Origin of the sequence: Streptomyces rishiriensis, assembly GCF_003112535.1 — a bacterium.
Classification (GTDB): domain Bacteria; phylum Actinomycetota; class Actinomycetes; order Streptomycetales; family Streptomycetaceae; genus Streptomyces; species Streptomyces rishiriensis.
In genome coordinates this window covers 1-40,517 of the sequence record NZ_BEWA01000040.1, presented here as the reverse complement: position 1 = coordinate 40,517, position 40,517 = coordinate 1, and the positions used below count along the sequence as shown (strand labels likewise).

Sequence of the window (40,517 nt, the reverse complement as noted above, 5' to 3'; positions counted from 1 at the left end):
TTCGGTGAGGACGGGGGGTTGCTGGAGCGGACGGAGTGGGCGCAGCCCGCGTTGTTCGCGGTCGAGGTGGCGTTGTTCCGTCTGGTGGAGTCGTTCGGGGTGCGTCCCGATTTCCTGATGGGGCATTCGGTCGGTGAGATCGCTGCCGCGCATGTGGCGGGTGTGTTCTCGTTGGAGGATGCGTGTGCTCTGGTGGTGGCGCGGGGTCGGTTGATGCAGGGGTTGCCGTCGGGCGGTGTGATGGTGGCGGTGGAGGCGGCCGAGGGTGAGGTGCTGCCGTTGGTGGAGGGCCGTCAGGCTGAGGTGTCGGTGGCTGCGGTGAACGGTCCGCGGGCGGTGGTGGTCGCGGGTGTCGAGGCGGCGGTGAGCGAGGTCGTCGGTCAGCTGAAGGCGCTTGGGCGGCGGGTGTCTCGTCTGCGGGTCTCGCACGCGTTCCATTCGCCGTTGATGGAGCCGATGCTGGAGGCCTTCCGCGAGGTCGCGGAGGGCATCTCCTACGGTTCCGCGCAGGTTCCGTTGGTGTCGAACGTGTCGGGGCGGCTCGCGGTGGAGGGCGAGTTGGCGTCGGCGGATTACTGGGTGCGGCATGTGCGGGAGGCGGTGCGTTTCGCCGACGGGATCGGTGTGCTGGCGTCCGAGGGCGTGACCCGGTTCCTGGAGATCGGCCCCGACGCCACCCTCACCGCACTCGCCCGTACCGCTCTCGGAGACGGTGTCCTCTGCGTTCCCGTGCAGCGCAAGGGCCGTCCCGAAGCCGACGGCTTGTTCGCGGCGATGGCCGCTCAGCACACCTGCGGACTTCCCGTCCGCTGGGACGGGATCTTCGCCGGCGTGCGCCCCGCGCCGCTGCCCACGTACGCCTTCCAGCGCACCCGGTACTGGCCCGAGGTGAAGAGGACGGCGCTTGCGGCGACGGCCGCGGTGACGGCCGGGGAGGCCGCGTTCTGGGCTGCCGTCGATCAGGGTGACACCGGTGAACTCGCCGGTGTCCTCGGCGTCGACGGCGGAGAGCTGGACGGTGTCGTGCCGGCGCTGGCGGAGTGGCGGCGTGCTCAGCTCGAGCGGACCGCCGTGGATTCGCTGCGCTACCACGTCCGTTGGGAGCGTCTGGCGACGGGCGGCGAGCGGGCGGTCAGCGGTCGGTGGCTGCTGCTGCAGGCCGGTGACGACGAGGCGCTGCCCGGCATCGAGGAGTTCGTGCCGGGGGTCGAGCGCGTCGTCTGCGCCGCCGGTGGGGAGCGCACGGTTCTGCGCGATCTGTTCGGCGCGGCCATGGCCGACGGCGTTCCCGTCGCCGGTGTGCTCTCGTGCCTGCCGGGTGTGGACAGCGCCCTGGCCCTGGTGCAGGGCCACGGCGACGCCGGGCTCAGCGCGCCGCTGTGGATCGTCACCAGCGGCGCCGTGGCCGTGGGAGCCGGGACCGAGGCCGCGGTCGAGCCCGGGGCGGCCTCCGTGTGGGGCCTCGGCCGGGTCGCCGCGCTCGAACACCCGGACGCCTGGGGCGGTTTGCTCGATCTGCCCGCACGGCCGGACCGACGCGCCCTCGCTCAGGCCGCCGCCGTTCTGCGGGCCGCCGACGAGGACCAGGTCGCGGTGCGCGGCGCCCAGGCCTACGCCCGCAGGCTCGTGCCCGCTCCCGTCCCCGCCGGCACGGGACAGTGGACGTCCCCGGAGCGCGTCCTGATCACCGGCGGCACCGGCGCCCTCGGTGCGCGTGTCGCGCACTGGGCCGTCACGCGCGGGGCGCGCGAACTGGTGCTGGCCGGCCGTCGTGGACCCCAGGCGCCCGGCGCGGACGAACTGCGCGCGCAACTCGCCGAGCTCGGCGCGCGGGTGTCCGTGGTGGCCTGCGACATGGGCGACCGGGACGCGGTCGAGCGACTCCTCGCCCAGCACCCCGTGGACGCGGTGCTGCACTGCGCGGGCGTGCTGGACGACGACGTCATCGCCGCCTACTCGCCCGACCGGCTCGCGGCCGTGCTGCGGGCCAAGTCCGTGGCCGCCGACCACCTCGACGAACTGACCCGTGACAGCGGCCTGTCGGCCTTCGTGACGTTCTCCTCGATCGCCGGCGTCTGGGGGAGCGGTGGACAGGCCGCGTACGCGGCCGCCAACGCCCACCTGGACGCGCTGGTCGAACGCCGTCGCGCCCGCGGCCTGGCCGGCACCTCCGTGGCCTGGGGGCCGTGGGGCGGCACCGGCATGGCCGCCGACGAGGAGGCGGCGAAGCTGCTGATCCGCAGGGGGCTGCGGCCGCTCGATCCCGCTGCCGCGCTGACCGCGCTCGAGTGCGCGCTGGCCGGCCGGGACACCACCGTGGTCGTCGCCGACGTGGACTGGGAGCGGTTCCTTGCCGCCTTCACCACCGGCCGCCCCAGCCCCCTGCTCGCCGTGCCGGCCGACACGGCCGCGGCCCCGGCCGCGGGCGGCGCCGCCCCGGAGGCGGGCAGCGCGCTGCGCGATCGCCTCGCGCCGCTCACCGCGGAGGAGCGCGAGGCCGGCCTGCTCGACCTGGTGTGCCGTCGTGCCGCCGCCGCGCTCGGCCACGCCGACCCGGCCGCGGTCACCGTGGGACGGGCGTTCCGCGAGATGGGCTTCGACTCGCTGACCGCGGTCGAACTGCGCAACGACCTGACCGCCGAGACCGGCGTCCCGCTGCCGACCACGCTGGTCTTCGACCATCCCACGCCGCTCGCCGTCGCCGAGCACCTCCGGGACGTGCTGTTCGGGACCGTGGAGGTCCGGCACGAGACGACGGCACGGGCCGCCGACACCGACCCCGTGGTCATCGTCGGCATGGGCTGCCGTCTGCCCGGTGGCATCGACGGCCCCGACCAGCTGTGGGAGCTGCTGGCCGCGGGCGGCGACACCGTCGGCGGGTTCCCCGAGGACCGCGGCTGGGACCTGACGTCCCTGCTCGAGGTCAGCGACACTCGTTCCGGCGGCTTTTTGACCCGGGCCTCCGCCTTCGACGCCGCGTTCTTCGGCATCAGCCCCCGCGAGGCTCAGGCGCTCGACCCGCAGCAGCGGCTGGTGCTGGAGACCTCCTGGGAGGCGCTGGAGTTCGCGGGCATCGATCCCACTGCCCTGAAGGGCTCGCGCACCGGCGTCTTCGTCGGCGCCGGCAGCTCCGGCTACGCCACCGGTCTGACGGAGATCCCCGAAGGCCTCGGCGGACATCTGCTGACCGGCCAGGCGGGCAGCGTGGTCTCCGGCCGCATCGCCTACTCCCTCGGACTCGAGGGCCCGGCCGTCACCGTCGACACCGCCTGCTCCTCCTCCCTGGTCGCCCTGCACCTGGCCGCGCAGTCGCTGCGGTCCGGCGAGAGCGACCTGGCCCTCGCCGGGGGCGTGACGGTCATGGCCGACCCGGGCGCCTTCGTCGAGTTCAGCCTTCAGGGCGGACTGGCCCCGGACGGCCGGTGCAAGGCGTTCTCCGAGGAGGCCGACGGCACCGGCTGGGCCGAGGGTGTCGGCATCCTCGTCGTGGAGCGGCTGTCCGACGCCCGGCGCAACGGTCACCGTGTGCTGGCCGTCGTCGAGGGGACCGCCGTCAACCAGGACGGCGCGTCCAACGGTCTGACCGCCCCCAACGGGCCGTCGCAGCAGCGGGTCATCCGGCAGGCGCTGGCGTCGGCGGGGCTGTCCCCGCAGGACGTGGACGCGGTGGAGGCGCACGGCACCGGCACCACCCTCGGCGACCCCATCGAGGCCCAGGCGCTGATCGCGGCCTACGGCCAGGACCGCGACGAGGACCGGCCGCTGTGGCTCGGCTCCGTCAAGTCCAACCTGGGCCACACCCAGGCCGCGGCCGGAGCCGTCGGCGTCATCAAGATGGTCCTCGCCCTGCGCAACGGAATGCTGCCGTCCACCTTGCACGCCGGCCGCCCCTCCTCCCGCGTCGACTGGAACACCGGCCGCGTCCGTCTCCTGGACGAGGCCGTGGCCTGGCACGCCGGCGACCGCACCCGCCGCGCCGGCGTCTCCGCGTTCGGCGTCTCCGGCACCAACGCGCACGTCATCCTCGCCGAACCGGCCGCTGCCGGGCACGAGCCGAGCGCTCCCCGCGCCGGCGGTACGGACCGTCAGGGGACCGCGCTGCCGTGGCTGCTGGCGGCGCGCAGCGCACCCGCCCTGCGCGACCAGGCGAGCCGGCTCCTCGCCCACCTGGAACAGCGCCCGCTCCTGGACGTCGCCGACGTCGCGCACGCCCTCGCCTTCACGCGTGCGCCGCTCGAACACCGCGCCGTCGTCACCGGTTCCGACCGGGCCTCGCTGCTGGCCGGACTGCGTGTGCTCGCCGCGGGCGGGACGAACCCCGCCGTGGTCACCGGGGACACCCTGAGCGGGGGCGGCACCGCGTTCCTGTTCGCCGGACAGGGCACCCAGCGCCCCGGGATGGGCCGCGGACTGCACGACGCTTTCCCCGTGTACGCCGACGCCTTCGAGGCCGTCTGCGGGCACTTCGACGGACTCCTCGCGCGGCCTCTGGCCGAAGTGGTGCACGAGGGCGACGCGGACACCCTGAACCGCACCGAGTACGCCCAGCCCGCCCTGTTCGCCGTGGAGGTCGCCCTCTTCCGCCTCCTGGAGTCGTTCGGGGCGCGGCCCACCCACCTGATCGGGCACTCCGTGGGCGAGATCGCCGCCGCCCACGTGGCCGGGGTGTTCAGCCTGCCCGACGCCTGCCGCCTGGTCGCGGCCCGCGGCCGGCTGATGCAGGCGCTGCCCGAGGGCGGCGCGATGATCGCCCTCCAGGCCTCCGAGGACGAGGTGCTGCCGCTGCTCGCCGGGCGGGAGAACGCCATCGGCGTGGCCGCCGTCAACGGACCCCGGTCCGTGGTCGTGTCCGGTGACGAGGACGCCGCTCTCGCCGTCGCCGCCCACTTCGCGGAGCAGGGCCGCAAGACCACCCGGCTGCGGGTGAGCCACGCCTTCCACTCACCGCGCATGCAGCCGATGCTCGACGACTTCCGGGCCGTGGCGGACACCGTCGCGTACTCCGAGCCCCGCGTCCCCCTCGTCTCCGACCTCACCGGCCGCGTCGCCGAACCCGGCCTGCTGACGGACGCCGCGTACTGGGTGCGGCACGTGCAGCACGCCGTACGGTTCGCCGACGCCGTCGCCGCCCTGGAGGAGCAAGGCGTCGCGCGCCTCGTCGAACTCGGCCCCGACACCACCCTGACCGCCCTGGCCCAGGGATCCTGGCAGGACGGCGCGCCCCTCGCCGTGCCCACGCTGCGCGACGACCGCGACGAGGCGGAGACGTTCCTGACCGCGGTCGGCGCCCTGCACGCCCACGGCGCGCCCGTCGACCGGCGCGCCGTGCTCGACGCCACCGCGCCCGGCGCCCGCCCGGTGGAGCTGCCCACCTACGCCTTCCAGCACCGGCCGTACTGGATCGAGGCCGGGGCCGCCGGCGGCGACCCGGCCGCCGCCGGACTCATGCCCGCGGACCACCCCCTGCTCGGCGCGGTCGTCCCGTCCGCCGTCGACGACTCCGTGCTGTTCACCGGCCGCCTCGGCACCCGTGCCGCGAGCTGGCTCGCCGCACACCGCATCGGCGGCACGGCCGTCGTCCCGAGCACCGCCTTCCTCGAACTCGCCCTCGCCGTCGGCGCCCACGCGGGCTGCCCGCAGGTTCGGGAACTGGTCCTGGAACGCCCGCTGTCCCTGCCCGAGCACGACGGCGTCGCTCTGCAGATCCGCGTGGAGGCGCCCGACGCCCGTGGTGATCGTGCCTTCGCCGTCCATGCCCGCCCGGCCGCCGGCACCGGCGCCCCGTGGAACCGGCACGCCGCCGGTGTCCTCACGGCGCAGACCGAACCAGTGCCGGACCACGACCTGACGACATGGCCGCCGCCCGGCGCCGAGGAACTGGACACCGAGGGGCTGTACACGCGGCTGCGGGAGGCCGGTCTCGACTACGGGCCCGTCTTCCAGGGCCTGTCGGCAGCCTGGCGGGACCGGACCGCCGTGTACGCCGAGGTCGCGCTCCCCGAGTCCGCCACGGCCGACGCCGGCCGCCACGACCTGCACCCGGCCCTGCTCGACGCCGCCCTGCACCCGTTGGGCCTCGGGGCGTTCGACGGCCTGGGCGAGGGACGCATGCTGTTCTCCGCGGGCGCGGTCCGGCTGTTCGCCACCGGCGCCACGACGCTGCGCGTCCGCCTGGAGCGCACCGGAGCGGACACGCTGTCCCTCACCGCCGCCGACGCGGTCGGCGACCCCGTCCTGACCGTCGGATCGCTGCTGCTGCGGCCGGTGCCCGGAGCGCCCACGGCCTCCGCGGCCGCCACCCGCCCCGAGACCGCGCCCGTCACGGAACCGGGCCGCCGCCGGGCCGCCGCCCGTACCCAGCCCCCCGGCAGCCTCCTCGAACGGCTGGCCGGCCGGCCGGCCGCGGAACGCGAGCGCTCACTCCTCGCCACCGTGCGGGACCGGGTCGCCGCCGTGCTCGGCCACAGCGGTCCCGACGAGGTCGAACCCGCCAGGCCCTTCACCGATCTCGGACTCACCTCCCTGACCGCGGTCGAACTGCGCAACGGGCTCAGCGCGGCCCTCGGCGTCACCCTGCCCGCCACCCTCGTCTTCGACCACCCGACGCCGGCCGTCCTCGCCCGGCACCTCGCCGACGACCTGTTCGGCGCCGTCGTCACCGGCGTGCCCGCCCGCGTCCGCCGCGCCGTCGACGACGACCCGATCGCGGTCGTCGGCATGGCCTGCCGCTATCCCGGCGGCATCGCCGGTCCCGAGGACCTGTGGGACCTGGTGCGCGCCGGAGTGGACGGCATCTCGCCCCTGCCCACCGACCGCAACTGGAACCCCGAGAGGCTCTACCACCCCGACCCCGACCACCCCGGCACGGTCTACACCCGGGAAGGCGGGTTCCTCCACGACGCCAGCAGCTTCGACCCGGCGTTCTTCGCGATCAGTCCGCGCGAGGCCCTCGCCATGGACCCCCAGCAGCGACTGCTCCTCGAGGTGTCCTGGGAGGCCCTGGAGCGCGCCGGCGTCGACCCCGTCGCCGCCCGCGGCTCCGACACCGGCGTCTTCGCCGGCGTCACCTACCAGGACTACGTGACGATCCTCGCCGCCTCCGACGACAACTTCGAGGGCTACGTGGGCACCGGCAACTCGCCCAGCGTGCTGTCCGGCCGCATCTCCTACGCCCTCGGTCTGGAAGGCCCGGCCGTCTCCGTCGACACCGCCTGCTCCTCCTCCCTCGTCGCCCTGCACCTGGCCGCGCAGTCCCTGCGGCAGGGAGAGTGCGAACTCGCCCTGGCCGGCGGTGTCACCGTGATGTCGACGCCGGGTTCGCTCATCGAGTTCAGCCGCCAGCGCGCTCTCGCGGAGGACGGCCGCTGCAAGCCGTTCTCCGCGGACGCCGACGGCGCGAGCTGGGCCGAGGGCGTCGGCATGATCGTCCTGGAACGCCTCTCCGACGCGCGCCGCAACGGTCACCAGGTGCTCGCCGTCGTCAGCGGCTCCGCCCTCAACCAGGACGGCGCGTCCAACGGTCTGACCGCCCCCAACGGGCCGTCGCAGCAGCGGGTCATCCGGCAGGCGCTGGCGTCGGCGGGGCTGTCCCCGCAGGACGTGGACGCGGTGGAGGCGCACGGCACCGGCACCACCCTCGGCGACCCCATCGAGGCCCAGGCGCTGATCGCGGCCTACGGCCAGGACCGCGACGAGGACCGGCCGCTGTGGCTCGGCTCGCTGAAGTCCAACATCGGGCACAGCCAGGCCGCCGCGGGCGTCGGCGGCGTCATCAAGATGGTCATGGCCCTGCGCGAAGGGATCCTGCCGCGCACCCTGTACGCGGACGACCCGACCCCGCACGTCGACTGGAGCGCCGGCCGGGTCCGGCTGCTGAGCGAGGAACAGCCCTGGCCCGTCACCGGCCGCGCCCGCCGCGCCGGGGTGTCCTCCTTCGGCATGAGCGGCACCAACGCGCACGTCATCGTCGAGCAGGCCCCCGACGCGCCGGCGCTGCCCGTCGAGCGGACCGCGCTGCCCGCCGTCCCCGTGCTGCTGTCGGCCCGCACGCCCGCCGCGCTGCGCGCCCAGGCCGTCCGGCTGCGCGCCCACCTGCGCGCCCGGCCCGGCACATCGCTCACCGACCTCGGCTACACCCTCGCCGTCGGACGTGCCTCCTTCGCCCACCGCGCCGCCGTCCTGGCCGACGACGCGGACCAGCTCGACGAGACGCTCGCCGCGCTCGCCGCCGACGGACCGCTCACCGCGCCCGCGGTGCTCGGCGCGGCCGTCCCCGGAGGCGACGAACCCGTGCTCGTCTTCCCGGGACAGGGCGCCCAGTGGATCGGCATGGCCCGCGAACTCCTCGACGAGTCACCGGTGTTCGCCGAATGGATCGACCGTTGCGAGCGGGCGCTCGCCCCGCACGTCGACTGGTCCCTGACAGGGGTGCTGCGCGCCGACGAGGACGGCGCCGACCTCGGCCGCGTCGATGTCGTCCAGCCCGCCCTGTGGGCCGTCATGGTGGCGACCGCCGCCCTGTGGCGAGCCCACGGCGTCCGTCCGGCTGCCGTCGTCGGACACTCCCAGGGCGAGATCGCGGCCGCGTGCGTCGCCGGCGCCCTGAGTCTCGAGGACGGCGCCCGCGTCGTCGCCCTGCGCAGCCGGGCCATCACCGGCATCGCCGGCACCGGCGGCATGATGTCCGTGCCGCTGCCGGCCGACGACACCCGCGCCCGCATGGCGCCATGGGCGGACCGGCTCGCCGTCGCGGCCGTCAACGGACCCGCGTCCGTCGTCGTCTCCGGCGAGGCCGCCGCTCTGGACGAACTGCACGTCGCCCTCACCGGTGACGGCATCCGGGCCCGCAAGGTCAACGTGGACTACGGGTCGCACTCCGCACAGGTCGAGGCGATCCGGGACACCGTCCTCGCCGCCCTGGACGGCATCACGCCGCGGGAGGCGGACATCCCCTTCCGCTCCTCCCTCACCGGCGACTGGCTCGACACCACCGGGCTGACCGCCGACTACTGGTATGCCAACCTGCGCGAGACCGTCCGCTTCGAGGAGGCCGTGCGCGGCCTGATCGCCGCCGGACACCGCACCTTCATCGAGGTCGGACCGCATCCCGTGCTCGCGGTCGGCCTGCGTGACACCCTCGACGCGGCCGGAGCGGACGGTGCCGTCCTCGGCTCCCTGCGACGCGACCGGGGCGACCTCAGGCAGTTCCTCAACGCGCTCGCCGAGGCCCATGTGCACGGCGTCGGCATCGACTTCGAAGCCCTCTTCGCCAGCACCGGCGCCACCCGCACCGACCTGCCCACCTACCCGTTCGAACACCGGCGTTACTGGCCGACGCTGCGGGAGGCGGTCGCCGCCGACCTCGCCGCCGACGGCGGGCTCACGGCCGACTCCGTCGAGGCCCGCTTCTGGCAGACCGTGGAGCAGGAGGACCTGGAGAGCCTGACCGACGCCCTCGACCTGCCCGCCGACGCCCCGCTCAGCACCGTGCTGCCCGCACTGGGCAACTGGCGGCGCGCCCGCCGGGCACTGGCCACCACCGACGCCTTGCGCTACCGCGTCGCCTTCACGCCGCTCGACCCCGGCCCGGCCGCCGCCCTCACCGGAACCTGGCTGCTGCTCGCCCCCGCCGACGCCGCCGGCCACACCGCGGTCGCCGACGCGGTCGCCGACGCGCTGGCCGCGGGCGGCGCCCGCACGGTCCGGCGGATCGTCCTGCCGGACGGCGGCGCCGACCGGGCCGCGCTCGCGGGCCTCCTCACGGCCGACGAGGGCACGGGACGCATCGACGGCCTGCTCTCCCTGCTCGCACTCGACACCCGCGACCACCCCGCCCACCCGGCAGTCCCGGTCGGTCTCGCCTCGACGCTCGCCCTGGTGCAGGCGCTCGGCGACCTCGGCGTCGACGCACCCCTGTGGTGCGCGACCCGCGGCGCCGTCGCGGTGGGCGCGGCCGATCCCGCGCCGGACGCCGCCCAGGCCCTCGTCTGGGGCTTCGGCCGGGTCGCCGCCATGGAGCACGCCGAGCGCTGGGGCGGCCTGATCGACCTGCCCGCCGACCTCGACGCCCGCTCCGCCACCCGCCTGACCGCCGTCCTCGCCGCCCCCGGCCAGGAGGACCAGATCGCGCTGCGCGCCACGGGCGCCCACGGCCGGCGGCTCGTCCACGCCCCGGGCGCGGACACCCCCGCCGAGCACTGGCGGCCCCGCGGCACCGTCCTGGTCACCGGCGGCACGGGAGCCCTGGGCGGTCACGTCGCCCGTTGGCTCGCCGACCGCGGCGCGACCCGTCTCGTGCTGGCCGGCCGCCGCGGCGCCGACGCGCCCGGCGCCGTCGACCTGCGGGACGAACTCACCGCCCGCGGAGTCGACGTCACCCTCGCGGCCTGTGACGTGTCCGACCGGAGCGCCCTCGCCGGCCTGCTCGCCGCGATCCCCGCGGAGCTGCCCCTGGACGCGGTGTTCCACATCGCCGGCGCCCTCGACGACGGTGTGATCGAATCGCTCGGCGTCGACCGCATGGAACCGGTCCTGCGCGGCAAGGCCGCCGCCGCCCGGGCCCTGCACGAACTCACCCGCGACCTCGACCTCTCCGCCTTCGTCATGTTCTCCTCCACCGCGGGCGTCCTGGGCGGCGCGGGGCTCGGCAACTACGCTCCCGGCAACGCGTATCTCGACGCCCTCGCCGCCGAACGCCGTGCCGCCGGCCTTCCCGCCACGGCCGTCTCCTGGGGCCTGTGGGCCGAGGGCGGCATGGTGGGAGACGCCGCCGGCGACCGCATGCGCCGTTACGGAGTGCACCCCATGGGCACCGCCGAGGCCTGCGAGGCCCTCGGCCGCGCCCTCGACCTCGGCGACACCCACGTCGTCGTCACCGACCTGCGCTGGGACACCTACGCGCTGTCCTTCACCGCCCCGCGGCCGACCCGCCTCCTTGACGAACTGCCCGCCGCACGACGAGCGTTGCAGGCCGCGCCGCAGGACGCGAAGGATGCCGCCGAGGTGTCGTCGCTCCACGCCCACCTGACGGCCCTGCCCGACTACGAACGGGCCGGCGCCGCCCTGGAGATCGTGCGCGGACACGTCGCGAGCGTCCTCGGATACCCCTCGGCCGACGCCGTCGAACCCGAACGTCCCTTCACCGACCTCGGCATCGACTCGCTCAGCGCCATAGAACTGCGCAACGGCATGAACCGCGTCACCGGCCTGCGCCTGCCGAGCACCCTCGTCTTCGACCATCCCGACTGCCGGGCCCTGGCCGACTTCCTGCTCACCCAGGTCGCCGACGACACCGCGCCCGCCGCGCCGGACGAAGCCCCGCGCCGCACCCCGGTCGACGACGACCCGATCGCCATCGTCGCCATGGGGTGCCGGTTCCCCGGCGGCATCAGCACCCCCGACCAGCTGTGGCGGATGCTCCTGGACGGTGAGGAGGGCCTCGTCCCCTTCCCCGAGGACCGCGGCTGGGATCTCGACGCGCTCTACCACCCCGAGCCCGGGAAGGCCGGCGCCGTCTACACCCGGACCGGCGGATTCCTCGACGACGCGGGCGGATTCGACCCGGCGTTCTTCAACATCTCGCCCCGCGAGGCCGTGGCGATGGACCCGCAGCAGCGGCTCCTGCTGGAAATGGCGTGGGAGACGTTCGAGCGGGCGGGGATCGATCCGCGGTCGCTGCGCGGCAGCCGGACCGGTGTGTTCGCCGGCACCAACGGCCAGGACTACACCGGCATGCTCGCCGCCTCCGGCGAGGACTTCGAGGGCTACATGCTCACCGGCAACGCCGCCAGCGTCGTCTCCGGCCGGCTGTCCTACACCTTCGGGCTGGAAGGCCCGGCGGTCACCGTCGACACCGCCTGCTCCGCCTCCCTGGTGGCCCTGCACCTCGCCGCGCAGTCCCTGCGCAGCGGCGAATGCGACCTCGCCCTCGCCGGCGGCGTCACGGTCATGGCCTCACCCGGTCTGTTCGTGGACTTCAGTCGTCAGCAGGGGCTGGCGGTGGACGGTCGGTGCAAGGCGTTCGCGGAGGCGGCGGACGGGACGGGGTTCTCGGAGGGTGGTGGTCTGCTGTTGGTGGAGCGGTTGTCGGATGCGCGTCGGCTGGGGCATCCGGTGTTGGCGGTGGTGCGGGGTTCGGCGGTGAATCAGGACGGTGCGTCGAACGGGTTGAGTGCGCCGAACGGTCCGTCGCAGCAGCGGGTGATCCGGGCGGCGTTGGCGGATGCGGGTGTGTCGGCGGTGGATGTGGATGTGGTGGAGGCGCACGGGACGGGGACGCGGTTGGGTGATCCGATCGAGGCGCAGGCGGTGTTGGCGACCTATGGTCAGGGTCGTGAGGCGGGGCGGCCGTTGTGGTTGGGGTCGGTGAAGTCGAATGTGGGTCATACGCAGGCGGGCGCCGGTGTGGCGGGTGTGATGAAGATGGTGCTGGCGATGCGGTCGGGTGTGGTGCCGGCGACGTTGCATGTGGATGAGCCGTCGTCGCATGTGGACTGGTCGGCCGGTGCGGTGGAGCTGGTGACGGGGGCGCGGGTCTGGGAGGAGGAGGCGGGGCGTCCGCGGCGTGCGGGTGTGTCGTCGTTCGGTATCAGCGGCACCAACGCGCACGTCATCCTGGAGGGCGTCGCCGACGAACCGCACGACACGTCCGACGCCGACGACACCGACACCCCGGCCGCCCCCTGGGTCCTCACCGCACGCAGCCGTGACGCCCTGCGCGACCAGGCCGCCCGACTCCTCGAGCACCTGCGGGAGTCGCCCGGCACCGGCACCGCCGACATCGGCCTGTCACTCGCCGCGACCCGCACCGCCTTCGAACACCGCGCCGTCGTCCTCGGCGCCGACCGGGCGGCGCTGACCGACGGACTGCGGCTGATCGCCTCCGGCGAGAGCGGACCGCACACGGTCACCGGCGTCCGCCGCGGTGAGGGCAGGACCGCCTTCCTCTTCTCCGGGCAGGGCGCCCAGCGCCCGGGCATGGGACGCGGACTGTACGAAGCGTTCCCGGTCTACGCGGACGCCTTCGACGCCGTCTGCGCCCACCTCGGCGACGAACTGCGCGACCTCGTCCTCGGCGGCGAAGCCGAGCAGCTGAACCGCACCGAGTGGACCCAGCCCGCGCTGTTCGCCGTGGAAGTGGCCCTGTACCGGCTGCTGGAGTCGTGGGGCGTCCGCCCGGACCACGTCGCCGGCCACTCCGTCGGCGAGATCGCCGCGGCCCATGTCGCCGGCGTGTTCTCCCTCCAGGACGCCTGCGCCCTGGTCGCCGCCCGCGGCCGGCTGATGCAGGAACTCCCCTCAGGGGGCGCGATGTTCGCGGTCGAAGCCACCGAGGACGAGGTACGGCCCCTGCTGGAGGGGCTCCGCGACGCGGGCATCGCCGCGGTGAACGGCCCGCGCTCGGTGGTCGTCTCCGGCGCCGAGGACTCGGTCACCCGCATCGCCGCGCGCCTCGCCGCCGACGGACGACGCACCACCCGGCTGCGGGTCAGCCACGCCTTCCACTCCCCGCTCATGGATCCGATGCTCGACGCGTTCCGCGAGGTCGCCGCGAGCATCGCGTACGAGGCGCCCCGGATGGCGGTGGTCTCCCACGTCACCGGCACCGCCGCCGGCGCCGAACTCCAGGACCCCGAGTACTGGGTGCGCCATGTGCGGGAGGCCGTCCGCTTCGCCGACGGCGTCCGCTGGCTCGCCGAGCACGGTGTCGACCGGTTCCTGGAGGTCGGCCCCGACGGCACCCTCACCGCGATGGCGCAGAGCTGCCTGCCGGACGCCGAAGGCGCCCTCCTCGTGCCGTCGCTGCGCAAGGACCGTGCCGAGCGCGAGACGCTGCTCGACGCCGTCGCCCAGGCCTTCGCGCACGGCCTGCCGGTGGACTGGCCGCGACTGTTCGACGGCGCCGCCGCCCGCACCGTACAGCTGCCCACGTACCCCTTCCAGCGCCGGCGCTTCTGGCCGGGTCCGCCCCAGCTCCTCGGCGACGTCACCTCCGCGGGGCTGGGCGCGAGCAGCCATCCCCTGCTGGGCGCGGCCGTGGAACTGGCCGACGGCGACACCCAGGTCCTCACCGGCCGGCTCGCGCTCGGCAACAGCCCGTGGCTCAAGGATCACGCGCTCACCAGCACCGCCCTGTTCCCGGCGACCGGGTTCCTCGACCTGGCCCTGCACGCCGGCGCACAGACCGGCTGCGAACAGGTCGCGGAGCTGACGATCCTGGCCCCGCTCACCCTGCCCGCCCAGGGCGGTGTCCAGGTCCAGGTGCGGGTCGAGGCCCCGGACGCCACCGGCGCCCGCCCCCTGACCGTGCACGGCCGGCCCGACGACGCCGAGGCCGGCACACCGTGGACCCTGCATGCCGGCGGTCTGCTCACCGCCGCAGCCGAACCGGCGGCCGCACCGTACGACTTCACCGTCTGGCCGCCCGAGCGCGGCACGGAGGTCCCGCTCGACGGCTTCTACGAGGCCTTCGCCGACCGCGGCCACCTCTACGGCCCGCTGTTCCAGGGGCTGACCCGGGTCTGGACGCGCGGCGAGGAGGTGTTCGCCGAGGTCGAGCTGCCCGCGGACGCCGCCCCGGCCGCCGACGCCTTCGACCTGCACCCGGCCCTGCTCGACGCCGCGCTGCACGCCGTGATGTTCGTGCCCATGAAGGACGCCGGACGGCTGCCGTTCTCGTGGAGCGATGTGCGCCTGGACGCCGTCGGCGCGTCGGCGCTGCGGCTGCGGATGGTCCAGGAGGGTCCGGAGGCCGTCGGCCTCGCCCTCGCCGACCCGACGGGCCGCCCCGTCGGCTCCGTCGGCTCGCTCACCCTGCGCGAGCTGACCGGCGATCTGGCGGGCTCCACCGTCGGCGCCCCGGACCGTCAGGGCCTGTACGAACTGGACTGGCAGCCGGTGGCCGCGGCGGACGCCGTCGCCCCGGCCGCGTGGACGATCGTCGGCGCGGACGAGGCGCAGGCACTGGCCGACGCCCTGCGCGCCGCCGGTCACACCGTGCGCCGCGTCCCCGGCCTCGACGCCCTGGCGGAGGCCGGGGACGCGCCCGACACCGTCCTGTACTCCGTGCCCGTCTCGGCGGACGTCCAGGGCGACGCCGCCGACCTCGCCGACGCGACCCGCGCGACCCTCGCCGAGGCGCTCGCCGTCGTCCGGCAGTGGGCGGAGGACCCGGTGTTCGCGCACGCCCGGCTCGCCGTCGTCACCCGTGACGCCGTCCCCGCAGGCCCCCGGCCTGCCGACCCGGCGCAGGCGGCGGTCTGGGGCCTCGTGCGGGCCGCCCGCACCGAGAACCCGGGCCGTTTCGTCCTCGCCGACACCGACGGCGGCGACGCCTCGGCGGTGGCACTGCCGGCCGCGCTCGGCGACGACGCGTTCGAACTCGTCGTCCGGGACGGGACGGTGGCCGCACCGCGCATCGTCCCGCTGGCCGCCGACCGTGCCCTTCTGCCGCCCGCCGGCACCGCCGCCTGGCGGCTCGGCGTGGAACGCAAGGGCAGTCTGGACGGCCTGCGTCTCGAGGCCTGCCCGGAGGTCGATGCGCCGCTCGCCCCCAACGAGGTGCGCATCTCGATGCGCGCCGCCGGCGTCAACTTCCGCGACGTCCTCACCGCGCTCGGCATGTACCCCGGCGACGCCACCGCGATCGGCCTGGAGGGCGCCGGCGTGGTCACCGGGGTCGGCGCCGACGTGACCGTCCTCGCCCCCGGAGACCGGGTGATGGGCATGTTCGCCGGCGCCTTCGGGCCCGTCGCGGTCGCCGACGCCCGGATGGTCACACGGATCCCGAAGGGCTGGAGCTTCGCCGAGGCCGCGACCGTCCCCATCGCCTACCTCACCGCCTACTACGCGCTGGTCGACCTGGGCGGGCTCGAGCCCGGCGAGAGCGTTCTCGTGCACGCGGCGGCCGGCGGCGTCGGCTCGGCCGCCGTCCAGCTCGCCCGGCACCTCGGCGCCGAGGTCTACGGAACCGCGTCACCCGCGAAGTGGGATGCGCTGCGCGCCGCCGGTCTCGACGACGCCCACACCGCCTCCTCGCGCGACCTCGGCTTCGAGGAGCGGCTGCGCACCGCCACCGACGGCCGCGGTTTCGACGTCGTCCTCGACTCGCTGGCCCGGGAGTTCGTCGACGCCTCCCTGCGGCTGCTGCCGCGCGGCGGCCGCTTCCTGGAGATGGGCAAGACCGACATACGCGACGCCGGACAGGTCGCCGCCGGCCATCCCGGCGTCGTCTACCGGGCGTTCGACCTGGTCGAGGCCGGCCCCGACCGGATCGGCGAGATCCTGGCCGACCTGGCCGACCTGTTCGGGCGCGGCGTGCTCAGGCCGCTGCCGATGGCCGTGTGGGACGTACGCCGGGCGCCCGACGCGTTCCGGTTCGTCAGCCAGGCACGGCACATCGGCAAGGTCGTGCTGACCCTGCCGACCGAGCCCGACCCGGCCGGCACGGTCCTGCTGACCGGCGGACTCGGCGGACTCGGCCGCATCACCGCCCGTCACCTCGTCGCCGAGCACGGTGTACGCCACCTGCTGATCGCCGGCCGGCGCGGCCCGGACGCGCCGGGCGCCGCCGAACTGCGCGACGAACTCGCCCGGCTGGGAGCCGACGTCACGGTGGCCGCGTGCGACGTGGCCGACCGCACCGCGCTCGCCGCGCTCCTCGCGGGCATCCCCGCCGACCGGGCCCTGACGGCCGTGATCCACACCGCGGGCGTCCTCGCGGACGGCGTGCTGTCCTCGATGACACCCGACCGACTGGACGAAGCACTGCGTCCCAAGGCCGACGCCGTGGTCGCGCTGCACGAACTGACCCGCGACCTCGACCTCGCCCGGTTCGTGGTCTTCTCCTCCGTCGCCGGCACGTTCGGCGGCGCGGGACAGGCCAACTACTCGGCCGCCAACGCCTTCCTGGACGCCTTCGCACACCACCGGCGCGCCCAGGGCCTGCCCGCCGTGTCGCTCGCCTGGGGCACCTGGCTGCCCGAGGCGGGCATGACCGGAGAACTCGGCGACGCCGACCGCGAACGGCATGCCCGTACCGGCATGACGCCGCTCGACGCCACCGCCGGCATGCGGCTCCTGGACGCCGCCGCCGGCAGCGACCGGGCCGCACTGCTGCCGATGGATCTGGACCCGGCCGCGCTGCGCGAACACCACGACGTCCTGCCGGTGCTCCTGCGCGGCCTGGTCCGCACCCCCGCCCGGCGCCGCGCCGCGGCCGCCGGGACGGCACCCGTCGCGGGGGCCCCGCAGTCGCTGGCCGACCGGCTGGCTCCGCTGCCCTCCGCGGACCGCGACCAGCTCCTCCTCGACGTGGTCGCCGAGCAGGCCGCCGCCGTCCTCGGACACGGCTCGGCGGCCGACATCGATCCCGAACAGACCTTCAAGGAGCTGGGCTTCGACTCGCTGACGGCGGTCGAGCTGCGCAACCGGCTCGGCGCCGCCACCGGCCTGCGGCTGCCCGCCACCCTCGTCTTCGACTACCCGACCGCCCAGGCCCAGGTCCGGTACCTGCTGAACGAACTGTCCCTGCCCGAGCCGCCCGGCACCGCGCAGGCCCTCCTCGCGGAGATGGACCGCCTGGAGACCTCCCTGACGGACGCCGACATGGCCGGTGAGGACCACGAGAAGGTCACCGCCCGGCTGCGCGAGCTGCTCTCCCGCTGGCAGGGCGAGCCCCTCGCGGCCGCCGCCGTCCCCGCCGCACGGGACGAGGAGCTCGCCGACGTCGAGACGGCGGGCGACCTCTTCGACCTGATCGACCGGGAGCTGGGGGACGCATGAGCACCCCGCAGGTCCTCGGCACGCACCCGACGCCCCGGCCCCGCCCGGTTCAAGGAAGTGACTTTCGTGGCTGACGACGACAAGTACGTGGAATACCTCAAGCGGGTCACGGGGGAGCTCCGGCAGACCCGCCGCAGGCTGCGCGAGGTCGAGGACCGCAGCCGGGAGCCGATCGCCGTCGTCGCGATGAGCTGCCGCTTCCCCGGCGACATCCGGTCGCCCGAGGACCTGTGGCGGCTCGTCGACGACGGCGGGGACGCCATCGGCCCCCTGCCGGAGGACCGGGGCTGGGACATCGCGGACCGTTACGACCCGGACCCCGACCGGCCCGGCACGTTCTCCACCCGGGAGGGCGGCTTCCTGCGCGACGCCGCCTCCTTCGACGCCGCCTTCTTCGGCATGAGCCCCCGCGAGGCCCTCGCCACCGACCCGCAGCAGCGGATCCTGCTGGAGGCGTCCTGGGAGCTGCTGGAGCGCGCCGGGATCCGGCCCCGGACCCTGCGCGGCAGCTCCACCGGCGTGTTCGTGGGCGCCGCGACCTCCGGCTACGGTCAGGGCCCGGTCGAGGTGCCCGAGGACGTGCACGGCCTGATGCTCGCCGGGAACGCCACCTCGGTCGCCTCCGGCCGTATCTCCTACGTCCTGGGCCTGGAAGGGCCGACGGTCACCGTCGACACCGCCTGCTCCTCCTCCCTGGTCGCCCTGCACTGGGCGGTGCAGGCCCTGCGGGCGGGCGAGTGCGACCTCGCCATGGCAGGCGGCGTCGCCGTGATGGCCACCCCGGGCCTGCTGTTCGAGTTCAGCAGGCAGCGCGGCCTCGCTCCCGACGGACGCTGCAAGGCCTTCGCCGACGCCGCGGACGGCACCGGCTGGTCCGAGGGCGTGGGTCTGCTGCTGGTGGAACGCCTCTCCGACGCCCGCCGCAACGGACACCCGGTGCTGGCCGTGGTCCGCGGCTCCGCCGTGAACTCCGACGGCGCCTCCAACGGTCTGACCGCGCCCAACGGACCCGCGCAGCAGCGCGTCATCGAGCAGGCCCTCGCCAGCGCCGGGATCACCGCCGCGGACGTCGACGCCGTCGAGGCGCACGGCACGGGCACCACCCTCGGCGACCCCATCGAGGCCCAGGCCCTCCTCGCCACCTACGGCCGTGCCAAGGACGCCGCACATCCGCTGTACCTGGGTTCGTTGAAGTCGAACCTCGGCCACACCCAGGCGGCGGCCGGCGTCGCCGGCGTCATCAAGACGGTCATGGCCCTGCGGCACGGACGGCTGCCGCGCACACTGCACGTGGACCAGCCGTCCACGCACGTCGACTGGGACGCCGGTCACGTCCGGCTGCTCACCGAGGCCACCGACTGGCCGCTGACCGAGGGACGTCCCCGCCGCGCCGCCGTCTCGTCCTTCGGCATCAGCGGCACCAACGCCCATGTCGTCCTGGAGGCCGCGCCCTCCGAGACCGACAAGGCCGAGGGGACCCAGGGAAGCGACGAGGCGGGTGCGGCCCCCGCGACCGCCGTGCGGCTGCCGCTGGCGCCCTGGCTGCTGTCCGCGCGCGGCGCCGAAGCGCTGCGCGCCCAGGCCGCCCGCCTCCTCGAGCACGCCGACGCCCACCCCGCCGACGACCCGCACGTCACCGCCCGCGCACTCGCCGGAACGCGGCAGACCTTCGACCACCGGGCCGTCGTCCTCGCCGAGGACACGGCCGGCGCCCGCGCCGCCCTGCGCGCCCTCGCCGCGGGGGAGGAGCACCCGGACGTCGTGACGGGCCGCACCCTGCGCGGCGCGACCGCGTTCCTCTTCTCCGGCCAGGGCGCCCAGCGGCCCGGCATGGGCCGCGAACTGTACGGCGCGTTCCCCGCCTTCGCCCGCGCCTTCGACGAGGTCTGCGCCCATCTCGACCCCGAACTGGGCCTGAACCTCAGGAAAGCCGTCCTCGAAAGCGCCCGGGACGACGAGGCGCTGCGGGAGACCGGCCTGGCCCAGCCCGCCCTGTTCGCCGTCGAGGTCTCCCTCTACCGCCTGCTGGAATCGTGGGGCGTCACGCCCAAGTACGTTCTCGGGCACTCGCTGGGCGAACTCTCCGCCGCCCACGTCGCCGGCGTGTGGTCGCTGCCCGACGCCTGCCGGCTCGTCGCCGCCCGCGGGCGGCTGATGCAGGCCCTGCCGCGAGGCGGCGCCATGGTCTCCGTCGAGGCCGCCGAGGACGAGGTGACCCCGCTGCTCGCCGCACACGGCGACGCCGTGTCGGTCGCCGCCGTCAACGGCCCGCGCGCCACCGTGATCTCCGGTGACGAGACCGCCGTCGAGGCCGTCGCGTCCGCACTCGAGGCCCGCGGCCGCACCGCCCGCAGACTGCGGGTCTCGCACGCCTTCCACTCGGCGCGCATGGACGCCGTCCTGGACGACTTCCGGGCAGTCGCCGAAAGCGTCACCGCGCACCCCCCGCGCCTGACCGTCGTCTCCGACCTCACCGGACGTCCGGCCACGGCCGAGGACCTGGCGTCGGCCGACTACTGGGTGCGCCACCTGCGCCACACCGTCCGCTTCGCCGACGGCGTCGACTGGCTCGCCACCCACGGTGTCACCCGCTACCTGGAGCTCGGCCCCGACGCCACCCTCAGCGCGCTCGCCCGGACCGCTCTGCCCGACGACGGCGCCGACCGCCTCTGCGTGCCCGTGCTGCGCAAGGGCCGACCCGAGTCCCACACCCTGCTCGCCGCCGTCGCCGCCGCCCACGTCCACGGCGCCTTCGTCGAACTGGAGGCCCTGCTCGGCAGCGACCCGGCCGACCCGCGGGTCGACCTGCCCACCTACGCGTTCACGGGGGACCGCTACTGGCTGCGCCCCTCCCTCGGCGCCGGCGACGTCACCGGCGCCGGCCTCGTCGGCGCCGGCCACCCGCTGCTCGGGGCCGTCGTCCGCGTCGCCGACGACGACCGGGTCCTGCTCACCGGGCGGCTGTCCACCCGAGCCCAGCCCTGGCTCGCCGACCACACCGTGTCCGGCACGGTCCTGCTGCCGGGCGCCGCGTTCGTCGAACTCGTGCTGCGCGCCGGCGACGAGGTCGGCTGCGGTCTCCTGGACGACCTCACGCTCGAAGCCCCGCTTGCGCTCCCGGACGCCTCCGGCGTCCAGCTCCAGATCGCCGTCGGGGCCCCCGACGCAGACGGCCGCAGACCGGTCACCGTGCACTCCCGGGCCGACGCCGACGACGAGGGCCCCTGGACCCGGCACGCCGCCGCCGTCCTCGCACCGGCGCCCGCCGCACCCGAGGCCGAGCCCGTCGCCTGGCCTCCCGCCGACGCCCGCAGCGTCCCCCTGGACGGCTTCTACGACGCTCTCGCCGTCCAGGGCTACCAGTACGGCCCCGCCTTCCAGGGCCTGCGGGCCGCGTGGCGGTCAGGCGACATCTGGTACGCCGAGGTGACCCTCCCGGAGGACCAGCACCGCGACGCCGCCCGCTTCGGCCTGCACCCGGCGCTGCTGGACGCCGCCCTGCACGCCCAGCTCGCCGGCGCCGGCGACGACAGCGGCGACGGCGACGGCGAACCGCAAGGCGTGGGCCTGCCGTTCGCGTTCAGCGGCGTCACGCTGCACGCCGTCGGCGCCACCGGCCTGAGGGTCCGCCTGGAGCGCGGTCCCTCCGGCGCCGTGAGCCTGCACCTCGCCGACGGCACGGGACGCCCCGTCGCCACCGTCGGCTCCCTCGTCAGCCGCCCGGTCTCCCCGGCCGCGCCGCACACCTCCCGGCCCGCCGACGGCGCCCTGTACGCGGTGCGCTGGAGCGACACCGCGCTGCCCGACGCCCCGGTCGCCGACGGCCTGCGGCTCGCCGGCGACGATCCCGCGGGCCTGGTCCCCGCCTGGCCGGCGCTCGGCGCCGACGACGCCCCCTCGGCCGTGGTCCTGCCGTGCGTCTCCGCTCCCGGCGAGACCCCGGCCGGCATCGCCGGCCGCGTCCTGACCGGCCTGCAGACACTGCTGGCCGATCCGCGCACCGACAGCGCCCCGATCGTGATCGTCACGCGCGGCGCCGTCGGCGCGGTCGACGGCGAGGACGTCACCGACCTGTCCGCGGCCGCCGTCTGGGGTCTGGTCCGCTCGGCCCAGACCGAGAACCCGGGACGCGTCGTCGTCGCCGACGTCGACGACACCGCAGCCTCCCGCGCGGCCCTCGCGGCCGCCGTCGGCGCGGGGGCGACCCAGTTCGCCCTGCGCGACGGCATGCTGCTCACCCCCGCGCTGACCCGAATCCCCGCAGCCGACCGGGCGCCCGTCTGGGACGCCGAGGGCACGGTCCTCATCACCGGCGGCACCGGTGCGCTCGGCGCGCTGGTCGCCCGCCGTCTGGTCGCCGCGCACGGCGTGCGCTCCCTGGTGCTGACCTCCCGGCGGGGCGCCGAAGCCCCCGGCGCCCGCGAGCTGACCGACGAACTCACCGCCCACGGCGCCGTCGTACGCGTCGAGGCGTGCGACGCCGCCGACCCGGAAGCCCTGGCCGACCTCCTCGGCACGCTGCCCGCCCAGCGGCCGCTGCGCGCCGTGGTGCACACCGCCGGCGTCCTCGACGACGGCGTGTTCGGCTCGCTCACCCCCGACCGGCTCGCCGCCGTGCTGCGGGCGAAGGCGGACGCCGCGCTCACCCTGCACGAGGCGACCCGGGACGCCGACCTCACCGCGTTCGTCCTGTTCTCCTCGGCCTCCGGCCTGCTGGGCGGCGCCGGACAGGCCAACTACGCCGCCGCCAACACCGTCCTGGACGCCCTGGCCCACCACCGCCACGCCACCGGCCTGCCCGCCACCTCGCTGGCCTGGACGCTGTGGGACCACGACAGCGGCATGACCGGAGGCCTCGGCGAGGACGGCCGGCGCCGCATCGCGGCCTCCGGACTGCCCGCCCTGGACCCGGACCGTGCCCTGCGCCTGCTCGACGAGGCTCTCGCCGCCGGCGAGCCGCTGCTCGCGCCGCTGCGCACCGACCCCGCCGCGCTGCGCTCCGCCGCCTCGGCCGGACGGCTGCCCGCCCTCCTGCACGGCCTCGTCCCGGCGGCCCCCGCCCGGCGGACCGCCCGCGCCGCGGACGCGGACTCCTCCGCACTGAGCCGCCTCCTGTCCGGCCTGTCCGCCCCCGAACAGGAGCGCCACCTGCTGGAGCTGGTCCGCCGCCATGCCGCCGTCGCCCTCGGCCACGGCTCGGCCGGCGCCGTCGACGGCGAACAGTCCTTCAAGGACCTCGGCTTCGACTCCCTCAGCTCCGTCGACCTGCGCAACCGCCTCAACGCCGAGACCGGACTACGGCTGCCGGCCACGCTCGTCTTCGACCACCCCCGCCCCACCGCGCTCGCCCGTCACCTCGTACGCGAACTCGCGGGTGCCACCGAGGAGTTCGCCACCACCCGGGCCGCAGCCGGCGAGGACGACCCGGTCGTCGTCGTCGCCATGGCCTGCCAGTACCCCGGCGGGGTCGCCTCCCCCGAGGACCTGTGGCGTTTCGTCTCCGAGGGCGGCGACGCCATCGGCGCCTTCCCCACCGACCGTGGCTGGGACCTGGACCGCCTGCCCGGCCTGGAGGCCGGATTCCTCTACGGCGCCACGCACTTCGACGCCTCCCTCTTCGGCATCGCACCTCGCGAGGCCCTCGCCATGGACCCCCAGCAGCGGCTGCTGCTGGAAACCTCCTGGGAGGTCTTCGAACGCGCCGGGATCGATCCGCTCTCCCTGCGCGGCAGCGGCACCGGCGTCTACGTCGGCGCGATGGGCTCCGGCTACGCCTCCGGCCTGGCCGACATCCCCGAAGGCATGGAGGGCTACATCGGACTCGGCGTGTCCGGCAGCGTCATCTCCGGCCGCGTCGCCTACACCTTCGGCCTGGAGGGGCCGACCATGACGGTCGACACCGCCTGCTCGTCCGCGCTGGTCGCCCTGCACCTCGCCGCCCACGCCCTGCGCCAGGGCGAGTGCTCGATGGCCCTGGCCGGCGGGGTCACGGTCATGGCCACCCCCGGCACCTACACCGAGTTCACGGCCCAGAACGGGCTGGCCGCCGACGGCCGCTGCAAGGCCTTCGCCGCCGCCGCCGACGGCACCAGCTTCTCCGAGGGCGTCGGCATGCTCCTGCTGGAACGCCTCTCCGACGCCCGCCGCCAAGGCCACCCCGTCCTCGCCGTGATCCGCGGTTCCGCCACCAACCAGGACGGCGCGTCCAACGGCCTCACCGCCCCCAACGGCCCCTCCCAGGAGCGCGTCATCCGACAGGCGCTGGCCTCGGCCGGGCTCGCCCCGTCCGACGTCGACGCCGTCGAGGCGCACGGCACCGGAACCACCCTCGGCGACCCCATCGAGGCCCAGGCGCTGTTCGCGACCTACGGCCGCGAACGCGACGCGGAACCCCTGCTGCTGGGATCCGCGAAGTCCAACTTCGGCCACACCCAGGCCGCCGCGGGAGCCGCGGGCGTCATCAAGATGGTCATGGCCATGCACCACGGCGAACTGCCGCGCACCCTGCACGTCGACGAGCCCTCCCCGCACATCGACTGGTCCAGCGGCGCCATCGAGCTGCTCACCGAGGCCCGTCCCTGGCCGGCCCGCCCCGACCGGCCGCGCCGCGCGGGCGTGTCCTCCTTCGGGATCAGCGGCAGCAACGCCCACGTCGTCCTGGAGGAGCCGCCCGCCGCCCAGCCCGCCGCCGAACGGGCGGCGCCCGCCGCCGTGCCCCGGGTGCACCCCCTCTCCGGGCACACCCCGGACGCGCTGCGCGCCCAGGCCGCCCGGCTGCACACCCACCTGCTGCGCCACGAGGACGACCCCCGCGACCTCGCCCGCACCCTCGTCGTCGCCCGCCATCCGCACGCCCACCGCGCCGCCGTCGTCGCCTCGGACCGCGCGGAACTCCTGGCCGGGCTCGCCGCCGTCGCCGCCGGCGAGCCGGACGCCCGTACCGCCACCGGCGCCGCCGGCGGCGCACGGCTCGCCCTCCTGTTCAGCGGACAGGGCGCCCAGCGCCCCGGCATGGGCCGCGACCTGTACGACGCACACCCCGTCTACGCGCGCACCTTCGACGAGGTGTGCGCCGGACTCGACCTCCACCTCGACGGACCGCCGCTGCGCGACGTCGTCTTCGCCGCCCCGGACAGCGCCGAGGCCGCCCTGCTGGACCGCACCGCCTACACGCAGGCCGCCCTCTTCGCGTACGGCACCGCGGCCCACGCCCTGGTCCGGTCCTGGGGCGTCCTGCCCGACGTGGTCGCCGGGCACTCCATCGGCGAACTGACCGCCGCCCACGTCTGCGGAGTCCTCGACCTGGCCGACGCCTGCGCCCTGGTCGCGGCCCGGGGCCGGCTCATGCAGAACCTGCCCGAGGGCGGCGCCATGGCCGCCCTGGAGGCGACCGAGGACGAGGTCCTGCCCCTGCTGGAGGACCGGGCCGACCGCGTCGCCGTCGCCGCGGTCAACGGACCGGTCTCCGTGGTCGTCTCCGGCCACGCCGAGGACGTGGAGGCGATCACCGCCGAGTTCGCGGCCCGCGGCCGCAAGACCCGGCGCCTGCGGGTCAGCCACGCCTTCCACTCGCCGCTGATGGACGCCATGCTCGACGAGTTCCGCGCCGTCGCCGCCCGCGTCCGCTTCCACCACCCCACCGTCCCCGTCGTGTCCAACGTGACCGGCGACCTCGCGGCCGGCGACGACCTGACCACCCCCGACTACTGGGTGCGCCACGTCCGCCGGGCCGTCCGCTTCGGCGACACCGTCCGCACCCTTGAGGCGAACGGCGTCACCCTCACCCTCGAACTCGGCCCCGACGCCACCCTCACCACCCTGGTCCAGGACGGCCTCAGCGCCTCCGCCGCGGTGACCGCCGTACCCCTGACGCGCCGCGACACGCCCGAGGGCCGCTCCGCGCTGCTCGCCGCCGCCACGCTGTACGTGCACGGGCTCGGCGACGTGCCGGCGCCGCCGGCCGACGCCGGGGCCCGGCCCGTGCCCCTGCCGACGTACGCCTTCCAGCGCGAGCGCTTCTGGCTGGAGGCGTCCGCGCCGGCTGCCGCCGCGGCCGGCCAGGAGACCGCGTTCTGGAAACTCGTCGAGTCGACGGACGCCTCGGCCCTCGCCGAGCGCCTCGCGGTCGACGCCGACGCCCCGCTCAGCGCCGTACTGCCGGCCCTCGCCGCCTGGCGCGGCGAGGACCGCAGGCAGGCGGAGATCCAGGGCTGGGAGCACCGTGTCGTGTGGCGGCCCACCACGGAGAACGCGGCCACGCCCGCCGGCGCCTGGGTCCTCGCCGTCCCCGACCGGCTCGACGGCGGAGCCTGGGCCGCCTCCGTCGCGGACGCGCTCACCGCGCACGGCGCCCACGTCCGTGTCCTGCCCGTCGAATGCGCCACCGCCGACCGCACGGTCCTGGCCGCCGCCCTGGGCGCCCTGCGGCAGGACGACGACGGGCCCTGGACGGGCGTGCTGTCGCTGCTCGCCGCCGACACCGCCGCGCTGCCCGGACTCGACGCCGTCCCGGCCGGCCTCGCCGCGACCTGCGCCCTCGTCCAGGCCCTCGCCGACGGAGCCGCGGGCACCGACGCGGTCCGCCTGTGGGCGCTCACCGCGGGCGCCGCCGGCGTCCTCGGGACGGAGGCGCCCGTCGTCCCCGAACAGGCCGCCGTGTGGGGACTGGGCCGCACCGCCGCCCTCGAACACCCGCAGCTCTGGGGCGGTCTGGTGGACCTGCCCGCGGGCACCGACACCGCCCTCGCGCACGACGTGGCCCGTCGCCTGGCCGCGGCGCTGGCCGACCGGGCAGGCGAGGACCAGATCGCCGTACGGCCCGCCGGGACGTTCGTGCGCCGCCTCGAGCGCGTTCCGGCCGGCGCGCCGCTGGCGGCCGCGCCCGACTGGTCCGGCACCGTCCTGCTCACGGGAGCCACCGGAGCACTCGGTCTGCGCACGGCCGCCTGGCTCGCCGCGCAGGGCGCCGCCCGCATCGTGGCCGTCAGCCGGTCCGGCGCGGGTTCCGACGGCGCCTCCCGCCTCAAGGACGCGCTCGCCGACTCCGGCACCGAACTGGTCCTGGCCGCCTGCGACACCGCCGACCGCGACGCGCTCGCCGAACTGCTCGCCGAGCACCCCGTCGACGCCGTCGTGCACACCGCGGGCGTGCTCGACGACCGGCTTCTCGACGGCATGGACGCCGCAGCCCTGGACCGCGTCCTGCGGCCCAAGCTCGCCGCCGCCCGCCATCTCGACGAACTGACGCGTGGGCGCGAACTCACCGCGTTCGTCCTGTACTCGTCGATCTCCGGCACCCTCGGCACCATCGGCCAGGCCAACTACGCGGCGGCCAACGCCTATCTGGACGCCCTGGCCGAACAGCGCAGAGCCGCCGGGCTGCCCGCCACGTCGCTGGCGTGGGGGCCGTGGGCGGGCGGCGGCATGGCCACCGCCGACGCCGACAGCGAGAACCGCATGCGGCGCGGCGGCATCGACCCGCTCGACCCCGAGCGGGCGGTCGACGCCCTCGGCCGGGCCGTCGCACGCACCGACGCCGTCCTCGCCGTCGCCGACATCGACTGGGCACGCTTCGCGCCCGGCTTCACCACCTCCCGGCCCAGCCCGCTGCTCGCCGCACTCCCCGAGCTCCGTGACCTGCACGCCCGCCGCCCGCAGAGCGCCACGGGCGCCCCGCAGGCCCTGCGCGAACGGCTCGCCGGACAGTCCGCGGCCGAACGCGAACGCACCCTGACCGCTCTGGTGCGGACCGAGGCCGCCGCCGTCCTCGGCCACACCGGCACCGACCGGGTCGGTGCCGCCACGGCGTTCAACGCCCTCGGCTTCGACTCGTTGATGGCGGTAGAGCTGCGCAACCGGATCGGCGCCGCCACCGGCCTCGCCCTGCCCGCCACCCTGCTGTTCGACCAGCCGAGCGCCACCGCGCTCGCCGGGTATCTGCGCGGCCGGCTCTCGGACGACGCCGAAGGCGCCGAAACCGTCCTCGCCGGGCTGGACTCCCTGGAGGCGGCCCTGAGCGCACTGGCACAGGACGACGTCCGGCGCGACCGCATCGGCGCCCGGCTGCAGTCGCTCCTCACAGGTTTCACCGGCTCCACCGGCGGCGGTGCCGCCGTCGTCCCCGCCACCGACGGGGACGACGTCAGCGACCGGATCCAGTCCGCCGGCGCGGACGAGATCTTCGACTTCATCGAGAACGACCTCGGCATCTCCTGACGGCGTGGCCAAGGGACCTGAGAACGGGTGACAACACATGAGCGATGAGGAAAAACTCCTCGGCTACCTGAAGAAGGTCACGGCCGACCTCCACCAGACGCGACAGCGTCTGGCCGCGGCCGAGGCACACCGCAACGACCCCGTCGCGATCGTCGCGATGGGCTGCCGGTTCCCGGGCGGGGTCGGCGACCCCGACGATCTGTGGCGGCTGCTCGACGACGGCGGCGACGCCATGTCCGAGTGGCCCCACGACCGGGGCTGGGACGTCGACGCCCTGTACGACCCGACGCCCGGCACCCCCGGCCGCAGCTACACCCGCACCGGCGGATTCATCGACCGGGTCGGCGACTTCGACGCCGGGTTCTTCGGCATCTCGCCGCGCGAGGCCGTCGGCACCGACCCGCAGCAGCGGATCCTGCTGGAGATCTGCTGGGAGGCGCTGGAACGCGCCGGGATCGACCCGCTCACCCTGCGCGGCAGCCGCACCGGCGTGTTCTCCGGCACCAACCTGCAGGACTACACCACCCTGCTCAGCCTGTCCGACAACGCCGGCGACGACGGGGTGGGCAACGCGCCCAGCGTCCTGTCCGGCCGGATCTCCTACACCCTCGGCCTCGAAGGCCCCGCGGTCTCCGTCGACACCGCCTGCTCCTCCTCCCTGGTCACCCTCCACCTGGCGGCGCAGGCGCTGCGCGCGGGGGAGTGCGACCTGGCGCTGGCCGGCGGCGTCACCGTCATGTCGACGCCCACGATCTTCCTCGAGTTCAGCCGCCAGCGCGGCCTGTCGCCGGACGGCCGCTGCCGCGCCTTCGCCGACACCGCCGACGGCACCGCCTGGGGCGAGGGCGCGGGAGTCCTCGTCGTCGAACGGCTCTCGGACGCCCGCCGCCACGGACATCCCGTCCTCGCCGTCCTGCGCGGCTCCGCCGTCAACCAGGACGGCGCGTCCAACGGTCTGACCGCTCCCAACGGCCCCTCCCAGGAACGCGTCATCTGGCAGGCGCTCAACAACGCGAGGCTCGCACCCGCCGACGTCGACGCGGTCGAGGCGCACGGCACCGGAACCACCCTCGGCGACCCCATCGAGGCGCAGGCCCTGCTCGCCACCTACGGACAGGACCGGCCCGCGGACCGGCCGCTGCTGCTCGGCTCGGTGAAGTCGAACATCGGCCACACCCAGGCCGCGGCAGGTGTCGCCGGCGTCATCAAGACGGTCCTCGCGCTGCGCGCGGGCCGGCTGCCGGCGACCCTCCACGTCGACCGGCCCAGCCGGCACGTCGACTGGAGCGCCGGAAACGTCGAACTGCTCACCGAAGCCCGCGGCTGGCCCGCCGTCGGCGACCGACCGCGCCGCGCGGGCGTGTCCTCCTTCGGCGTCAGCGGCACCAACGCCCACGTCATCCTGGAACAGGCCCCGCCCACCGAGCAGGACGACGACACCCGGCCCGCGGACGACGCGTCCCGCCCCCGCGCCTTCACCGTCTCCGGCCGCACCGCTCCCGCCCTGCGCGACCAGGCCCGCCGGCTCGCCGCCCGCCTGCGCGCCGGCCCGGACGGCGCACCGCACCCCGCCGACCTCGCCTGGTCCCTCGCGACCACCCGGTCCGCGCTGGAACACCGTGCCGTCGTCGTCGCCCCCGGCCCCGACGTGCTCCTGCGCGGCCTGACCGCCCTGGCCGACGGCGCCCCCGACCCGGCCGTGGTCCGCGGCGTCGCCGACACCGAGGGCGACCCGGTCTTCCTCTTCCCCGGCCAGGGGCCGCAGTGGGAGGGCATGGCCACCGAACTCCACGACGCCGACGCCCGGTTCCGCGCCTTCTTCGACGAAGCCGCCGCCGCCGTAGAGGAGTTCGTCGACTTCCGCGTACTGGACGTTCTGCGGGGCGCCCCCGGCGCGCCGCCCCTGGAGCGGCTCGACGTCGTCCAGCCCACCCTCTTCGTCGTCTGCGTCGCCCTCGCCCGGCTGTGGATGGCGTGCGGGGTCCGCCCCGCCGCGGTCGCCGGCCAGAGCCAGGGCGAGATCGCCGCCGCGCACATCGCGGGCGTCCTCACCCTCCAGGACGCGGCCCTGGTCGTCGTCACCCGCAGCCGGGAACTCACCGCCATCACCGGCCGCGGCGGCATGGTCGCCGTACCGCTGGAGCTCGCCGAGGTCGAACGTCTCATCGCCCCCTATGACGGCCGCATCTCCGTCGGCTCCGTCACCGGCCCGAGGTCCGTCACCGTGTCCGGGGACGCCGAACCGCTGGCCGAACTGCTGACCCGCCTCACCGACGACGGAATCCGCGCACGCCGCGTGCCGGTGGACTACGCCTCGCACTGCGCCCAGGTGGAGGAGGTCCGCGACGCCCTGCTCGCCGGATTCGCACCGGTGCGCCCGCGCCCCGCCGAGATCCCGTTCCACTCCACCGTCACCGGAGACCGGGTCGAGGACACCACCACGCTCGACGCCGCCTACTGGTACGACAACATCCGCCGCACCGTCCGCTTCGAGAGCACGGTGCGCGCTCTCGCCGACGCCGGACAGCGGGTCTTCGTCGAGATGGCCCCGCACCCCGTGGTCACCACGGCGGTGGGCGACATCCTCGACGACCTCGGCATCACCGACGGCGCCGTCCTCGGCACCCTGCGCCGCGACGAGGGCGGGCCCGAACGCTTCCTCACGTCCGTGGCCGGTCTCGCCGTCCGTGGCGGATCCGTGAACTGGAACGCCGTCCACGACGAGCCCGCGCAACGCGTCGACCTGCCCGTCTACGCCTTCCAACGCCGACGCTACTGGCCGGGGTTCACCGCCGCGGTGACCGGCGCGACCGCCGACGCCACGGACGCCCCGTTCTGGCAGGCCGTCGAGTCCGGCGACCTCACCACCCTCGCCGAAGCGCTCAGCCTCGACGAACAGGCCACGGCCGCGCTGCTCCCCGCCCTGGCCGACTACCGGCGGCGCGGCAACGACCGTGCCACCGCCGACCGCTGGCGTTACCGCATCACCTGGCACCCGTTGCAGGACACGCCGACGCCGGCCCTCACCGGCCGCTGGATCCTCGTCGTGCCCCGCGGCCACCAAAACGGTCCCGAGGCCACCCGCGTCCAGGCCGCCCTGGCCCGCGCCGGCGCCGACTGCGCCCTCGTCGTCGTCGAAGAGCACCCCGACCGCACGGCGCTCGCCGCCGTCCTGGCCGAGGCGACGGCCGACGCCCGCGGCGTCCTGTCCCTGCTCGCCCTCGACGGCAGCGCGCATCCTCGGCACCCGCAGCTGCACGGCGGTTTCGCCGCCACCGTCGCCCTGGTGCAGGCCATGGACGACCTCAACGTCCGGCTGCCGGTGTGGTTCCTGACCCGCGGCGCCGTAGCCACCCGCGCCGGCGAGGCCCCCGCCTCACCGGCCCAGGCCCTCGTCTGGGGCTTCGGCCGGGTCGTCGCCCTGGAACAGGCCGACTGCTGGGGCGGCCTGATCGACCTGCCCGACCAGCTCGACACGCGCACCGCCGACCGGGTCGTCGCCGTCCTCGCCGGAACCGACCACGAGGACCAGGTCGCCGTACGCGCCACCGGCACGCTGGGCCGCAGGCTGGAGCGCGCCGCCGTCGGCGGGCTCGCCGGCCGACGCCGGTGGCGACCGGAGGGCACCGTCCTCGTGACCGGCGGCACCGGCGCCCTCGGCCGTCACGTGGCCCGCTGGCTCGCCCGCGAGGGAGGGGCGCACCTCCTCCTCGTCAGCCGCTCCGGTCCCGAGGCGGAATGCGCCGCCGGGCTGCTCGCCGAACTGACCGCCCTCGGCGCCCGCGCGGACCTCGTCGCCTGCGACGTCGCCGACCCCGCGGACCTCGCCGGCCTGCTGGCCTCCATCCCCGAGGAGCGCCCCCTCACCGCCGTCTTCCACACCGCCGCCGTTCTCGACGACGGGGTCATCGGCTCGCTCACGCCCGAGCGCCTCGCCGAGGTCCTGCGGGTCAAGGCGGGAGGCGCTCGGAACCTCGACGCCGCGACCGCCGGCCTGGACCTCTCCGCCTTCGTGCTGTTCTCCTCCTCCTCGGGTGTCTTCGGCAGCCCCGGACACGGCAACTACGCCCCCGGCAACGCCTTCCTGGACGCCCTCGCCGAGGACCGCCGCTCGCGCGGGCTGCCCGCCACGGCGATCGCATGGAGCGGCTGGGCCGAGGGAGGCATGGCCTCCGGCACGGTCGGCGAGCGGCTCCAGCGCCACGGCGTCCGCCTCATGGACCCCGCCGTCGCCGTCACGGCCCTCCAGCACGCCCTGGACCAGGACGACACCGCGCTCGTGGTCACCGACATCGACTGGGAGGTCTTCGGGGCGGAGCTCGGCAAGGGCCGCCCGCGCCGTCTGTACGCCGAGCTTCCGGATCTGGGACAGCTGCGCGCGCAGCGCGCCGCCGCCCCGGCCGCCTCCGGCGACGACAACGACGTGATGGCCACGATCGCCGCCCTCGGGGAGGCCGACCGCCGTCATGCCCTGCTCGCGCTGGTGCGCGCGCACATCGCCTACGTCCTCAACCATCCGAGCCCCGACGACGTCGAACCGGCCCGGGCCTTCCGGGAGCTCGGCTTCGACTCCCTCACCTCGGTCGAGCTGCGCAACACCCTGGGCGAGGCGACCGGCATGCGGCTGCCCGCCACCCTCGTGTACGACTACCCCACGCCCGCGGCCCTGGCCGAGCACCTCGGCGAGCAGCTCGCCCCGGCGGGCTCCTCCGCCTCCGCGGCCGCCGCGCCCGTCACCCGCCGGGACACGGCCGAGGACCCGGTCGTGATCGTCGGCATGGCCTGCCGCTTCCCCGGCGGCGCGGACACTCCGGAGCGGTTCTGGCAGCTGCTGGCCGACGGGACCGACGTGATGGGCCCGTTCCCGGACGACCGGGACTGGGACGTGGCCGGGCTCTACCACCCCGAGCCCGGCACGGCGGGCCGTACCGCCACACTCACCGGTGGATTCCTGGACGGCTTCGCCGACTTCGATCCCGGAGTCTTCGCCATCTCGCCCCGCGAGGCTCTGGCCATGGACCCGCAGCAGCGGCTGCTGCTCGAGACCGCCTGGGAGGCGTTCGAGCGGGCGGGGATCGATCCGCGGTCGCTGCGCGGCAGCCGGACCGGTGTGTTCGCCGGCACGAACTACCAGGACTACACCTCCCGTCCGATCGCGCCCGGCGACGACGTCGGCGCCCACCTGGGCACGGGCAACTCCGCAAGCGTCCTGTCGGGCCGCGTCTCCTACACCTTCGGGCTGGAAGGCCCGGCGGTCACCGTCGACACCGCCTGCTCGTCGTCGCTGGTCGCCCTGCATCTGGCGGCGCAGGCGCTGCGCGCGGGGGAGTGCGACCTGGCGCTGGCCGGCGGCGTCACCGTGATGTCGACGCCCGGTCTGTTCGTGGACTTCAGTCGTCAGCAGGGGCTGGCGGTGGACGGTCGGTGCAAGGCGTTCGCGGAGGCGGCGGACGGGACGGGGTTCTCGGAGGGTGGTGGTCTGCTGTTGGTGGAGCGGTTGTCGGATGCGCGTCGGCTGGGGCATCCGGTGTTGGCGGTGGTGCGGGGTTCGGCGGTGAATCAGGACGGTGCGTCGAACGGGTTGAGTGCGCCGAACGGTCCGTCGCAGCAGCGGGTGATCCGGGCGGCGTTGGCGGATGCGGGTGTGTCGGCGGTGGATGTGGATGTGGTGGAGGCGCATGGGACGGGGACGCGGTTGGGTGATCCGATCGAGGCGCAGGCGGTGTTGGCGACCTATGGTCAGGGTCGTGAGGCGGTGCGGCCGTTGTGGTTGGGGTCGGTGAAGTCGAATGTGGGTCATACGCAGGCGGGCGCCGGTGTGGCGGGTGTGATGAAGATGGTGCTGGCGATGCGGTCGGGTGTGGTGCCGGCGACGTTGCATGTGGATGAGCCGTCGTCGCATGTGGACTGGTCGGCCGGTGCGGTGGAGCTGGTGACGGGGGCGCGGGTCTGGGAGGAGGAGGCGGGGCGTCCGCGGCGTGCGGGTGTGTCGTCGTTCGGTATCAGCGGCACCAACGCGCACGTCATCCTGGAGGGCGTCGCCGACGAACCGCACGACACGTCCGACGCCGACGAACCTCTCGCCGACCCCTCGCAGTCGGAGTCGGAGTCGGAGTCGGAGTCGCCGTCGCGGGTGCAGGCGCGGGTGCCGGCGCCGGTGCCCTGGATCGTCACCGGTCGCAGCCGTGACGCCCTGCGCGACCAGGCCGCCCGGCTGCTCGACCACGTGAGCGCACACCCCGAAGTCGCCGTCGCCGACACCGCGTTGTCGCTGGCGACCACCCGGACGCCGTTCGCCCACCGAGCCGTCCTCATCGGCGACGATCACGAAGGCCTCGCGGCCCGGCTGCGGGCCCTGGCCGAGGGAACGCCGCTGCCCGGCACGGTCACCGGCGTCGCACGCGCAGGGGGCCGCACGGCCTTCCTGTTCACCGGCCAGGGTGCGCAGCGGCCCGGCATGGGCCGCGAACTGCACGCCGCCCATCCGGTGTTCGCGCAGGCCTTCGACGCCGTGTGCGAACGCGTCCCCGGACTGCGGGAGGTGGTCCTGGGAGACGACGCCGAACTCCTGAACCGCACCGAGCACGCACAGCCCGCCCTGTTCGCCTTCGAAGTGGCCCTGTACCGGCTGCTGGAGTCGTGGGGCGTCCGCCCGGACCACGTCGCCGGCCACTCCGTCGGCGAGATCGCCGCGGCCCATGTCGCCGGAGTGTTCTCCCTCGACGACGCCTGCGCCCTGGTCGCCGCCCGCGGCCGGCTCATGCAGGCGCTCCCCTCCGGCGGCACCATGGCGTCGATCAGGGCCACCGAGCAGGAGATACTGCCGCTGCTGTCCGGACGCGAACACGAAGTCGGCATCGCCGCCCTCAACGGGCCCTCCGCGACCGTCGTCTCCGGCACGGAGGAGGCCGTCGCCCGGATCTGCGAGCACTTCTCGGCGGCCGGCCGGCGCACGGCCCGGCTCCGGGTCAGCCACGCCTTCCACTCCCCGCTCATGGATCCGGCGCTCGACGACTTCCGGGCCGTCGCCGCCGGCATCACCTACGACGAGCCGATCCTGTCCGTCGTCTCCGCACGGACCGGTGAACCGGCCACCGCCGGTCTGCTCACCGACCCCGAGCACTGGGTGCGGCACCTCCGTGAGCCGGTCCGCTTCCACGACTGCGTCACCCGGCTGCACGGCCTCGGCGTCCGCCGCTTCCTGGAGGTCGGGCCGGACAGTTCGCTCACGGCGCTCGCCGAGACAGCGCTCGCCGAGGCGGAGTCCGACACGGCGGAAACGGTGTTCGCGGCAGCCGTCCTGCGAGACGAGCCCGAGACCGGCTGTCTGCTCCGCGCCGTCGGCACACTGTTCGCGCACGGCGCCGAGCCCGACTGGGCGGCGCTCCTTCCCGGCGGCGCCCGCGCCGTGCGGCTGCCTACCTACGCTTTCCAGCGGCAGCGGTTCTGGCTGCCGACCGTGGCCTCGGCCGGCGACCCCGACGCCGCCGGACTGCACCCCGCGGACCACCCGTTCCTCGCTGCCGAGGTCGCCCGCGCGGGCTCGGACGACCTGCTGTTCACCGGGCGGCTGTCCCTGCGCAGCCACCCCTGGCTCGCCGACCACGCCGTCCTCGGGCAGGTCATCCTGCCCGCCACCGGCTACCTCGACCTCGCCGTGCACGTGGGCGACCGCACCGGCTGCGGCCACCTGAGCGAACTCACCCTGCTCAGCCCGCTCGTCGTGCCCGCCGAGGGCGCCGCCCACCTCCAGGTCACCGTGGAAGCCGCCGACGACCAGAGCCGCCGCGCCTTCGCCGTGTGGTCGAGGTCCTCGGCGGACGACGGGGAATGGCAGCGGCACGCCCAGGGCGTCCTCGCCCCGCAGCCGCCGTCCGAGCCGGCCGGAGACCTGGCCGCCTGGCCTCCGCCGGGAGCCTCCGTCGTCTCCGACGAGGACCCCTACGCGGCCTTCGCCGCCGCGGGCTTCGCCTACGGTCCGAGCTTCCGCGGCCTGGGCAGCGTGTGGGAGCGCGGCGACGAGGTGTACGCCGAGGTCGCGTTGCCGGAACCGTACCGGGAGGACGCCTCCCGGCACGCCCTGCACCCGGCCCTGCTCGACGCGGCCGTCCAGGCTCTGCTGGTCAGGCGCCCCGGGCTGCGGCCCGACGACGAGGACACGGCGCCCATGCTGCCGTTCGCGTGGACCGGGCTGACCCTGCACGCCACCGGCGCTACCGCGCTGAGGGTGCGCCTGACCCCCGCCGGCCACGACCACGGTTACCGGGTCCTGGTCACCGACACCACCGGCCGGGCCGTCGCCACCGCCGACGCGATCACCCTGCGGGAGGTGTCCGCCGCCCCGGCCGCCCGGCCGGGCCGACCCGAACTGCTCCGCCTGGACTGGCAGGAGACGCTGCCCGCCCCCGAGCCGCCCGCTCCGCGCACGGTGCGCTGGATCGTCCTCGGCGAGGGCGACGACCGGGTGCTCGCCTCCCTCGACGCGGCCGGCGTCCATGTGGAGACCTACGCCGACCTCGAGGCGCTCGCCAAGGCCCTCGACACCGGCATGACGATGCCCGAGGTGGTCGTCGTCGCACCGGAACCGTGTCACGCCGGCGATCACGGCATGCCCGAGGCGTTGCGGGGCCGCCTGTCCCGCACCCACGAGGTGATGACCGGCTGGCTCGCCGACGAGCGGTACGCCGACGCCCGGCTCGTGTTCGTCACCCGCCGCGCGGTGACGGCGGGCCGGGACGACGCCTCCGCGGACGTGGTCCCGCCGGATGCGACCGCTGCCGCCCTGTGGGGACTGGTCCGCGCCGGACAGGCCGAACATCCGGGCCGCTTCCAGCTGGTGGACCTGCCCGGCGGGGCCGAGGGCGGCGACGGGGCCGCACTGCTCGGGGCGATCGCCTCCGGTCGCCCGCACAGCGCGGTCCGCGACGGCCGGGTCCTGCACCCCGACGCCGTGCCCGCCGCCCCCGGCGCCGTACCCGACCTCGCCGCGGGCACGGTGCTCGTCACCGGCGCCACCGGCGCCCTCGGCCGGGCCGTCGCCCGCCACCTCGTCACCCGGCACGGCGTGCGTTCGCTGCTGCTCGCCGGACGGCGCGGCCCGGCCGCCGACGGCGCGGACGCTCTGGTGTCCGAGCTGACGGAACTGGGCGCCCGAGTACGCCTGGAGGCCTGTGACGTCGCCCGGCGAGCCGATGTCGAGCGGCTGTTGACCCACGTGCCCGCCGACGCGCCGCTGACCGGGGTGATCCACGCGGCCGGCGTCACCGACGACGCCGTCCTCACCGCACTCGACGGGGCGCGCTTCGACACGGTGCTGCGCCCGAAGGCGGACGGCGCCTGGAACCTGCACCACGCCATGACGGACCACCGTCCGGCCGCGTTCGTGCTGTTCTCCTCGGCGGCGGGCACCTTCGGCGCTCCCGGCCAGGCCAACTACGCGGCGGCGAACGCCTTCCTCGACGGCCTCGCCGCCCTCAGACGCTCACTCGGACGACCCGCGGCGTCCGTCGCCTGGGGCCTGTGGAGCGACGACAGCGGCATGACCGCGCGTCTGTCCCGCGCCGACCGGGGCCGACTGAGCCGCGGCGGCCTGCGTCCCCTGACCACCGAGGACGCCCTCGCTCTCCTCGACGACGCCCTCGCCACGGCCGACCCCGCGGTGATCGCCGTCGCCACCGGTTCGGGCCGGGCGGGAGTCCGTTCGATGCTGCGGCCCGGCACCGCGGCGGCGCGACGCAGGAGCGCGTCCGGTCCGTCGGAGCCGGCCGGCCCGTCGCTCCTGGCCGGACGCTCCGCGGAAGAGGGCCGCACCTTGCTGCTCGGTCTGGTGCGCGACCTCGCCGCCACCGTGCTGGGGCACGCGGGCGCGGACGAGGTGGAGCCCGACCGGCTCTTCACCGAGCAGGGCTTCGACTCCCTCACGGTGGTCGAACTCCGTAACCACCTCGCCACCGCCACCGGCCTGCAGCTGGCGCCGACCCTTCTGTTCGACCACGCCTCGCCCGAGGCCCTCGCCGCCCATCTGCACGCCCGGCTCGCCGAGCGGGCCACCCAGGACCAGGAGACCGGCCGGGACCAGACGGCTACGAGCACCCCGGGCGTCCGCCCCGAGGACACCCTCGGGGGCCTGTTCAAGCAGGCCTGTCTCGACGACCGTGTCGACGACGGCTTCACCCTGCTCCAGGCGGCGGCGGAACTGCGTCCCACCTTCACCTCGCCGGACGAACTCCCCGGCCTGCCCGGGGCGATCCGGCTCTCGGCAGGCGACTCAGCGGCGCCGCTGGTCTGCTTCAGCTCCTACGTCGCCCTCGCCGGTGTCCACCAGTACGCCCGGTTCGCCTCGCCGTTCCGCGGCCGGCGCGACGTCTGGGCGCTGCCCACCCAGGGCTTCGGCACGGGTGAGGCGCTGCCGGCGACCTTCGACGCGGTGGCCGACCTGCACGCCGACGCCGTACGGCGGACCGTCGGGGACGCTGCGCCGGTCCTGCTCGGCTCGTCGTCCGGTGGGGTCCTCGCCCTCTCCGCCGCTCGGCGGATGCAGGAGCGCGGCGCCGCGCCGGCCGCCGTCGTCCTGCTGGACACCTACATGCCGCGGGCCGACTCCCCGTTCCTGCGTTTCTCCCAGCAGATGCTCAGCGGCATGTTCGAACGCGAGTCGATGTTCGCGCACATGGACTCGGCACGGCTCACCGCGATGAGCTGGTACGTCGCGATGATCGGGGAATGGGAGCCGGGCCCCCTGGAGTGCCCCGTGCTGCTGGTGCGTTCCAGCGAGCCCCCGGTGCCCGCGGAACCCGGTGAGGAGATGCGGCCCGAGGAGTGGCAGACGTCCTGGCGCCGGGCCCACACCGTCCTCGACGTCCCCGGCAACCACTTCACGATGATGGAGGACCACGCCCGCTCCACCGCCGGGGCCACCGACGGCTGGCTGACCGCCCGAGGCGTCTGACCGGCCCCCCGGCACCGAGGCCCTGCCCCGTTATGTTTTCCGCGGTTCCGCAACGGGGCCGCTGGCCTCCGGGCCCGGCATGACTGTTGCCCCCTGTCGAACGGATGACCTGGGGGGTGGTGTCACCGGGCCCGGGAGGTGCCGTCGGAGACGCTGATGAGAGGTCCGGCCACCGCCCGGTCCGGCGCACTGCCGGACAGCTCGCGAGCGGCAGGTCTGCATAACGTGGATGCGCGCGTACGACACCGAAGCCGAGGCCGGCACCGTCAACACCCTGGGAAAGGCGCGATGTTCGACACCGAAGACGTGGGCGTGTTCCTCGGCCTGGACGTCGGCAAGAGCAGCCATCACGGCCACGGGCTGACCCCGGCCGGGAAGAAGGTCTTCGACAAGCAACTGCCGAACAGCGAGCCAAAACTGCGGGCCGTCTTCGACAAGCTGACCGCGAAGTTCGGCACCGTGCTGGTGATCGTGGACCAGCCCGCCTCCATCGGCGCCCTCCCGCTGACCGTCGCCCGTGACGCGGGCTGCCAGGTCGCCTACCTGCCCGGACTCGCCATGCGCCGGATCGCCGACCTCTACCCGGGCGAGGCCAAGACCGACGCCAAGGACGCCGCGGTCATCGCCGACGCCGCCCGCACCATGCCGCACACCCTGCGCTCGCTGGAACTGACCGACGAGATCACCGCCGAGCTGACCGTGCTCGTCGGCTTCGACCAGGACCTCGCCGCCGAGGCCACCCGCACGTCCAACCGGATACGCGGCCTGCTCACCCAGTTCCACCCCAGCCTCGAACGCGTCCTCGGCCCTCGCCTGGACCACCAGGCCGTCACCTGGCTCCTGGAGCGCTACGGCTCCCCGGCCGCCCTGCGCAAGGCCGGCCGTCGCAGACTCGTGGAACTGATCCGGCCCAAGGCGCCGCGCATGGCCCAGCGGCTGATCGACGACGTCTTCGACGCGCTCGACGAACAGACCGTCGTCGTGCCCGGCACCGGCACCCTCGACATCGTCGTGCCCTCCCTGGCCGCCTCGCTCGCCGCCGTCCACACCCAGCGCCGGGCCCTGGAAGCCCAGATCAACGCCCTGCTGGAGGCCCACCCTCTTTCCCCGGTCCTGACGTCGATGCCCGGCGTCGGCGTCAGGACCGCCGCCGTCCTGCTGGTCACCGTCGGCGACGGCACCAGCTTCCCCACCGCCGCCCACCTCGCCTCCTACGCCGGCCTGGCCCCGGCCACGAAGTCGTCCGGAACCTCGATCCACGGCGAACACGCACCCCGAGGCGGAAACCGTCAGCTCAAACGGGCAATGTTCCTCTCCGCCTTCGCCTGCATGAACGCCGACCCCGCCTCCCGCACCTACTACGACAAGCAACGAGCCCGCGGCAAAACCCACACCCAGGCCCTCCTCCGCCTGGCCCGCCAACGCATCAGCGTCCTGTTCGCCATGCTCCGAGACGGCACCTTCTACGAACCCCGCATCCCTGAGGACGTCGAACTCGCCGCATGACCCCCACAAGTCACACCACCCCAAACCGAACCTGGGTGCCTTGACGAAAGACATAGAGGCACCCCCC

Annotated in this window: 3 protein-coding genes and 1 pseudogene; all 4 read left to right on the top strand. The window is 75.3% G+C overall.

Translation table 11 applies throughout. From position 1 onward, the window contains the following. Positions 1–17,781: type I polyketide synthase (locus Sri02f_RS42355; protein WP_218029938.1), on the top strand; the 17,781-nt coding region annotated here is incomplete at its 5' end. Positions 17,782–17,847: 66 nt separating this feature from the next. Beyond that, positions 17,848–27,996: a type I polyketide synthase gene (locus tag Sri02f_RS44425; protein WP_109006223.1), complete on the top strand. Its 10,149-nt coding sequence runs from the start codon at positions 17,848–17,850 to the stop codon at positions 27,994–27,996. Between the two features lie 79 nt (positions 27,997–28,075). Then, positions 28,076–38,944 (top strand): annotated as a pseudogene (locus tag Sri02f_RS40060) (type I polyketide synthase); the annotation flags it as partial. Positions 38,945–39,232: 288 nt separating this feature from the next. Beyond that, a complete protein-coding gene (locus Sri02f_RS40055; protein ID WP_109002418.1) occupies positions 39,233–40,450 on the top strand; it encodes an IS110 family RNA-guided transposase in 1,218 nt (405 codons plus the stop codon). Positions 40,451–40,517: the final 67 nt, after the last annotated feature.

What these genes read in the sequence shown, in the direction of transcription:
- Sri02f_RS40055 (WP_109002418.1), top strand. Translation starts at nt 39,233, where the DNA reads ATGTTCGACACCGAAGACGTGGGCGTGTTCCTCGGCCTGGACGTCGGC.